Genomic DNA, 56,796 nt, shown 5'->3' on the forward strand with positions numbered 1-56,796 from the left:
TGGTGAGAGGAATGCACCAGCGTTGATCCCCATGTAGAAGATACTAAAACCAGCATCGCGGCGGTTATCCGTCTTGCTGTACAAGTCACCGACGATATTCGATACGTTCGGTTTCAAGAAACCAGTACCGATGACGATGAGTCCCATCGAGATGAAGAGGGCTGTAATGCCTGCTGGTAAAGCAAGGACGATATGCCCTAGCATGATCAAGATACCACCATAGAAGACGGTGCGTGACGTACCGAGTAAACGGTCAGCTACCCATCCCCCAATGATCCCTGACATGTAGACGAGCGAACCATAAACGGCCATGATTGACGCAGCTGTCGTCTTATCGATACCTAGACCACCGTTGGCAACTGAATCGTACATGTAGAAGATAAGGATGGCACGCATGCCATAGTAGGAGAAACGCTCCCAAAACTCAGTGAAGAAGAGGGTGAACAACCCTTTCGGATTCCCGAAGAATCCTTTTTGCGGAACGGTCTTGTAGACCTGATCGCGATCAAACTCTGCCATATGATCGGCTCCTTTCATCAATCCTAAATAAGTGCATAATCCATCATCTTTTCCCGCTTTCCCCAAACGATAAGCGTGACGAAACAGATAGGATACGAATACACTGTTTTGCCTGAATTGTCTCACTTCTTTTTTTATATATGAGACAGCACTTTACCATTCAACCGCAAATCATTTGATGAGTCAAATATTATTTACGTTACAAGAATAACAAAAAGAGCAGTCGACTACTCGACTGCTCAGGATTGCATCTGTTTCGATTCAATGATTGTAATTCCAGGCGGTGCATGTAACGTTTCACGAATCATCGCCGCAGCGACTTGACCAGCTTCGATCGGAGCAATGGCACTCCGCTTCAACAAGGGGCGTAAAACCGTCGAAATTTTCGCAGCCGCTTGTTCGCCTAAGCGGAATTCATCTCGATCCCCTAGCAACAATGACGGTCTAAAAATCAATAACGCGTCATATCCGAGTACACGTAATCCGTTTTCCGTGTCCCCTTTTACGCGATTGTAGAAGGTTTTCGCATTCGGATGGGCACCGAGCGCCGAAATCAAGGCAAATCGTGTCGCCCCGAGGTCTAACAATTCACGACCAAGTTCAATCGGATATGTGTAGTCAACCTGACGAAATGCCTCTTGCGATCCTGCTTGTTTGATCGTCGTGCCCAGTGCACAATAGACATGGTCGACGACAGGTAGTTCAATTTCTGTCACACGATCAAAATCAATCACCCATTCTTCCAATTTCGGATGAAAACGGCGCATCGGGCGGCGAACGAGAACATGTACCTCGCTATACGCATCTTCTGCCAACAAACGATCGACGAGTTCTTGTCCGACTAGACCAGATGCTCCTAAAATTGCTGCTCTCATACGTTTCTCCCTCCTTCATGCTGTCGACCAATTGGTACGAAATAGGAACGGTTTCCGGTAATCCGTTCTCCGGCACGTACACCAATCGCACTTGGTCTTCCTCCTAAAATAAAGACACCATACATATACGCGACTTCTCCCTCTTCCTGAAGTGAGTACGTCGGTAATTCTTGATACGCTTGATAAACAGCCGGTTGATCACGAAACGTATGCTGTTCATTCTTTAGCATGATATGTCCTTGTCCATCATAGACCGTCACGGTATCTCCTTCACGCCCGAAGATTGGTTTTTTAACGAATGATCGCTGGCTTGAAATGAATGGATCAGCGGATAAGTACGTCGGTAAAAAGTAACGCGTAATCGTCATATGGTCCGTTTCGCTCAAGTACGGATGATTGGCTTCATGCAACATCCAGATCAATGCAAGAACCGACTTAGCTTGCATTAAAAAGGCAGACGGTGGATTGATGATTTCGAGTCGACCCGTCTCGACGAGTTGCAGGAGTAATTGCCCTAAATTTCTTCCGTCCTCATCCCGGTCAAGTAAGGCCATCTCGATCGGAAAGGTTTGACGATATAAGATATCGATTCTTTTACCAGCCTCATCGTACAGACCTTCTTCCGGACGAATCTCTAATGCATGAAGTGGACAATAGGTCGCATCACTCCAAAACGACTGCAAATACTCAGCTGTCAATCGATCCTCGATGTGGTCACCATGTGAGGTGAAGACGACATGCGGATGCTGTTTCGTCCGATGTATCGCGGCTTCGATCGCACGACGGACAGTTGCCTTCAGCCATTTGTTTTCCCCATCGTTGACCCGTTCAAAACCTTGTTTTTCCGCTACGACATCATTGACTTCAAATACTTCTTTAATGAAAGTCGGCGTATCCGCGTTCCATTCCATGAGTGAGATACGATCTGCCGTCGCAATGAAATCAAAGCGTCCGATGACGGTCAACGGTCGCATCGTCTCGAGTCGTAAAAAAGCGAGACTTTCAACTGGAAAGCCCAGCTCGAGCAGTGCCTCATCATCCATCGATCGAAGAATCGGAAGTACTTTTTCAAATATCTTGTAAACTTCTTGCGCCGCGATATGCAGTTGGTCGATTCGTTCTTCCGAGATGGGCATGATTTCCGTCACAGCGTACGGTTCCCCGTCTAGCACATCCCAAAAATGATCGATGTCTCCGTAAAAGGTTTGTCGTCTATTCATCCGCCGAAAAAGCCGGAAGATGAGCCTGTTCCGAATCCCTTTGTCTTCGTGTTATAACTCTTTACTTCTTTTGATTTCGGCGTATACCCTTTCGTTCGCATCGCACTATGCATCAAGGCACGTGATGCGAAATAACTACCACCCCAGTAATAGTATCCTGAATGGGTTGATGAACTATCATCACAGTACCAAACGCCTTCATCATTATCATACTCATAGTCATCACAATCCGGATCATCTGGTCGTTCCGCTCGTGCATCATCCGATCCACACCCACTCAGTGTCGTTCCGATCAACAATGTTGCAGCTAGTGTCGCTTGTTTCATCCAATTCACCGTCTCAGTCCCCTTTCCTTTTACTGTCGTTATGGATAGTATACGCTTTTTTGGAGAGAAAAGTTTCTTTGTTCTGTCGGAACTTTTTTTCCTTCAATGTGGTAATAGTATCTATAGAACGAAAAGGAGGATTTACGCATGTCACTTGCTTACTACGTTGAAGAAAATGGTGAATTCCATCCGATCTATCAATATGATCGTTATGCGATTGAACCGGAAGAGATCATCGCCCACCAACTCTGCGAATTTCATATCATCGAAGGACATCAATACGAGCTTCGTTCCAATGAGATGGCAGGTGATTACGATCAATTGATTGTCGATCATATCAAGGCATCACCGCGTGCGACAGAAGAACGCGTTTATCCACCGCATCAAATTCATATCGAGTTCAGACAGTATTTATCTGACAGCGCGCAACCGCTCTTAAAGACATCAACGGTTCCGAATCACGTCCAAGCGATGCGTTTTTTAATTAAGGACAAAATTGAAGTCGAAGGACACGGTGTGTTTGAGCGTGACAGCTGTGAAATCGATATCGACCGAAATTGTTACGTCGTCTATCTTGCTGATACACTTTGAGATGTAAAATCAGGTCTCTTCATTTCCAAGAGACGTTTTTTTTGGCATACTAGAAAGTAAGAACGAATCAATCGAGGTGAACGAACATGAGTGAACAACCAAAAAAACTATCATTGCAAGAGGCAATGATCGAACGCTTGAAAGCAAAAAAACAAGCGCAAACAAAACGTCCGACTGGCTTACAAGGAACACAAACGAAACAATTGACGAGCCAACAGACGAAAAAAGCAAACAACCAGAAAAAACGGACAGGCGTCTAAGTCACAGGAATTCATGAAATAAGGAGTAATTATGAGTATTTTAACGGTATCTAACTTAAGTCACGGATTCGGTGACCGCGCCATTTTCGAAAATGTCTCCTTCCGCCTGTTAAAAGGCGAGCACATCGGTCTCGTCGGTGCGAACGGTGAAGGAAAATCGACGTTCATGAACATCATTACGTCGCAACTTGAGCCGGATGAAGGAAAAGTCGAATGGGCGAAGCATGTACGCGTTGGTTATTTGGATCAGCACGCTGTCCTTGAAAAAGGATTAACCATCCGCGATGCACTTAAAGGTGCATTCCAGTACATGTTCGACATCGAACAGGAAATCAATGATTTGTACGGTAAAATGGGCGAAGTCGAGCCAGAGGAACTGGAAAAGATGCTCGAAGAAGTCGGCGTCTTGCAGGACATTCTGACGAATAACGACTTCTATACGATTGATGCAAAAGTCGAAGAAATCGCACGCGGTCTTGGTCTCGATGAAATCGGACTCGACCGGGATGTACAGGAGCTCAGTGGTGGACAGCGGACGAAAATTCTGCTTGCGAAACTCCTTCTTGAAAAACCAGATATTCTCTTACTTGATGAGCCGACCAACTATCTCGATGTCCAGCATATCGAATGGTTGAAACGCTACTTGAATGAATATGAGAATGCGTTCATCTTGATTTCGCACGACATTCCATTCCTCAATAGCGTCATCAACTTGATTTATCATATGGAAAATCAAGAATTGAATCGTTATGTCGGTGATTACGACAACTTCGTTACGATCCATGAAGCGAAGAAAAAGCAACTCGAGTCTGCGTTCAAGCGTCAACAGCAGGAAATCTCTGAGTTGAAGGACTTCGTTGCCCGGAACAAGGCACGTGTCTCGACACGGAACATGGCGATGTCACGTCAGAAGAAGCTCGATAAGATGGATGTCATCGAACTTGCGCAAGAGCGTCCAAAACCAGAGTTCCACTTCCTCCAAGCACGGACACCAAGTAAATTGATGTTCGAAGCAAAAGGTCTCGTCATCGGATACGATGAGCCACTTTCTCGCCCTCTTGATCTGACGATCGAACGTGGGCAGAAGATTGCGTTGCACGGTGCGAACGGAATCGGGAAATCGACGTTACTCAAGAGTTTGCTCGGTGAAATTCCAGCTGTCTCGGGTGTCGTTGAGCGAGGCGAGAACTTGCATATCGGGTACTTCGAACAAGAAGTTAAAGAGAAGAACTCGAATACGTGTATCGAAGAGATTTGGAATACGTTCCCGTCTCTGACACAACAACAAGTCCGTGCTATGCTCGCGAAGTGTGGTTTGATGACGAAACACATCGAATCGAAAATCGAAGTGCTCAGCGGTGGGGAAAAAGCGAAAGTCCGTCTTTGTAAATTGATGAATACGGAATCGAACATCCTCGTACTCGATGAGCCGACGAACCACTTGGACGTCGAAGCCAAAGAAGAATTAAAACGTGCGTTACAAGATTACAAAGGAACCGTCCTGTTGATCTCACACGAACCAGAATTCTATGAAGCTGTTGCGACAGACTTATGGAACTGTGAATCATGGACGACAAAAGTATTCTAAGCTACACCATACAAAAGATGGGATGCCCAGAAGGGTATCCCATCTTTTTAGTTCATACACTTAATCATTGCATGATCGTGCATCTTCACGCACACTAAGACTTAGAAAATGATTATGAAGGAGCGTGTTTTTTTGGAAACGATCACGAAAAAGGCAACACTATCCTATCTCCATGTTCCAAGCGGTGGTTCAGAACAGTTGATTGCCCGTCTCTATTCACCTGAACATACAGCGAATGCTCCACTGATTGTCCTCTTCCACGGATTTCCCGGGAAACAGTTGAACATGGACTGGGCAGTTCAACTTCAAAGTGCAGGATACCATGTACTCGTCACGTCGTATCGTGGAACGATCGGGAGCCCTGGAACCTTCCGATTCCAACATGTTTTGGAAGACGCGACCGCGACACTACAGCACGTCTGCTCAGAGTCTTTCACTGCCGAACATGGCATCAAGGCGGATCAGATTACCGTCGTTGGTCATAGCATGGGCGGTTTCGCCGGTCTACATGCTTTTGCTGAGACACCAGAGGCTGCACATTATGTCGGAATCTCTCCGTTTAATTTTGGTCTCGTCGGTCAGCTCGTCCTCGAACATCCGGAATACGAAGCTGCGCTACACGGTGTACTCGAACGAGGAGCTGGTTTCCTAAATGGTGCCGTTGCTGACGCGTTACTCGATGAGTTGAAGCACCATCATACGACTTGGAATTTACTGACGCTAAAAGAACGTCTAGCCGATCGCTCGATGTTGCTTATGACGTCAGAACGGGACGAAACATCGATCAAAGCACTCCATCATGACTTATTGCTATCCGACAGTCCGTTCGAGGAAGCGATTGTCGATAGTGATCACAACTATATCGAGAATCGGGACGCTGCCTTTAACGAATGGACAGCTTGGCTCGCTCGACAATGAAAAGAGCGCTCAGCGTACGACTGAGCGCTCTTTTGCTGAAGTTCGAGCCCGTTGCACAGGACGGATTCGCATCCGATAAAGGACGAGCGTAAACATCGTCAGTGTTGAGACAGCGTACCAAATCGTCGTGAACAGGGTTCCGGTATCCGTACCGATGAAAAGACCATGTGCCGTCATTAATAGCCAAGCAGGTAAGACCAGCCAGTGTGTCAATTTCCAAAGCGTCTTGCCTAACGTCTCCTTTAAGAAATCCGAAGTCACGAGAACGAATCCGAATAAGTAGAGACTGATCGTTCCTAGCGCATTCCAGAGTGGTTCATAAGAAGCTTGGCCCGGAATCAGGACTTCAAAGATTGTCAGTGGTGCGTATGAATCGACGATGATGAGCGTCGCATGAAGGACGATTGCGAGCAAACCTGCCCAGCCACTATATAAGTGCACGTGATGCAGTCGTGCTTTTTGTTTTTTGAGTGCCGGGTAGGAACCGAGCAATCCCGCTAAGACAGAAATCGTCATGAAGAAGTGCCCACTTAATCCACTCAACCGGATCATCGTCCATGTTGAGAACAACCATTTCATCCAGTCCATGTCTCACTCACTCCCTTCTGTTCACTTCGCCATTCCCCAGCAGTATCCAAGATCAATAATCGTCCTTTTGGAAACCAACGAAACAGCTTTTCTTGACGTTCTGTCTCTGTCATCTGAAAAGCAAGCTTCGTCATGACTTCCGCTTCATAGAGTTGTGGCGCAGATGCGGTCACTTGAAGAATCGGACTTTTCGTCGGACGTCCTGTTCGTCCATCCAATAAATGATGATGCGTCTGTCCGTCCGTCTTCCACGATCGATAGACACGGTTCGATGTCGCGACCGCGCCTTGTCGTAATTGCACATCAGCGACGCGTTGTTCGGTCTCGGGATGCGTGATCGTAATATTCCATGGTTCCTCATCGGACCAGACGATGACGTCGCCTCCCGCTTCAATCAATCCACGATTCCAGCTTTTTCGTAGTCGTTGCGCTGCAATCATCGCGGCAGCTCCTTTTCCGATGCCACCTAGGTCGATAAAACCGCCTCCGACTCGCGTCACGTCACATCCTTCAATGATGAATGGAGCGATTTCTGGTGGAGCAACCTCTTCATAAGCGACAGCTTGTGTGAAGGGAAATGATTGGCGATAGCCATTGGCTTGTTGTTGCGCCAGCAGGAATGGGGAAAAATAACGTTCGGTCTGCTCGAAATATCGTGTGGCGCGGGCCAGCAAGCGGGCTAACGGTAAGGACACCGATAACGTGTCGCCAATCCGTAAGCGATTCAATCGACTGACTTCGCTTTGCTCATCAAAGCGTGACCACTGCCGATCCACATAATGAAAGAATCGGACAAGTTCCTCCCATTCTGCTTCATCAATCGGCTGATCCGTCACGAACCGCACCTGATTATGCATCGCATACAATTGTCGCTCCATCTTCCTCCTCCTTACCTCGAATGGCTAGACTGACCGTCACTCGATCCACCCGGTTGACTGAAGCCAGATGATTCATCACCTTGCCATTGATCATCATCGTCTTCTTCGTAATATCCATCATCCCCTTCGTATTCGCCTTCATCATCGCTATATTGATTCCCTTGAGATGGTAATGTCGTATCGTTCGAATACGTATCGCCTGTCGAAACAGGTGTCGTCGAGGAATCGTTCGAACTGATACTCAACTGACCAATGGCGAGTCCGATGAAGACGGAACTACTAAGCCCGACGAGCCATTTCGCAAATGGTTTGGGTTTCATCTGTTTCCTCTCCCTTCTTGTTACGTTTACTGTATCGAAAAAAACTGACAACTAACTGACGGCAACTATGGGATAATGAGAAAAAAAGAGGAGCGATGTGCATGCGCGTTTTGGTAGCAGAAGATGATCAGCGTCTTGCAAAGATGTTACGCCTCCATTTGGAGCGGGCAGGATATCAGGTAGATGTTGCGCAGGATGGAGTGGAAGCGCTCCTCCAATGTCAGACGTATCGCTATGACTTACTCGTTCTCGATTGGATGATGCCTCGCAAGAGCGGAGTCGAAGTCGCCGCTACCTTACGGAAAGAACATTTTGAAGGCGGCATCTTGATGCTGACTGCTCGCGATACGGAAATCGATCTCGTTCATGGTCTCGATAGTGGAGCCGATGACTATCTCGTTAAACCGTTTCAATCGAATGAATTACTGGCACGACTGCGCGCGCTCAGTCGTCGTCAACAAAAGGCATTCGTGTCGACGGTTTCTTTTAATGGACTAGTCCTCGATCTGTCCTCACAAACGATTTCTTACGAGCGACATCCAATCGATTTAACACGACGTGAATTTGAATTCCTTTCCTTACTGTTAAGACGACCTGAACAGGTGATGAGTCGTGAATTGATCATCGAAGTCGTATGGGGGATTGGGGCGGATATTACGGATAACGCGCTCGATGCGCTCGTCCGACTCGTTCGAAAAAAATTAGATGCGGTCGGTGCTCCTAATTTGATTCGGACAGTTCGCGGATTCGGTTATCGTTTAGGTGATCCGCATGCTTGAATCGATTCGAAAACGACTGACCTTGTTATTCAGTGGCTCGTTTTTTCTTGTACTAGTCCTTATCCTGATTGGTGTGTATGTCACGAACGCTCAATTGCTGAATCGAATGGAATTGAATCAATTGAAGAGCGTATCTGATAGAGATATCTTCGAACGGATCGAGCATGGGGAGGATCACTTCATTCGAAATCCGATCTACTTCCAGTTACTCGATGGTTCAGGAAACGAACGCTATGCAAGTCTGCCGCCAGACGTCGAGTCCAAAACACTGCGCCGTTTTTTAAGCTCGAATGATACGACGCAACAAGTGGAATGGGATGATCGACACTTCTTGCTGTATCAACGGAGTACCGAAGAAGGACGGCTACTACTGATGAAGGACATCTCTCCGACCGAAGACACCTTACAGCGATTGATTGCCGTTCTTGCGGGGATCGCGGTGCTCGCAACGATTGTCCTGACGCTAGTCGGATATATCCTTGCTGGTCGAGCCGTCATTCCGGTGCAACAAGCATTCGATCGTCAACGTCGTTTTACGTCCGATGCTTCACATGAACTACGGACACCTCTGACAATCGTCTACAGCGGGATTGAATTGCTAGAAGCGGAATCACTTTCGAATGAAGGGCGTACGATTCTAGAGGACGTTAAAGCAGAAACGGCAGGCATGCAGTATTTAGTCTCTGATTTATTATTGCTTGCGCGAGAAGGACAACCTTCACCGAAACAGGAAGTTGACCTTAGTTCACTCGTCCAAAGGACCGTCGAACGTTTTCAGCACGCCTACTCGGATCGCGTCATCCACGCTTCGATAATGCCTGACTTACGCATGAAAGGAGATACCCATCAATTGAACCGCTTATTGACGGTCTTTCTTGAGAATGCTCTTGTCTACAGCGATGACGTCATTGATGTCTCTCTCGAAGAAACTACTACAGAACGCCAGTTGACGATACAGGACCGCGGAATCGGTATCGCTTCCAATCAACAAACTAAAATATTCGAGCGTTTTTACCGGGGGGACCATTCGCGTCACGGAACAGGAACCGGTCTTGGGTTATCAATCGCTCAATCCATTGCGGAGCAACATGGCGGAACGATTTCCATTGATTCCACATTAGGTGAAGGTACACGGTTCATCATTCATTTCCCAACTCTTTAAAACGGTGTCAGTTAACTGTCAGATAAGCAGGGTAAAGTGAAATTATGCTTTACCATACTTATCCAAGGAGGTTTTTGATATGTTGGGGAACGTACCGCTTCATCCACTTCTTGTCCATGCACCGATTGCACTTTTATTATTTGCGACGATCCTATTACTCATTAGTCTGAAGTGGACACAATTCAAACTGTTTGCCCTTTTTACGTTAGTCGTCGGTCTGATTTCCGGAGTCGCTGCCTATTTGTCTGGAGACGGAGCAGAAGAGTATGCGGAAGCGAATTTAAGCAGCGTTACCCATGCTGCCATCGAAAATCATGAGCATTTCGCGTTGTTCAGTCTCGTTGCCTTTGGTGTCTCGCTGTTATTTCTTTTGTTAGGTTACCGCTCGAACAAAAAAATGTTTTTATTACTCAGTTTCGTTGTTGCCATCGTCGGTAGCGGACTACTTGCTTATACTGGTCATCTCGGTGGTCAGATGGTCTACGCCAAATAAAACAAGAGCCGGTCTATTTTCTCTTTTGATGAGAGAAGTAGACCGGCTTTTTTATCTTGTTTCTGTTTATTTACGATGTGCACGTCCCGGGCGACGGTTATTCGAACGACGTGTATTTCCACGTCCTTCTGTCGTCTTCCGTGATCCTTTACTTTGATCGTGCTGTGCGCGAATCGCTTCTTCAGACAATTCGACGACGATCGGCGTGACCGAGATGTTCAATTCCCGTTCCATATCACGGAACGTCCGACCATCTTTTGGTGTTACGATGGAAACGGCAATTCCGTCGTTCCCAGCACGTCCTGTCCGACCAATCCGGTGAACGTAGCTTTCCGCATCATCCGGTAAATCATAGTTAAAGACGTGTGTCACACCTGTCACATCAAGTCCACGCGAAGCGACATCTGTTGCGATCAGGAATTGTGTTTTTCCTTGATAGAACTTCGCCATCGCTTTTTCACGTTTCCCTTGCGTTAGTCCACCGTGCAATTCATCCGTCGGATACCCTTGCATCTGCATTTCTTCGTTCAATTTACTAACGCGACGTTGTGTACGACAGAAAATAATGGCTGCGTACGGACGCATCTCGTCAAGCATCGTCCGCAGTGTCGCTTGCTTGCGGCGATCCGTTGTTTCGACGACGAACTGTTCGATCGCTTCAACAGTAATGCTTTCCGCCTCCACCTGTACTTCGACTGGATTACGCAAATACGTTTTCGCCAGTTCCTCTACTTTCGGTGGCATCGTTGCAGATAACATGACGAATTGACGATCAACCGGTGCTGCTTCGATGATGTCTTCAATTTCTGGCAAGAAACCGATTTGTAGCATTTGGTCCGCCTCATCCAAGACAAGCGTCCGTAATTCACTTAAATCAAGTGTGCCGCGACCGACATGATCGAGAATCCGTCCTGGTGTCCCGATGATGATTTGTGGCATCCGACCGAGACGTTGAATCTGTTTAAAGACGTCTTGTCCGCCGTATACAGCGAGTGCACGGTACTGTTCCGTGTTCCGAATCAGTTTATGCGTCTCATCGGCAATTTGACGCGCAAGTTCGCGTGTCGGTGCGACGATCAATGCTTGTACCGTTTGTGATTCGACATCGATTTGCTCAAGGATGGGTAAGAGAAACGCTAATGTCTTCCCTGTTCCCGTTTGCGCTTGACCAATCAAGTCGCGTCCGTCGAGTAATGACGGAATCGCCTGTTCTTGAATCGGTGTTGGTTCCTTGATGCCTTGTTTTTGTAATTTTTTTATCCACAGGTCACTGATGTGTAATGTTTCAAATGTTGACATGATATATCCTCCTAAAAATTATCCACAGAAAAAAGCTGTGGATAACCTGCTTCGCATAGACAAAAACAGTTATCCACAGCCGTGCTCTATTCAGTATACACAATTTACGCGTTTGTTGCTTCCTGTTTTAGCTTCCAGTCGAGCACGAACGTACCAAACGGGATGAATGATGCGATGAACGCAATCCCAGCCTTGATAATCGACCAATCGTATTTGAATTTCACGACCGCGAGCCAGAGTGCATACATGACGAACAAGACACCGTGAAGTGCACCAACGACCGAAACAGCTTGCGGAATATCCGCCATATACTTCAACGGCATCGCAATCAACAGTAAGACTAAAAACGAGATTCCTTCTAGTATCGCAATCATTCGGAATTGCCCAAGCGTAGTTCTTAACATCCCGTCACTCCTTTTTCTTGATTCCTGTTCTTAGTATACGGGATGGACGATCCTTCTGTGACCTGTGTCACAGGATTGTCAGATTTCAAGTGGACGTAACCGCGCTTCGATGGCAGCTCGCTTTGGTTCAAGAAATGGTGGTAACGCAAGCGTCTCCCCTAACGTTTCAACCGACTCATCCGTCGCGAATCCCGGTGTATCTGTCGAGAGTTCGAATAAGATATGGTTCGGTTCCCGGAAGTAAAGAGCTTGGAAATAGTGACGATCGACTTTACCAGAGTTCGGTAAGTGATAGGCATTCAGGCGTTCGACCCACTTTTCATATTCATCACTGTTCGGTACTCGGAACGCGACGTGATGGACGCCACCACGACCAAGACGTTCTCGGTCGAGATCTGGACGTGCCTCGATATGAACCTCTGCTCCGATACCACCTTCTCCCGTTGCATAGACTTCAATCGGTGCAAAGTCACCTGCTAAAGATGGATAAGAACCTACTTTTCGGAATCCCATGACTTCCGTCAGTACACGGATCGTCAACGTCGGATCGTTGACTGTCAATGTGACGGCTCCTAGTCCAACGATTGCATGCTCCGATGGAATTTCTTCTTGCGGCCATGGTACACCACCTGTGACACCTACCTCACCATCTTCTGCGACGAGAATCAAACGTGTTCCTTCCTGATCACGAAAGGCGAGTGTTCGACGCCCTGCTCGCTCGACGATTTCATCGTGATCCACACCTTTCGCTTCAAAACGTTGTTTCCAAAAATGAAGTGCAGCCGTTGTTTTGACACGAAGCGATGTCGAAGAGATACTCGATGCCCCCGGTACGCCCGTTCCAAGATGCGGAATATCAAAAAACGTCAAGTCCGTTCCTGGATTCCCTTCCGCATCTCCATAAAACAAATGATACGATGTCGTGTCATCTTGATTGACAGTCTTTTTGATCAGACGCATGCCAAGTATTTGTGTGTAGAATTGATAATTGCGTTCCGCCATGCCTGTTAAGATCGATACATGATGAATTCCGAGTAATTCCATCTTCCTCACTCCTTGTAAATGATTTGGTAATTGGAGTATATCTCACATTTATCTTGAATTCAAGATATTAGTCTAATAAAAAACCGCCCCTCCGAAAAGGGACGATTGAATAGTTGAAATTAAAGTTTTACGACGTTAGCAGCTTGTGCTCCACGTGCGCCTTCAGTGATTTCGAACTCAACTTCTTGACCTTCGTCAAGAGTTTTGAAGCCTTCACCAGTGATTGCTGAGAAATGTACGAATACGTCTTCTCCGCCTTCAACTTCGATGAAACCGAAACCTTTTTCTGCGTTAAACCATTTTACTTTACCTGTGTTCATGGGAACAACCTCCAAAAATAAATTACTTAATACATATGCTGCGCATATGAAAAGAATTCATTATTGTCCCGAAATACATGGAGCAACGAAAAGATTGTTCGTGACACGATGTGAATCCGTAATGACAATAACAATATTAAGCTAACGTAAGTATAGAATGGATGCGCTTTAAAAGTCAAGTTGTCAGACCAATGTTTTTTCCAATTGATTCCACTTCTTCTACATAACTAAAACAAAAAACAGGTTCAGCCGAAACTGAACCTGTTCTTCTGTTTTAACGGTGGATCCAGACAGCTCCAGCAGAGTTATCTTTTGCTTCACCGATGACTTCAATCTTCAAACCGTTGTTCGGGAGTAGTTTCCCTGCATCCGGAATCAACTGGTTGATATACGATTTCGAATCATCGAACTTTGTCACACCTGGGAGACCTTTATAATCGTATGTTCCACGTGATGGCGAATCAATCAACCATGCAGGTGCTTTATCAAAGCTAAACGCAGCATCTGCGATTTGGTAACGTGTGCTTCCTGTCGTGACCGGTTTACCATTGAGTGTTCCGACGATTGCTTCAGGATGTGAGTCAACGACTCCAAGGAATCCTTCACCTGGGTGAACACCTACCCAGTTATCGTCAAAGCTCGAATCACCGTACCAGACGACAAGCCCTGTGTTATACTTCACGCCGCGTGCATGCTCGAGTGCTTTATCCGAGCCTGCATAGTTACGCCATTCGAGGTAGTATGCGTTATCTGCGTAAGAGAAACCGTCTGATGCGACGAAACCGTCAAGCGTGAATTTCGGCGTACCTTCTGCATCATCTTCAAAGACGACTTTACCGTCAACCGTTAGCTTCGCGTTATCAAGTGCGAATCCATCTAGCGCAAGACCAGCGTCTCCGACGTAATCAAATTTCAATGTCACTTTTTTACCCGCGAATTCGCTGAGATCGTACGATTTATCTACCCATGCTCCTTTAGTAGAATCAGCGCGCTGATCTCCATCTGTATCTTCATCACCGATTGTATCGATGACTTTTGATTGTCCATCCGCCGTCGCTGTAACAGTCAAGAAGTCGTAGTTATATTCAATATCATACAATGTTTTGAAGTCGAACTTCGCTTCTTTCGCATTCGTCAAATCAAACTCCGGAGATGTCATGGATGTATGCAAGTCGTTCCCTTTTGTGCTGTAGTAATACTTTTTACCAAATGCCGGTGCGATGCCTTTTACCGGTTTTTTCGGTAAGTTGACTTTGATGATTCCTGGATTTTTCGATTTCGTGACGCTCTGATCGAGGTACGAAGCTGTTCCTAGCTTATCTAAGGAATCAAAATCAACTTGTTGGATATTCGCCCAGTTTCCACCCATCACATTTTGGAAGAACTCTTTGTTTTGTGGTGAGAAACTTGTTGGTTCTGTTCCGGCGATATTTCCATTCCAGCTACCACCACTCATGATGGACCATGAAGCGACTGGTTCACCTTGACCCGTGTACTTCGTATCGTACTCATCAGGTAATCCAAGATCATGACCAAATTCGTGCGCGAAGACACCAACCGCACCATCTTCAGGCTGCACCGTGTAATCATAAGCAGCCATTTTTCCACCCCAGTAATCAACACTTGCTGTCGTATTTGCTACCGGATGAACACCATCTAACGTCCAACGGTGTGACCAGATTGCATCGTCACCAAGAGTACCGCCACCTGCTTCTTGTCCCGTACCCGCATGAATGATCATCAAGTGATCGACGAGACCATCTGGTTCGTTCAAGTCACCGTCTCCATCCATATCGTACTGGTCGAACTTATCGTAATCTGCTAAGTTAATGCCGGCTTGGACAGCTGCCGCTAACGAATCCTTGACGAGACCACGTGGTCCTTTTGATCCCGGTAAGTTATCGTTTCCACCAGCAGGATTATCTGAACCGTAATCCTTCGCTGTACCAGGAACCGTCAACCAGTTCGATACCGTACCATCGACTGAATAACTACCACCTGATTGTTCTTCATAGTATTGTTTGAACGTCTTTACTTTGTCACCATTGAAAAGTTCGAATTCTTTATCACCAAACATTAAATCTTGGTAATGTTTTTGATTGAAGTCATCTGAGTACATATATCCAGGTTCTTGAACGACGTTGTTGTGCTTGAAGTCGCTGTACTCGACGAGGAGGACAAGGACTTTATCCGTCCGTGTTGCACCATTATAGGATGCCTGTTTCGCTTTATCTACTTTGACGAAGCCATTTGGATTGCCTTTTTTGTAGTTTCCGTGTTTTTTCTTCAATTGTTTAGCAAGTTTTTCCTTTTGCTTTGTTAAGAAGTCTTTTGTCTTCTTATCAAATGCTGCTTCTTTACTGGATTCATGATCATGATCGTGATCAGCAGCCGGTTTTCCGTTCGCCTTTTTGTCCAGATACTTTTGAACGGCTTGTTGTTTTGCTTCTGTTGAAGCTGCTTTTGAAATGACCCCACGTTTTTCAAGCACTTTTGCTAATCGATCCTGATCGACCGTGTTTAAATCCATCGGTGCACCAGGTGCTACTTTTTCGGCTGCTTGTACGGACGTTACCTGCCCACCAGGTAACACCGGACCAACAGCAAAAGCAGCTGCCGTAATTCCAGATAGAACGGCTAGGCTAAGCTGTTTCTTTTTCCCCACGTGAATTGACCCCCTATGTAGTAGTGAAAAGCATATGATTAATATACTTTTCTGAATATTCAAATCATAGGTTATTTTATTTCGTTAATCAATCGCTTTTAAGATAATTAGTTCTTTTCGACCATACCTATTTTTTGGAATTTAAATTAATCAGTTATTTTAAAAATCACTCTCCTTTTTTGTAAAAATGACCGGATTTCTTCTTTTGTTTCACGGTACGCTGAAAACACTCTGATGATTACATAAGGAGGATACAATGAGCGCTATAAAACGTTTTGAACGTCATTTGCTTAGAAACTATTTAATTGGTTCATTTGTCGCTGTGTTCGGCGTCGGATGTCTATTTATTTTTGAGACACTGACTTTTACCGGTACAGAACAATTCATTCTAATTGGTATCATGTTTTTTTCTGTTAGTTTAATGGTTTTATTAGAATATCTCGTCTACTCAAAGCATGTTCGCTCTTTGCGATACTTCTTTCAAACTGACTTTCCTTCGCTGTCTTCTTTTCAAAATGCTTATCGGACAGCGCATCGGTTTCCGGTTCTGACAGTTCAGCGAATCATGGGACCACACTTCTTAGGTCTCTCGGTTCCTTCGTCACTTTTAACGGCACTCGCGATCTCTCAAGGATGGTTACGAATGCCGTACTATTTGATCGGTCTCGCCTGTTTTGGTGCTGTCCTCGTCGCAATTCTCCACGCTTTGATCGAGTTTTTTCTGACTTATCGTGTCACGGAGCAGATGCTACTTACTTTAGAGAAACATGCTCTTGATCGCAGATTCGATGTTCCGAAAAAAACGACGGTTGTCACGTTAAGACACAAGATGCTCATCAGCACCTTGATCATCGGCGTTTTTCCGGTCATGCTGTTCGTTCTCGCCTCAGCTGTACAACTAACGGAAAATGAGAGCCTTCGTTCCTACTGGAGTTGGGCGACACTCATCTTAGTCGTCATCTTGTCCGTCGCGACGTTTTGTAGTCTTCTTCTTTATGAAAACATCCGAAAGCCGATTGCGATTCTCCAGCAAGGGATTCAAGATGTCGAAAATAATCGACTCATCTCGTTACCAAATCCCTATTCTGATGAATTTTCTCATCTCGTCTCCGGCTTTAACCTGATGATGGAAGGAATCAAAAAACGCGATGAACAAAATGAGCAATTGCTCGATAGTCTGTTTACGTTATTTGCGGCAACACTCGATGCCCGGGATCCTTACACGGCCGGACACTCGCTTCGCGTTGCTGCCTATTCCGTCGAAATCGCTACTGCTGCAAACCTGCCGCACGAACAAATCGAGTTGTTACGTAAATCAGCGCTGTTACATGATATCGGAAAGATTGGGATTCGAGATGATGTGTTGTTGAAAGAAGGACGCTTGACTGACGAAGAATTTCAGATCATCCAACAACATCCTGTCATCGGTGTGCACATTCTATCGCAAGTTCAGCTCCCAAAGACGTTACAACCGATTCTTCCTGGGGTAAAGTACCATCACGAACGCTACGACGGAAAGGGGTATCCGGAAGGTCTCGTAGGAGAAGACATTCCACTGTTCGGTCGAATCATGGCCATTGCCGATGCCTACGATGCGATGACATCCGATCGTCCCTATCGTAAGGGAATGCCTGTTGAGAAAGCTTTATCTATCTTAGAAGAAGGCATGGGTACACAATGGGATGCTACCTTTACGCGTCTTTTTCTAGACTTGAAACGTTCGCTAATCAAAGACGTGTCATAAATACGGAAAGGAGATTCTCATGCATCCGAAAATCGTGGAACGTCATGAATTTTATTTTGTTGGTCTTGGACTGACTTGCGAAGAAAACGAACTGCATACGTTGATGCCGGAACTCTGGCGTGAATTTTCAAGACGTTCACATGAGATTCCTGCAAAGCCAGATAGCTATCCGCTTGATATCTCACTCGAACGAAATGGAACCAAGTACTCCCAATGTGTCGGGTATCCCGTCTCCTCACTCGATGGCATCCCAAAAGGAATGAAAGGTCACCGGATTCCAGCTGCGCGTTATGTCTTCTGGAAGCACGAAGGACCGGATATTGAAATTTGGAAATCATTCGAGAAAATCCAACGCTTTGCTTCAAAGCAAGGAATCGAGCTTGATCCACGTGATTTTAAAATTGATGAGACCCGAGATGACGTCCACCATCTCTACCAACGCATTCGCTGAACCATTCTCTTGAATGGTTCTTTTTTCGTCTTGAAATATCTTTTACAGTTAATAATTCAGTCCAGGTACTACGGACTATATTCAGAAAATTCTATTTAATTCGAATGACTTATTCTCGCTTCTCTAATTCTTTGGCATAGTTAGACTCAACCCAAACAAGGAGGCGATTTATTTTGAAAAAGTTTCTCGCTACATCGCTTGTCGCAAGTGTGCTTGTCGTTCCTACGGTAGTAGGTGCAGAAGGTCTTCAGTCTGGTAAGCTCACGAAAGCTTCGTCAGAACCAGCTGCAACGATCGTTAAAGATTTCGTGAACAAAAAAGGTGACTTTGCTGTTCAGAACGTCGAAAAAGACGGATCTTCACAGATCGTACGTCTCCAACAAGAAGTGGATGGCGTCCCTGTCTTTGGTAGTGTCGTCGTCGGGAACGTCGCGAAAGACGGTACTTTGAAAGCAGTCGTAAACGATGCAATCAACGTCAAAGGAAAACCAGGTCTCGCGAAAAAAGCAACGCTCTCTGAAAAGAAAGCCATCAAACTTTATCAAAAAGCAATCAAGGCTTCTAAATTCGAAGTCGCTCCAAAAGCAGAACTCGTCATCTATCCAGTAAAAGATGATGCTGTCTATGCATACAAAGTCACATCGACGGTCCTCGCAGGCAAAGAGCCATCACGTTGGACATACTTCATCGATGCAAACTCAGGTAAAGTACTTAACAAGTTCGACCAACTCGCTCACGCAACAGGTACGACAGTACTTGGAACAAGCGCAACGTTCAACACGACGTTGAGTGCTGGGAAATACTATCTTCAAGATACGACGCGTGGAAAAGGTGTCTACACATACGACGCGAAAAACCGGACATCACTCCCGGGAACACTCTGGGCAGATGCAGATAACGTCTTCAACGCGACATATGACCGCGCTGCTGTCAGTGCACACGTCAACGCTGCAAAAACATATGACTTCTATAAAAACACATATGGTCGTAACAGTTACGACAACGCTGGTGCACGCTTGAACTCAACGGTCCACTATTCAACGAACTACAACAACGCATTCTGGGATGGCACGAAGATGGTCTATGGTGACGGAGATGGCACGACATTCGTCGCACTCTCAGGCGCACTTGACGTCGTCGCTCACGAATTGACGCACGCTGTCACAGAATACACAGCTGGCCTCGTATACCAAAACGAATCTGGTGCGATCAACGAAGCGGTCTCAGATATCATGGGTACAGTAGCTGAGTATACAGTCGGATCGAACTTCGACTGGCTCGTAGGAGAAGACATCTACACACCAGGAGTCAGCGGTGACGCACTCCGTTCGATGTCGAACCCAGCTGCTTACGGTGATCCAGATCACTACTCTAAACGTTACACAGGTACACAAGATAACGGTGGTGTCCACATCAACTCTGGTATCATCAACAAAGCCGCTTACCTCCTCGGTAACGGTGGAACGTTCTACAACGTATCTGTCACAGGAATCGGCGTACCGAAACTCGGTGCGATCTACTACCGTGCTCTCAACACGTACTTGACGCCGAACTCGAACTTCAGCTCACTCCGTGCAGCAGTCGTTCAATCGGCGAAAGATCTTTACGGTTCAACAAGTGCAGAAGCAACAGCTGCAGCGAAATCATTTGATGCAGTAGGCGTCTACTAAGAAAATCTCCTCCCAAAGGATTTTCATATTTCCTCCCGAGTGTCGGACTCGGGAGGTTTTTTGCGCAAAAAAGACGGATTCACTTAAAGCGAATCCGCCGTTCATTCATTCTTGTCCAGGATCACGCGCAAGACGTAGACGCATCTTTCCGTTGTCCGGGAACACTTTTAATTGTAAGGATTCTCCCTCATACCACGTACCATAGCTCGTATCGACAACGGGTTCACCAAGTGTCGATAATCCACCAGTCGAAGCATTCGTCCAGTCGATCGCTTCAATGATTCCGTCAGAGACGACGAGCAGATATCCAGCATTCGAGAAGTAATACGTATTGACGGCATCTTGTTGTGTATTACCAACAGCACCATACTTCGCTTCGAATTCAGCAATCGGTTTTCCGAGATACTGCTCCGGCTTGTCGATTGGTTGATTAGCGACTGCTTGCGAGAGTGCCGCAAGGACGGCTTCGTCTGACGTTCCTTTTGGTGCTTCCAAACGAACATCACTTTCCGGTAAGTATCCTTCGATGCTGTCATTGAGTTTGAGATGGACCATACCGTCCTTCGCATCTAACACCTCATAGACATCACCTAAATCTGCTTTGTAGATGACACTACTACGACTCGCATCGCTATAGACGTTCGCGAACGGACGCGTCACCCAAGCCGCTTGCGCATACTCTGCTGCTTTTTTCTTTACTTTCTTCTTTTCTTTTTTCGCTTCTTTTTTATCATCCGTTGTTGCTGTTTCCTTCTTCGACTCCTCGTTTTGTGTCGCTTGATCGGTCGTTTTCGGCTTCTCGAGCGTCGATGTTGCTTGAGAGGCGTCGTTGTTCGTCAACATATACAACCAACCACCGACGATGAATAATGTCGCGAGAATACCACCAAAGGCAATCCCTCGACGATTGCGTTTCTGTTTCCGTCTTTCTTGTCGAGACTGTCGTTCTTGTTCTTGTTGGTGTTCACTCATGTATGGTTCCTCCTGAAAAAGTCGACACAGTTTTTCCCCACTATACCACCAATGTTTACTCGAAATATTTAAATTTCGATGACAGTTCGACCACGATGACGTGAAGTCAGCAAGGCTTCTGCGATTTCTGGTAAGTCTTTTAGTGTTTTGACATCGACTTCTGACGCAAGACTGACTTGCCACTCATTTGCTAAACGTTGCCATAACTTTTCTCGGTATGCAATCGGAGTTTGGACCGCATCGATTCCGATCAAACGAACGCCACGTAGAATGAAGGGATAGACTGTCAACGTCATCTCTGCTCCACCGACGTTTCCACATGTCGTCACGACACCACCATATTGTACGAAGCGAATGACGGATGCGAGTAAAGGTCCACCCACCGTATCAATGACGCCGGCATAAAGCCCTTTTTTTAGAGGACGATCGGTTTCTTCTAGGAACGTCGTGCGGTCTAGTACCTCAGCCACCCCTTTTTTTAGCAATCGGTCTTGTTCTAACCGTTTTCCAGTCACGGCATGTACCGTGTATCCTAATCGAATTAGTAAAGCGATCGCAATCGTACCAACACCACCCGTCGCTCCCGTCACGAGGATTGGTCCTGCATCCTTCGAGACGATTCGTGACAATTCATCAACCGATTGTGCCGCCGTCAATCCGGCCGTTCCATATTGCATCGCTTCTAATGGACGAATGGATTCTGGAAGTAACGTCACCCAATCGGCTGGTACACGTATGTATTCTTGAAATCCGCCCGAAGTGTTCATCCCGAAATCAAAGCCATTGACGACGACGGCTTGACCGATGTGAAATCGTTCATCAGTCGTTTGTTCGATGAATCCTGCTGCGTCAACGCCCGGGGTATGCGGATAGGATTTCGTCACCCCACGATTACCCGACATCGATAAAGCATCCTTATAATTGACGCATGAGTGCGTGACACGAATCAGGATGTCTCCTTCTGGTAAATCATCGACGTGCTTTGTCTCGATATTCCCCTCGTATGATCCATCGACTTCTCGAACGACGAATGCTGAAAAAGTATGTTCCATGATCTCTCTCCTTTCGCTTGTGCTTCTCTATACCCTGTTGTTTCCATCGACACACTAAAAATCCCTGCCGTTTCTCAAAGAAACGGCAGGGAGCGGGACGGAAAAAGCATCAGGGTTCCATAGGTGGTCAAAGGTAACAGGTCAATCTGTCAATGGTTCGTGGTCATCGGTTTGCCGTCGCCATTTCTTCTCCACAGAGGAAAATTGAGGTCCGTCCCCTCCCCTTGACGTGGAGTCTCACCACGCCAAGAAGTTACATATAACGTCCACCATCAAAATCGATCGTCGTCTGGTAGTTCGCAGCATTAATCGCATTTGATACTTTGTGCGCTTGTCGCTCCACTTCCTCCGCCTTTAGGCGATAAGTATCGGGATCAAACAAGGCATGGCGAATGACCGTCGTCCCTTCGAATCCGTATTGGAACTCACGTTTCGGTCGACTCGCAAGCATCTGGTAATTTTGTGCCTTCGCCCGCAATTGGGTAGCCCACTCGATTGCTTCGACGAGCGGCATGTCTCCTTCATCCATCGCGATCACGGTGTTTAAATTTGCTGCATAAACGAGACGATCTAAGACCCGCATGTCGTAACGCACAATGTCCATTGCGGCTTCTACGTCAGTTATCGTTCGTCCTTGTTGCGTCGGGAGTGCTTCTCCCTTTTCTAAATCAATGAACGCGACGCGCTCCATTTCTTCGATTAGCTGATCGAGTTGTTTCCTCAAAATACTCTTTAATTTCACGGCATCTGCTAGGTACATCATCATCTCCCCTTTCCTGTTCCATTTACGTCATTCCTTTCAAAAGGTTTCAATCAAACTGATGGACAAAGGCACCAAATTCTCCCTGAATCGTTTGCTTGTCCATCTCCGATATCGTAGCAGTTCGTTCTGTGTAGCGTTCTAAGAGGTAGGCTTTTATTAGGATATGTGACGGTTTGAATCCGATCCGCAGGCACCATTCCTGAAGTGTTTCTGTATCATGTCGCTGTAAACGGACCGGGAGAATCTGATTGAACTGGATAAGCTGTTTGCGAATCCAGACATCTGGTAGCTCGACCGGATTCTCAGTTAAAACAAAGTCGTTGGCTAAGGGCTGTAACGGGATGTCGGCTCTGATCGATTCCTCGTCCTGCTTCTTGGTCTTTCGACGTTTTCGCCAAACGATATAGCTTATGATGACTAGAGGTCAAACAAGCAAGCTCATCAGTAAGATCGATGAGGACGATCCCCCTTTTTCGTTCGTACCGCGCTCAGCATTTTCAACCCCTATAGTGAATATCTTATTCTTTTTCTTTTTCGGTTTGAGGTCTTTCTGCTTCTTCGGCTTTTCGTTCGTGTCCCAAACACGTAAATCTTCATCATTCTTCATTTTCTTTTTAGGTAACCACGAAAGAAATCGAATGTTTAACAATTCGCCTTTTTCTTGCAATTCGGTTTACACGATCTATTTGTTTCGATTCCAGACGTCTGAACCTCTTTTGGCTTCAGTGCTTGAACAGCCGCTTCTGTCAGTGGCTTACCGATTCCTAAGATTAGCAAAATCAGTCCGATACCAATTACGAGTCGTTTTCGAAGTGACATCAGAAGACCCCCTCTTTTAAATACCATTATAATCCATATTAAAAATTTTTGTGTATTTTTATGGATGTCTTGAAACGAGGAATGATTGTGTAAGGAGAGGGGAAAAGGTAAACAGACCTATTCAGAGAGGGGAACCATTTCATGTTAAAACTCGATCACACGCATGATCCGTATCAAAATGCGGCGTTGATTCAGGAATACGTTGAAACGTCAACCAACGAACAAGCAGTTCGACAAGCGGAACAACTGCTACACGATAGTCCATTCGTCGCACCACGACGCAATCCTAACCTCAGTCGAACGCTTCGCTCGATGATCTCGCCATTATTTTTGACGAACCGTGATAAACATATTCTACCGCTGACACCCGCTTTCGTAACACCACGCGATGAGATTCGACCGAGTTGGTTCGGTCGTCTCAATCATGAGTTCGAACGTTTGATCAGCGATGTCGAAACCGTCGATGTCACTGCTTTTGGCGCAGTCGGTGATGGACAGACGGATGATACACAAGCATTCATCGACGCACTCGGTGATGGACATCGACAAGTCCATGTCCCAGCCGGTACGTACATCGTTCGAGGGATTCGTTTGCCTAGTTATACGATTTTAACAGGAGCCGGTAAAGGGAAGACAATCTTAAAGATGCACGATGAGGCACCAAAAGGACGACGTCTCGTGACGAATCAAAATTATCTTCTCGGTAATCATCATCTACTCGTCGAGAAAATGACGCTCGATTGGAACATTAAACGCATCGGTGACGCGAAAAAAAGTAGCACATGGGGCAACCACTCCAGTTGTCTCACATATGCGCATGTCACCTATGCCTGGGTCTTTGATGTCGAGGCCGTCAACCCGGGGCTTCACTGTTTCGATATCTCGACGCCCTATTACAATTACAACGGGGACGGCGCCCGCGCGAACTTAAGTAGTTCATTCATCTGGTTCGACGGATTGATCGGTTCTGGATTCGGCGATGACGGGATTACGACGCATCATAGTGATCATCTCTTCATCTCGAACTGTTTCATGCATGACCCAAGTGGACGTGCCCATGCAGAAGGCTTCTCCAATTCAAATGGAATCGAAATCGATGATGGATCACGCGACGTTTGGTTGTTCAACAACGCAACAAGTCGTTGTTTCGGTGGACTTGAGATCAAGGCACATGCGACCTCTTCTGCTGCCTCGACCGTCAAAATCGTCGGACACCTATCGATTGATGATCATCGCGCCTTTAACTTCCGACACATTGGTCACCATCAAGCGACTGATCCGACATCTCAAACGGCTTATAATATCATCGCAACGCGTTTGATCGCTCAGACTCCTAAATATACGGAACTCTATGCGAATTCAAAACCGCGTGCGCTCGTTGTTTCCGCTTACCGTAATGTCGTCATTCATGATTTTACGGTGCTCGGTGATCCGTATTATGACTATCAAGAACAACCGATGATTGGGATTCAATATAAGGCACGGAACGTCACGATCAGTCAGTTGAAGATGAGCGGATTCCGACAAGCGAAAACGGACATCCAAATCTTTGGTGGAGAAAACGGAGCTGAAGACGTGTGCCTTCGTGATATCCGCATTGAGGATTCCGCCAAACATGGGATTACGATCGGTCCAGACATCACGCGTGTCAAGCTGACGAACGTGGCACTAAAAGGAGACGGAACAGTTGGTTTGAACGCTAAATCCGAGCCGGAAATGGAACGGTTCATCGCGACCGGATTCAAAGTACCGATTCGCGCCCAGTCGACACAAGTATGAACAAAATGACAGGATGGACCGCGGTCCATCCTGTCATTTTTTCATTGTGCTCGAATATACGCGAGAACACGTGTATCAATCGCACGCTCCGCTTGTTCGCGCATCTCGAAGTTTTCCGTATGCAGATACGTCCGGAACGCGTCTTCGAAATCACCGCGGTAGCCAAGCGCTAATAATTTATCCATCAACTCTGACTCTAAGGCATCATCGATTGGCTTGATTTCTTCTGGCTTACTCGGTTGCAAATAAAGTGTATGCAGTTGATAGATGCGTTCGAGCTCTTCAATCGGACTCGGATGATCGTCAACGCGTAAATCAATATATCGGTCGTTGAATCCACCGTATCCGCCACCCTCCTTGACGACGAGGAGTGCCGCTGATTGCATTCCGCGTGAATCCCCGCCTGCTGCTTGACCAGCTGCTAACGCACGCAACAAACGTTCTGCGAGCGGACCTTGTGTTGATTCAAAGACACGTGCCATCTCTTTTACCGTGTTACCGTCTACAAGAATATTCCCTTGCGCTGCAAAGTGTTTCCCGGCAATACCGCCTGCCCAGTCGTTACATCCCTCTCCCGTGAATGTCGCACTCTTGCCATTCGCATCAATGATTCCCACTTGACGATCCGCTCGTCCTTCATCTGCTTCCGTCAATCGACGCAACACTTCGTCCGCTGAAGCACCTTGTTCGATCATCCGTAATCCTTCAGGGCCATACGTCGTGTTTGCAAATGATTGTGTCGCTACAGCACCTACTCCTGCCTTCGCAAACGGAACAGCGCTCCCGACGGCTAAAAACTTCGACTGAACGGCAACGCCCCATGCTTGTTCTTTTTCACAATACCCAACGATTGAATATGTCACTTCAGTTCCCCCTTTAGTCATTACCTATTCCGTTCGTGATAACGCTTCCCGATTCCTGCAACTGAAAAACCTTCCGGACATCCGTCCGGAAGGTCGACTTCATTGAATACCGAGTGTTACGGCAAGTAGTAGGGCGGCACATGCCAAGGCAATCCAAATCGCGAAGAGTTTCCAAACGAAGCGTAACCATTTCTCATACGGAATGCCTGCAATCGCGAGAAACGCCATCAAATGTGCGCTCGTCGGGAAAATCATGTTCGTCAATCCATCCCCATATTGGAATGCCAAGACAGCCACTTGACGCTCGATTCCTAATAAATCGGACAATGGTGCCATGATGGGCATCGTCGTCGCCGCTTGTCCACTCCCAGATGGAATGAAGAAGTTCGTAATCAATTGCACGGCGTACATCCCGATGACAGCGAAGAACGTCGGCAAATGTCCTACGGCATTCGATAAGCCGTAAATGACCGTATCGATAACACGTCCTTCTTCAAGAATGACGACGATTGCTCGAGCAAATCCAACAATCAATGCGCCGAACGTCACGGCTTTCGCACCGTCAATCAAACTCTCGAACGTACCGTTCACACCAAGCGTAACGATTCCCGCAATCATACCGATGATCAAGAAGGATGCGGTTAATTCCGTCAAATACCAGCCCCACTCAAAGATTCCGATCACATTGAGCGTAATGCCACCGATTAAAATGAGTAAGACGAAGGCATGATGTTTCGAAAAGCGTGAAATCGTCGTCGCTGCTTCTTCCGAACGACGTTGCTCAAGATCATAAACAAGACTACGCGCCGGATCGTGTTTAACTTTCCGTGCGTAATTCATGACATAAAGAATCGTCACCGCTAAAAATACAATATAAACAGCCGTTCGATACCCGAGACCACTAAAGAGCGGTACTTCCGCAATTGATTGAGCGACACCTACCGTAAACGGATTCAACATCCCGCCGGCAAAACCAACCGCCGCCCCTAGACTGACGATCGCGGCTCCTGTCATCGCATCATATCCAAGGGCACGCGCTAACATGATCCCAATCGGCACGAAGATGATTGTCTCCTCTGCCATCCCGATCGTCGCCCCGGCAATCGAAAAGACGAACATCGTCATCGGAATCATGATGTGCCCCTTTTGACCGAATCGGCGAATCAATTGATTGATTCCTGCTTCAATGGCGCCGGTTTGGCGAATGATACCGAAGACACCACCGACAAGAAAGATGTAGAAGATGATCGCAGCACCTGCTTCCATACCTTTTGGGATTGCTTCAAATAAACCAAAAAGATTGACAGGTGCAGACTCTACCGCGCGATATGTACCGTCGATGACGACAGTCTGTCCGTCTTGCTTTTCACGATCGAATTGTCCTGCTGGAAGTGTATACGTCAAGATGACTGAGATGATGAGAATTGCCATGATGATGGCATATGTATGAGGCATCTTGAAGAATGATCGCTTCGACTCTGGTGCATTCGTTCGTTCATTCATGATAAAAGCCTCCTTTTTGTGTCTTTATAAGAATAATGCCCTAATCAGGGAAAAACTAACAGTTTCAGTGAAATGTCATACGATTGTAAAAGAAAAGTGGAATACTTCTAATTTAAATAAGGGCTTTAACCGATCATGTCGCATGAAACAAAAAAAGGAAGATATGCTAGGTCACGAACCTAGAATACCTTCCTTATGTGTCTCGTCAATCGCTTATGATTATGCTTGGAACGATTGAACGTCTAATGGTTTAGCGAGAGCCGTTTGTGCAAACGCAACGAACTGTCCGAAATGAGCACTCGTGTTGTGTGCTTCGATTGCAGCTTGGTCTTCCCATTTTTCAATCATCATGAAGACATTTTCGTCTTCTGTGCTTTGGAACAAGTCGTAGCCAATGTTTCCAGCTTCAGCACGTGATGCTTCTACTAACGTTTTTGTTGCTGCTAAAAACTCTTCTCGTTTTGCTGGTTGTACTTCTAATTTTGCTTCGATGGCGATCATCGAAAAGCCTCCTTTGTAATTTCGTTAACTTAAGCATCTTAGCACCTCCGAATTCGTTACGCCATAAAGATGCTCGGACGATTGATGATATTTAATTACGGGTAATTACAGATGTAATTATTACTTTGTGCCACATCAGAGAAAGGAGCAACGAAGATGCGCGTTGAGGTATTTTACTTTGAGGATGACGGGCACATTCCGAACAACCCGACATTCCCCGTGTTGATTTATCGACATGCATTTGCAGAGCCATCACACATCGAACAGACCTTCCATGCACATGACTGGCGTAACAGCTGGGTGGATGGCATTTTTGACTTTCATCATTATCATAGTATTGCCCATGAAGTGATCGGGATTCTTGAAGGGCATGCAACCGTTCAGCTGGGTGGTCCGCTCGGTAAGACCTTCACTTTGACGAGTGGAGATGTTCTCTTACTTCCTGCCGGTACAGGACATAAAGCACTTGATACAAGCCGACACTTTCGAGTAATCGGTGCCTATCCGGATGGTCAAGATTACGACACGCTGACAGGTCAAACAAGTGAACGCCCGGAAAATCTTCAACGTATTCGTCAGGTGATGCGTCCAACTCAAGATCCTGTATTCGGTGATCACGGTCCCTTGTTTGAGCATTGGTGACGTCTCCTTCTTTTGAAGAAGGCGTTTTTGTTCGGAGTTCGTGTGGTAAACCCTACTATTGTCTCTCTACTAAAGGAGGAAGAACGATGAACGCAACAGAAAAGACGTTGATACTTGCTGCATTAAAGCAAAAAACGGTGGCATTTCCCGATCAGACGCATGTTCGGGCACTCGGACAAGGCACATGGCGGATGGGAGAAGAGTCGGAGAAGCACGAAGCAGAAATCGAAGCACTCCGTGTCGGTCTCGATAGTGGAATGGAACTCATCGATACGGCAGAGATGTACGGGGAAGGTGCTTCTGAAGAATTGATTCGCGACGCGATTGCAGATCGACGAGAGGAAGTCTTTCTCGTCTCGAAAGTGTATCCGCATCACGCTGGCGGAGAAGCATTGAAGCAGGCTTGTTCCAACACACTTGAACGTCTTGGTACCGATTATCTCGATCTGTACCTCCTTCACTGGCGTGGTGATATTCCACTCAAAGAAACCGTCGAAGGGCTGGAAGCTTTAAAACAAGAAGGCAAGATTCGCCGTTGGGGTGTATCGAACTTTGACGTATCAGACATGAAGGAACTGTTGGCACTGCCAGGTGGTGATCAATGCGCTGTCAATCAGGTACTTTATCACCTTGGATCACGGGGAATCGAGTATGAACTATTACCGTTACTACGTGAGCATGGTATACCAGTGATGGCGTATTGCCCACTAGCAGAAGGTGGTTCATTACGCGATCAACTTCTGAATCATCCGACTGTCGAAGAACTCGCTGAGACACACGGTGTGGATCCGGCACAGATTCTACTCGCATGGGCGATTCGTGAAGGTGACGTCATCGCGATTCCTAAGGCTGGTCAGGCACATCATGTCGAAGCCAATGGTCGCGCTGCGCTTCTGAATTTAACAGAGGAAGAGCTCGCTGCACTTGATCAAGCGTTCCCAGCACCAACGAAAAAAGAACCACTCGATATCGTTTAAGGAGGTCATTTTCATGACAAAACATGTTCAACTCGGTCAATCTAACTTATTCGTTCACCCCATCGGTCTCGGTACGAATGCTGTCGGTGGACACAACTTATATCCGAATCTCGATGAGCAAGCCGGACGCGATCTAGTTCGTGTCGCTTTGAAGCAAGGAATCAATTTCCTAGACACAGCTTTCATCTACGGACCAGAACGTTCGGAAGAACTCGTCGGTGAGGTCTGGAACGACACGGTCGCTCGAGAAGATGTCGTCCTCGCGACGAAAGGTGCGCATCAGTTCGTTGACGGAAATGTCGTCATGAACAATTCACCAGACTTTCTCCGTCAATCGGTCGAAGAGAGTTTAAAACGTCTTCAAACAGACTATATCGATTTGTATTACATTCATTTTCCGGATGAATCGACACCAAAGGATGAAGCAGTCGCAGCACTCGCTGAACTGAAAAAAGAAGGAAAGATTCGCGCAATCGGTGTCTCGAATTTCTCACTCGAACAACTGAAGGAAGCGAACAAAGACGGACATGTCGACGTCTACCAAGGGGAATACAACCTATTCAAACGGGATGCGGAAAAAGAGTTACTCCCGTATATTGTTGAGAACGGTATGTCCTTCGTCCCGTATTTCCCACTCGCTGCTGGATTATTGGCAGGGAAATATACGAAAGAGACGACGTTTGATGATTTACGAAAAAACGATCCTTTGTTCCAAAAAGATGTCTTCGAAGAAAACCTCGCAAAAGTTGATCAACTGCGTCCGATCGCAGAAGCACATGATGCGGAAGTCGCACACGTCGTACTCGCGTGGTATTTAGCACAGGACGGTATCGATGCCATCATCCCTGGTGCGAAACGACCGGATCAGGTGACGGATACGTTACGTACGTTAGATGTTCAGTTGTCACAAGAGGATATCGAAAAAATCGACCAGATTTTTAGCTAATTGTTCTCTTCGTATGTACATGAGCAGAATAGGCGAAAAATCATGCTGAACTACGTATGATGGAGGCATGGAGGCGATTGATCATGAAGCACCATTTTCATTTAACCGCAGACTGGCCGGGCAATCGCAATGATGTTGGTCAGATCGAGACGGGTGAACTAAAAACAAAAATCTCAATTCCGGACGCCATGGATGGTCCAGGGGTTGGTACGAATCCAGATGAGATGTTACTTGGGGCAGCTGCTACGTGCTATATCATCACGCTTGCCGCGATGCTTGAGCGTAGTCACATTCCAAAAGTCTCGTTAACGATGGAATCTGAAGGCATCGTCGATGTCACGAACGGTGTCTTCACATACGATGCGATCATTCATCGTCCGAAACTCTTATTGCCATCTGATCTGTCGGATCGTGATGTGGAGAAGGCACAACGTCTTGCTGAAAAAGCGGAAGGTTCGTGTATGATTACGCGGGCGCTAGCTGGTAATGTTAAAGTATCGCTTGAGGCTGTTGTGGAGCGAATCTCAAATTAACAAATAAAAATCATCGTTTAACTTTTTAGTTAAATGATGATTTTTTTACTTTATTTATCTATTTATTGGTATATTATTGATGATTTATTCATTGTAAATACCATTTACTATCATTCGGAGGATAACCATGTCTTATTATGAAACACTACGTTCTTCAACTGAAACTAACTCACAATCCGATACAACAAGTGTCTCTGTACCAGCACATGACTACACAACAGAATTACTTACACATCTCAATCAAGTACTATATCAATCTTTAGACCATTTACAAAAACAAGATGAACCTGATCAAATGGTTGAAACAGTCAATGAATGGCTCCTGCATTTAAATCAACCTCCGATCGACTCGCCACTTCATCGTGAACTCTCTACTAGCACAACTCATGCTTTACCTACACAATATAAAAATTCTTTGCGTGCTTGGGAACTCATCGCTCCTGGCCAACTCGAACAAGAACAGTTATTGCATCATATCAATCAAGAATTATGGACAGCATCTGCTGCTGATTGGATGGTGAGTTTTACACGACATTCTGGAATCCAAACGCTTGTACCAGCTTTAAAAGAAGCAGAAGCTCAAAACAAACCAATTCGCATTTTGACTTCATTTTATATGAATATTACAGAAGCGAAGGCTATCCGGCATTTGATGGAATTCAGCAATATCGAAGTAAAAATTTATGAACCGATTAAAAAAAATCATGCGTTCCATCCGAAAGCATATTTATTTTCTCGTCCTGATCAGTTGGATAGTGCTATTGTTGGCTCCTCTAATTTATCAAAGTCGGCTTTAACACACGGTATGGAATGGAACATTCGTATACCTTCTACACCCGTCACAACATTAGTCACTCAAGCGAAAAGCTTGTTTGAACAGCTTTGGAACAGCCACGAAGCGACTGTATGTACAGAAGAATTATTACTTCAATACGAACAGTACCAACAAGAAACACCACCTATAAAATCATTTTCTATCCGCGATACAATTGCCGAACCCGCTGTCGATTACACCGTTATTGAACCAAACCTCATGCAGATTCCGGCTTTAGAAGAACTGGATCGTTTGCGCGAGCGAAAAGAAACAAAAGCAATGGTCATTGCGGCAACAGGAACGGGGAAAACGTACTTAGCAGCATTTGATGTTCGTCAAGCTCAGGCTAAAAAAGTGTTATTTGTTGCACATCGCGGAAAATTGCTATCACAAGCTGAGCATACATTTAGACAAGTTTTTTCAAATGAAAGTTATACATTTGGTAGATATTCAGGATCACAACAAATTCAAGATGCACAATTTACCTTCGCTACCGTTCAAACACTCTCAAAAGAGGTTCATCTTAATCAATTTTTAAAGGATACGTTTGACTACATCATCATTGATGAATTCCATCATGCTTCATCTGCTTCTTACCAAAACATTCTTAACTATTTTAAGCCCCAATTTTTGCTTGGCGTAACGGCAACACCAGAACGAATGGATGGTCAAAATATCTTTCAGCTTGTTGACTATAATGTTGCTTACGAAGTACGTCTGTATGATGCCTTAGCACAAGATTTACTTTCACCATTCCATTATTTTGGGATTCAAGATGATGAATCGATTGATTATTCTCTTATTCCTCAACAAAACGGATTTTATGTAGAACAAGATCTTGTTGTTGCACTCGAACGATCAACACGAACAGATTATATTGTTGAAATGATTCGTAAATTTGGGTTCAGTGGTAATCAGGCTGTTGGACTAGGATTCTGCGTCAATATTAATCATGCAGAGTTTATGGAGCAGGAATTTAAACGACATCAGATTGAAGCAATGGCTGTTACAAGTAAACAGTCCGAAGATGAACGCGAAGAGGCCATTCGCCGACTAGAGGACGATCAAGATCCACTGCAATATATTTTTACAGTTGACTTGTTTAACGAAGGCGTCGATATTCCAAAAGTCAATCTAATGCTATTTTTACGTCCAACGGAGTCTCCTACTATTTTTATTCAACAATTGGGGAGAGGCTTACGTAAACATAGCTCAAAAGAATTTGTTACGATTTTAGATTTTATCGGAAATAGCCAAAAGGCTTTTGTTGCACCGCTTGTGTTGTCTGGTCAACAATCGTTTCATTCTATTGATCGTTATAAAATTGCTACTGCTGTAAAACAGCATTTTCCGATTTTACCGGAAGGATCTTTAGCCATTCTAGATTCAATTACAGAAAGATTTATTATTGAACAAATGAAAAAAATAGAGTTTTCAGCTAGCAAACAGCTCCGTGAAAGTTATCAAAGGCTGACACGCATGATCGGAAATCCTCCGAGTTTAAATGATTTAGTTACGCATAAAGACGCACCAGCTATTGAAAGTATTGTTCAGCAATGGAGAAGTACATTACGTCTTAAACAACTTGAAAAACATGCTACCGACGAAGAACTACGTTTATTGCTCGATGACACTACACGCAAAATTGTGGAACAGCTCGAAGGACTATTCCCAATTCGTGAGCCCTTCAGCTTACTGATTTTAAAACATTTACTGCATCATCCTTCTGCTTCAGTTCAAGATATTGAACAAGAAGTTTTCAAAGAATTCGCCTTATCGACGAATCACTCTTTCTCAAAGCGACCTATTATTCATCATCTTTTTAAACGCTGGTCTACTGCGTTTAAAAATGATCGTATTCAATTGCTAGATGCTGTATCAAAAGAGCGCTATCGCTTTTCAAATACAGTCGGCCAAGCACTTCAACAATCAACTGAATTACGTTCATATATGATACATTTTATCCAAGCAGGTCTACTTGCATTTCATCAACTACCAGATCGAATCAACTGGTTGATCGAAGACCAGGCGTTTCTATTACATCAAACATACAATCGTTCTGTTATCCAACGTCTTCTTTGTTCACCAAGTCAGGAAGGTTCTTGGCGTGAGGGCGTAGCTCAAGCTGGTGACGACTACATTTTATTCGTGAATTTACACAAAGATGAAGCCATTGATGAGCAACTAAAATATAACGATTATTTCTTAGATCAATATCGTTTCCACTGGCAGTCTCAAAGTAATGCAACTGCTACAGGTAAAGCGGGTACTTTATATCAAAACCATGAGAGCGAAGGAATTCGTATTCATTTGTTTATGCGTAAAGCAGATAAAGAACAAGGAAAAACGCTACCGTTCACATACTTTGGCCAGTTAAAGCATCTTCAAAGTACAGGTTCTAAACCGATTAGTGTGACTTGGTCACTTCATTCTCCACTATCAATTGAACTGTTTAAGGAGTGGCAAACTCTTTCTTAATGTACTCAACTGCAGGAATATCAGCAGGAGCCCATTCAAGCTGATCAAGGTCTGAAACAGATACCCAGCGAAGCTCTGCATGTTCTACGGCAATCGGTTCTCCTGTTACGATTTCAGCTTCAAACGTATGCAATGTAACAATAATAGCATCGTACTCGTACGTCGTTTTTTCAATTGGTTGTTTGACCTTAATATTACATTTTAATTCTTCATTGATCTCGCGAACTAAAGACTGTGAAGGCGTTTCATGTAGCTCAATTTTCCCACCAGGAAACTCCCATAAGTTGGGCAATGACATTTGGCTACTACGAAGTGCACACAATATTTCATTATGATCGTTGCGAATGACAGCCCCTACGACTTGAACATGTTTTTTCATTTTTTATGTTTCACTCCAAATCATTATAGATTTTTCAGTTCTCTGCTTATCATAACAAAAACCGTTATTCCTTTGACTTATGCAAAGAATAGCGGTTTTATTATATCCAGTTATCCACATGTGGATAACCCCATTTATGGTATACTTATGGCACTTATCCACAAGTAGAAATGAGGAAACTAACATGTCTCGTGAACTTTATCCGATTGTCGTCAAACCAAAATGGATTGAATCGATTCGAAGCGGGTATCCCGCCTTACGCAAGGAAATGTTCGAAGCTTTGCACCATGTCAAAGAGGCAGGCGGACTGCTTCATCTGATGACAGAACATAAAGAATACCTCGCGACCGGTTATTTTGGCAAGCAGGAAAAAGGTGTCGGTTGGACTCTCTCAATGGACGAGCAAGAAGCGATTGATGTCGCCTTCTTCAAACAACTTTTTGAAAAAGCGTTAGACAAACGAAATGAATTTTTTGAAGAGTATTCAGAAGCCTTCCGTATCTTTAACGGTGCAGGAGATGGTATTGGTGGTTTGACGATTGACTGTTATGATCATCATTACCTCATTACATTCGAAAATGAAGGCATCTATACATTCCGCCCACTGATTCTTGAAGCTCTTGAATCACTACTGAATTATAGAAGCATTTATGAAAAACGAGACTTCCTCGTCGATCTTCAACCGGTCAAAGGCGACGACTTTTTGAAGGGCGAACGAGGCGATTTTCCTGAAGTCGCACAAGAATATGGCGTGTTGTATGAATATGACTTGGATGCTGGTATGCGGACTGGTTTTGACATTGCCCAACGTGAACTTCGCCGAATCCTTCTCGATTCCGTCGAACGAAAGACCGTACTTAACCTCTTTTCCGATACAGGAACGTTAACGGTAGCTGTTCTTTATGGTGAAGCTGCTCGAACGACAAGCGTTGATTTCTCGACACGTAGTCGAAATAAGACAAAAGATAATCTAATGTTGAACAGTTTTACTCCCGAAAAACAGAAGATTTTAGTTCAGGATGCGTTCGACTACATCGAACAAGCGGATAAGAAGACTCGTTTTGACGTCGTCTTGTTCCATCCACCCGTACAAGTCAATACACGGACACGTCAGTTTCGGACGGAACAGGATCTCGCCCTTTGGATCCAAAAAGTCATTCATCTGACGAATCGTGGAGGACTGCTTGCGATTACGACAGATAGTCCTGCTCTTGATGCATCACAATTGAAAAAAGCTGTCGAGCAAGCATTCAACAAGTTGCGTCAAAAATTCGAAGTCGTGTGGGAGCAACCGGAGCAGAAAGATTTCCCGACTCCTCCTTCCATGCCACAACTCGCTCCAAAAAGCATTCTTGTTCGCCGTAAATGATCTGTTATCTAAAAAATCCGCTACCGAATTTTTCAGTAGCGGATTTTTTTATATTTTTAACAGGAAATGTAAAATGAATGGAGAATCATTTTTTAGGGGTTGGATATACACTCACTTTACCAAAGTGTGATGTTTGATCAAATCGTTGATAGAGATCGTTTAATGCATCGCGTTCATAAGGAATCTGCTCTTCAATCCGAATCTCGAGGACACCCTCTTCCACTAAATGAACGAGTTCTGATAAGTGACGTTGCTGTTGTTTCATCTCATCTACTTTTCCTTTCAGCAACGGAAGCGCGACGAACACAGCTTCAAGTGACAAAGCTTTACTATGCATCATCGTTAAATCTTGTGTCGTCCGTGTCGCGATCGAAATGATACGTCCCCGTTCTTTAGCGAGTATGAACGATTCTTGTAAATGGTCACCGCCGACTGTATCAATGACGACGTCGAATCCGTCCAGATCCAGTCGGTTTAGCAACGCTTCAGCCGATTCTTCCTTGTACCGATGAACGCGGATCCCTTTTGCTTCTAGCCAAGCTGCCTTCTCGTCAGAAGAGGCGCTCGCTGTGACGTCACATCCATAATGACGAGCAAGTTGTACGGTAAGATGTCCTACTCCACCCGTTCCACCTGCTACATATACACGGATGCCTGGGGTAATCGCGATTCGCTCTTTTAAAATTTCCATCGCCGTCAACCCAATCACCGGTAAACAACCAGCAACCTCAGCCGAGACCCCTTCCGGTCGTAAGACTGCCATCTGTTCAGGTACAAGCATTTCTTCCGCTAGCGCACCGGCACGTGTTCCAAGTCCGCCACCGAATGCGACGATGCGATCGCCGATAGAAAAAGACGTCACACCCTCGCCGATTTCAATGACTTTCCCCGTTACATCGCCCTGGAGAATTCCAGTCGTCGAAGCCGCCGCCACATGTCCGAAGAACATCTTCGTATCAAGTGGATTGATGCTCGACCCCTCGATTTGAACCCGTAATTCGTGTTTCCCCGCTTTTTCAGGTGTGACGTCTTTTTCTGTCAGTGATGCGTCTTTTCCATACTGATCGACTACGAATGCTCTCATGAAGAATTCCCCCTTTTTCATTATTAGTCTATCATGATTCAGAATTCTCTCACATTAGTCGTTCATGCTATGATGAAGGTATCTTATGACGAGAAGGGACGTTTTTGATTTGAAACAAGAATTGATTGATCGTCTAACTACATACGTGAAAGTCGATACACAGTCGAACTATGAGAGTACAACTGTTCCAACAACTGAAGGGCAATGGACACTGGCTCGTTTGCTCGTAGAAGAATTAAAGACAATTGGCATGGAAGAGGTCACGGTCGATGACAATGGTTATGTCATGGCTACGTTACCCGCTAATACAGATGCAGACATTCCGACAATTGGTTTCCTTGCTCACCTTGATACGGCAACGGACTTTACAGGTACGAATGTCCGTCCGCAACTCGTGGAAGCATATGACGGAAATCCCATCACGTTAAGTGAAGTACCGTCCGTCATCCTGTCTCCAACTGATTTTCCGGCACTACACAACTATGTTGGTCATACCTTAATGACAACGGATGGTACGACATTACTCGGTGCCGATAATAAAGCCGGAATCGCAGAAATCATGACAGCCATGCATCATCTGATTTCACATCCAGAAATCAAGCATGGTCGCATTCGTGTTGCCTTCACACCAGATGAAGAGATTGGTCGTGGACCACATCACTTCAATGTCGAAGCATTCGATGCCACGTATGCTTATACGGTCGACGGCGGTCCGCTTGGTGAACTCGAATACGAAAGCTTTAATGCGGCTGCGGCCAAAATCGTCTTCCATGGAACGAATGTCCATCCAGGAACAGCAAAAGATAAGATGGTCAATTCGCAGAAACATGCGATGGCATTCCACGATCGTCTTCCTGGAGAAGAGTCTCCTGAATTCACGGATGGTTTCGAAGGATTCTTCCACTTAATTTCGTTTGACGGTTCTGTCGAAAAAACGACACTCGACTACATCATTCGTGATTTTGATCGTGAGGCATTCGAAGGACGGAAACACTTCTTATCTGCCCTTGTCGATGAGTGGAACAAAAAGTATGGCGCAGGTAGTGTGGAAATCGATTTACACGATCAGTACTACAATATGCGCGAAAAAATCGAACCCCACATGCACATCATTGATATCGCTCATGCAGCGATGGAGTCGCTTGACATCACACCGATCATTAAGCCGATCCGTGGTGGAACGGATGGATCACAACTTTCATACATGGGTCTTCCGACACCGAACATCTTTACTGGTGGCGAGAACTACCACGGCAAGTTTGAATTCATTTCGGTCGATAATATGGTCAAAGCAACACAAGTGATCATTGCCATCGCTCAAGGATTTGAACAAGCTTCGCGCTAATCAAAAAGCAGATTCTCAGCGCTGAGAATCTGCTTTTTTCACGTCTACCGTTGTGGTCTTTAAGCGGTTTATCTTAGACATATTTCAATTAGTTTTTTTCTTGTGTCGTACCGTCAGGAATCGGTAGTTGAACCATACTCCCTGATCCACTGACGAGTGGTGATTTCCCGTCCCACTTCTTGACAGCTTCGTATTGAATCATTTCTTTCGTCAACGTCTTCTGTAATTCTTTTTGTGCTTTTGCCAACCCTTGAGCTTCGATCAAACGCGCATCGGCTGCTCCTTTTGCTTCTACGCGAAGACGTTCTGCCTCTGCTTTAGCGATTTCAAGATCCGTTTTCTTTTTATCGAGTTCCTGCGACGCTTTGACACGCGCATCGATTGCTTCCTGTGTCTTTTCATCTGGTTTTGGTGCACCGAGTGCGACATCCTCGATGATGAAACCGATATCCTTGACGTCTTCTGCAAACTGCGTCTGAATGCTCGTCGAGACGTTTCCTGATTTTTCACCGAACAGTTCAAGGACGGTAACTTTCGAGATTTGCTCACGCGACGCATCATAGAGTCGTTGTTTCAAGTAACCTTTGGCAATCTCATCGATTTCGATCGGTCCGAACTTGTTGAAGACTTTCGTCACCTTATCCGGTGAGACGGAGAAGCTGTATGTAAAGTCAACGACGATGTTCTTTCCATCCTTGGTTGCAAGTGTCATGTTCTCAAGCGACTTCGTCTGTGTCCGGATCGGATACTCCGTCACCCGCGTGATCGGTGAAACGACATGCCAGCCTTGCGATAACGTCTCATCTTTGACACCGCTTGACGGTGTATAGACGACCCCAACTTGTCCGGGTTCGATTTGTTCAACGATGAACGGCGTTGTTGCAAGCAACGCTAGTACGAGCACACCAGCGATGATCATCGATGGGCGAATTTTTTTCTTCGGTTTGATTTCTCTCATTCTGAATCTCCTTTATCGATCTTTTCTTGGATATAGCGGTAGAGTTCCATGCCAAGCAAAACGATGAGGGCGAAAAACAATAATGTGAAAAAGATGGCCATCTAACCCCTCCTCTAACGAATTCCTTACTTTATTCTACGTATCCATCTGGAAAATGTTTCATTTTTTTAAATGTCCAGTTGCTTATTTTTAATTTCTGTCCTAATATGGAGGGAACTTTGCCTGCTCTACGACAGATCACGATTTGTGGTACACTCGAATGAGCACATCACTTACTAGAAACGAGGGTTCATCTCTATATGATTACAGTACAAAACGTCGGTCTTCGCTTTGCAGATCGAAAATTATTCGAAGACGTCAACATTAAGTTCACACCAGGTAACTGTTACGGTCTGATCGGTGCGAATGGCGCTGGTAAATCGACATTCTTGAAAATTCTCGCTGGTGACATCGAAGCACAACAAGGCGATGTCATCATCACACCAGGCGAACGTTTAGGCGTTCTCCGTCAGAACCATTACGAATACGAAGAATTCCAAGTCATCGAAACGGTCATGATGGGACACAAACGTCTCTATGAAGTCATGAAAGAAAAAGATGCCATCTATATGAAAGAAGATTTCTCAGACGAGGACGGCATGCGTGCTGCTGAACTCGAAGGTGAATTCGCTGAGATGAACGGTTGGGAAGCGGAGTCGGAAGCAGCGATGCTTCTTCAAGGACTCGGCATCAAGGAAGACCTTCACTCGAAAACGATGGCTGAGCTGACAGGATCTGAAAAAGTTAAAGTCTTGCTTGCGCAAGCGTTGTTCGGTAAACCAGACATTCTCTTACTCGATGAGCCGACGAACGGACTCGACCTGAAAGCTGTCAAATGGCTTGAAGAATTCTTGATCGGATTCGAGAACACGGTCATCGTCATTTCCCACGACCGTCACTTCTTGAACAACGTCTGTACGCACATGGCGGATCTTGATTACGGTAAAATCCAACTGTATATCGGAAACTATGATTTCTGGTATGAATCAAGTCAGCTTGCTTCGCGTATGGCAAGTGACCAAAACAAGAAAAAAGAAGAGAAGATTAAAGAACTTCAAGCCTTCATCGCACGTTTCAGCTCAAACGCCTCAAAAGCGAAACAAGCGACGTCACGGAAGAAATTGCTTGATAAAATCACACTCGACGACATTCGTCCATCGTCACGCCGCTATCCGTTCGTCGGCTTCACACCGGAACGTGAAATCGGAAATGATCTCTTGATGGTCGACGGCATCTCGAAGACGATCGATGGCGTCAAAGTCCTTGATAACGTCCGCTTCTCGTTGAACAAGACGGATAAAGTCGCGTTCATCAGCCAAAGCGATATCGCGATCACGACACTATTCAAAATCCTTATGGGTGAGATGGAACCGGATAGCGGTACGTTCAAATGGGGCGTCACGACTTCCCAGTCATACTTGCCGAAAGATAACTCGGAATTCTTCGAAGGCTCGGATAAGACGATCCTCGATTGGCTCCGTCAGTATTCACCGGCAGATGAGAGTGATACGTTCCTCCGTGGATTCCTCGGTCGGATGCTCTTCTCTGGAGAAGAAGTCATGAAAAAAGCATCTGTCTTATCCGGGGGCGAAAAAGTCCGTTGTATGCTTTCAAAAGCGATGCTCAGTGGTGCTAACGTCCTTGTACTCGACGATCCAACGAACCACTTGGATCTCGAATCGATCACGGCACTCAACGATGGTTTGATCGCTTATAAAGGCGCAATGCTCTTCAGCTCGCATGACCACCAGTTCGTCGAAACGATCGCGAACCGCATCATCGAGTTGACGCCAAACGGTATCGTCGATAAAGAAACGACATACGATGAGTATTTGAACAACGATACGATTCAACAGCAATTAACAGCGTTATACGCACAATGATTTAAAAGAGACCGGAACTGTCGTTTCGGTCTTTTTTTGAACATGTTGAAGGAGGAATGCGATATGCGACATCGGGTATGCGCTGCGTTGATTGAAGAGCAACAGATCCTAATGGTCGAATTACATACCCCTTCCCGGACATTTTGGACGTTACCCGGCGGAGGTGTCGCGAATGGTGAAACAAAAGAGCAAGCCATCATGCGAGAAGTGTTAGAAGAAACGCATCTTCACGTCACGGTCGAACGGAAACTTTACGAGATTTCAATGGATCAAGGAACAGAGACATGTTTTCTCGTTCGCCGTGCCTTAGATAGTCCTGGACCTCGACTCGGGATCGATCCTGAACTATCGCTTAATCAACAAGAATTACGAGCTGTTCGGTTTCGACCACTGAATGAGATGCAAAATGATTCACAGATTTCTCGTTTGCGTCTACTATCGTAACGATATAATCTTTGGATTAAATGAAAATTTAATAACCGTATTTATACTTAAAAATAGTAGTCGGTAACTAAGCATTTTGATAATCCAAAATCGCTCGATCCAGCGATAGAAAACGAGAACGTTATCAAGGTGTCGACTGCCTATCCGTTTTACCGAGTGATCATAAATCGTATACGAATCGATAAGATATGAAAAAACGGATTCCCCAGTGCGGGAATCCGTTTTTTCATGCATTGTTCTTCTTTTGTTTCGCTGCCTCTTCTTCGACACGTTGCAACAAGCCTTGAACAATTTTCTCGTTTTCTCGTTCGCCACCGAGTGACAAGAGACTTTTCCCAACGAAGTTCACTCCTTCATTTTTTCCTGTATAAATCAACAGACAACGATCGTGTCCAAGTGGTTTGAGCGTAAACGTCATCTCGATCTTGAATATTTTAGCCAATGTGAATCCAATCGTATTTTGCTTGAAGTCAGGCTCGTTCGTATAGGCTAAATCGGTCACGATATAGGTTTCGAGTCGATTACCCTGCATGTATGTTTGACGATACGTCGAACCGACGACACCCGGTTTTCGTTCAATCACCTCGTGCTGGACGACGTTTGGAATCAAACGCTGCAATCGCGTGTGATCAAACAAGTGCCATGCTTCCTCAATCGGGATATCGAGCTGTCGTTCTTCTCTCCACGTAATCATAGATCCGCCCCCTTTTCTATAGAAATACCCTGTCATCCGGTCTTGTAACGTCCGGTGACAGGGCGGGAGCAGATTCTTATTTTACTGTGCTTGTTTCAAGGGCTGCACCGAGGAACTTCGCTAGTTCGAGCATGCCGTAGCGTCCTGCAGCTGCCTCGGCATCCGAATTATAGTTCGTATTCGTATTGACGTCATACGTATAGATCGTACCTGACGCATCCTTAATGAACTCGATGCCTGCGACCGCGATTTGGTTCGCTTGGAGGAATGCTTCATACTTTTGGATGATCGGGTCATCGAAGCCTTCAACGATTTGGAACTTCATCGGCGTTTGTGGCGCTTCTTCACCAACTGGGCAGAACAAGTCGTCGATTACACATGCATCCGCTGGGCAAAGCTCAAAACCTTCTGATGTATCGACTCGAACCGCGTAGACGAACTTTCCACCTACGAACTCACAACGTGTGATGTACGGTTCTGGTGCTTGAATATACTCTTGAATCAACGTGATGCCATCGACTGGTTCGTCGAATGTCGGACCGTCGAGATAAGCTTCAAGTGCTTCAATCGAGTGGAACAGCTGGACGCCGAGACCTTTTCCGGCACGGTTGTGTTTCGTGATGAATGACGAAACACCGATTTCTTTTGCTGCTTGTACGATTTGATCGCGTCCGACGGCAGCCGTCGTCTTCGGTACACGAATCCCAGCCTTCCGCAACGCCGTGTATTGATTGACTTTGCTGACTTCAAGACGAAGCGCACGCGTTCCGTTAAAGACGGTCCGGTCATGCTCTTCTAACCAAGCGAGGACCCCTTCCGTCAATTCCGGCGCGTAACGATGCCCCCGCGTATGCGAAGAGGCACTCATCCGGCTGTAAAAGACGCCTTCTGGCGGCAGTTCGTCCAGCGGAACGATCCCTTCATTCAAGTGCCACTCTTCATACGGTAACTCGAGTTCTTCGAGACGTTTGATGAGATGGTCCGTCCATTCTTGATTTTCGTGGAGAATATGAATTTTTGTCATGATTGTTGACCTACCTTTCGTTTCGCTTCGACCAGTGGCATTACGTCACGAGCAAAACGTTCCATTTCTTCGAGTTGTGGTGAGAATTGTAATAAGAGTAACGTGACACCAACAGCTTCGAATGCTAGAATCCGTTCAGCGATTTGTTCTGGTGTTCCGATTAAATTCGGACGTAGACCACGGTTCGAGACGGAATAATCGTTTCGTTCGACCTGTTGTTCGAGTTGCGATTTACTGATGAAATCTTGATAACCGGCATAACCGGCGCTGTCTTCCTTAACGTCCGTGATGCGTTGCCACTCAAGAAGCGCTTCTTCTTCCGTATCCCGACAAATGATGTAGGCAGCAAGACCGAAGCTCTCAAGCGGTGCGTGTCCCGTCGCTTCCCGGCGTACTTTCATATCATTGATTTTATGAGCTACTTCTTCAACAGTGCCTCCATGCATGACGTAGGCATCACAATGTTCGACGATCGTCCGTTTTCCGGCTTCACTCTCTCCACCAGCGTAGAGCTTAATCCCCGGACGCTGGATGGGTTTCGGATGGAGTTCTGCCTGTTCGATCGTGTAGTGATGACCGAAGAAGCTGTACGGTGACGCATCTGCCCATAGTCCTTTCATGACCGTGACGAACTCTTCCGTCCGGGCATAGCGCTCATCATGTGCAGTAAAAATACCGTTGTATTGTTTTGCTTCTTCTGCCCACCAGGCTGAGACGACATTGAGCGTAAATCGCCCTCCACTCAACTGATCGATGTTTGCCGCCATCTTCGCCGTCGTCGCTGGATTATGGAACCCGGGACGAACCGCTGTCATGATCTCAAGGCGTTCTGTTGTTGCAGCAATCGCCGCTGCCGTTGTCCATGCCTCAAGACTCGGTTCCTTGATGCCTTTGATATCGTTCAAGTTCAATTCCGCAATCAACGTCGTCGAGAAGCCGATGCGTTCAGCTGTTTGTGCGACTTGTTTCGCATAATCGAATGTTGCTGGCATCTGTTCATCCTCGACGTTACGTAACCATCCCCCAAAAATCGGTAACCAAAAACCATACTCCACTCCATCGTCCCCCTTATCATAAAAAAACGCTCTTTTCGAAGTTCGAAAAGAGCGACGGTATCTTGTCCTGTCCGCTCTTATCTTCAGAAGGTATTCCTTCCTGGAAGTAGCACCTTCCGCCATAGCGGGGTTGCTGAAGTGTCTTCGGGCCAGTCCCTCGACTTCTCTAGATAAGATGTGTTGCATTCATCGTACAGAATTCATTGAACTAAAGCAACCATTAAACCGTCTTTTCCTATCGGATTTATTTCAAAGAAAAATCCCGACGTAGTGTCGGGATTCCGGATTAATATGGTGCGACGAAATCTGATGTTGGCTCTGGTGCTTGTTCACCACGAACACGATCATAGAATTTGGCAAGCGTGACGCTGAAGTATGGTCCAACCCATAAGACAGCAAGACCAAGTGTAACGATTACAAGTAATGCCCAACCAATGAATGATAGGAAGAGTAAGAATGCTTCCATCTTGTGACCATCCATGAGTTGGCGTGAACGCGTGATGGCCTCGAGGATACCGATCGATGGTTCATCTCGAAGGATGTAGAACGTCAACAAGTAAGAGAATGACTTGATGATACCAGGGATGATTAAGAGTAACGTCCAGAGCGCGATAAAGATGAACTGAACAATGGCCAGCCCCACCACTTTCAGGAACATACCATATGGCTCAAACAAATCCGTCACTTTCGTTTCTTCGCCACGAGCAATCGACATGGCAATCCATGTCCAACCGACTCCTACTGGAATCAATAAAATCGACACCAATGATACAACGAGATCTATACTACTAGACGGCTCATCGATATCCGATCCAAATAAATTAGGAACACCCTGAATAATACTAAACAGCAGAAAAGCTAGGACTGCAAATCCCCAACGACCGCTGAGCGACTCCTTCGCTGCTTTCTTTAATTGAGATGACATGAGTAAGGTCCTCCTTGAAAAATAAGTTCTCACCTTACTCTACGGCTTAAAATTTCTAATGTTTCACTCTTTTTTCAATAATTTCCCGTCTCGTTGCTGGTTGAGCCAAGCACGCTCAAGTTGTCGTCCACATGTTAGAACGAACGTTGAACATCGAAGCGCTTCATCGCAAACGAAATGTCATGTTTTTCGTCTATGTACGCTGATATATCTCCACAGCCGGATCCTGACGCTTGTATTTCGCGACGATGACGATCAAAACCGTGATGATCACAAGCAGGAACCAAGAAGACAATTTTCCAAGATCAACGACTGCCCAGCCTCCTTCCTGATGCGGATAGACCCAGCCTTTAAAGAACGTCACGATGTTCTCCGCGATCCAAATGAAAAAGGCAATCAGTAAAAAGGATAGGACGAGCGGCATCCGGTAGATCGTCTGCTCGATCGTAAAATGAACCCATGACTTATAGAAGACAAGGACGACGAGGACCATCAATAGCCAGCGTGCATCGAAGATCCAATGGTGGGTGAAGAAGTTGAGATAGACGAGACTGCCTACGCTGATCGCAAGCCAAGGCGGTGGAAATGCTGTGAAGCGTAAATGAAATCTTCGGAACGCTTGACAGACATAACTTGCGACACTTGCATACATGAATCCTGCATACAAGGGAACACCAGCCACTTTCGTTAGAGCCTGTTCCGGATAACTCCAAGACCCAACGTTCACTTTGAACAGTTCAAGTGCTAGACCGATGACGTGAAACAATAAGATCAGTTTGAATTCCTCCATCGTTTCATAACGTGTGACGAGTAAGACGATTTGGACGAGAATACACCATAGCAACAAGAGATCATATCGAGCAACCGTTTCAGTAGGAAGATAACGTGAAAGAGCAAGCGCTGCGAAAATCATCACGGGAAAGACGCAACAGACGGCTTCTATGTATGTAAAACGAATCAGGTGCCGGATCGCTTTCATCCTGTCATCTCCTTTTTTCTTCAGTATACGTTTCTCTTTCGACCTTCCCCTCCTTCTTAAGATGGAAAAAACGGAAAATTTCGTCTTTCTTCTTCTACTTTCCTCATGATACAGTTAACGAATCAATTATTTTTAAGAAATGAGGTGTTAGACATGACGCGTCATCGTGCTTCCTGGTTATTACGCGCTACGTTAAAGTGGGGACTCTTCCTACTCGGTTTATTTTTACTCGCTCTCGGCTCATCGATGATGATCACGGCTGAACTCGGTGTCTCGACGTGGGATGTATTACATCTTGGTCTCCAAAAGAAGACGCCACTATCCGTCGGAACGATCATCTTACTTGTTGGTCTATTACTCGTTTTCGTTAAGTACGCATTAGACCGCGTCACACCGCAAATCGGAACGCTCGTCAACGCGATTTTCGTTGGTGTCTTCATGAATCTTGTGCTTGGTTCTCATCTCTTACCCTCTTTTGAATCGATCTGGTTGAATACGCTCTGGCTGATTTTCGGTATCTTCATCATTGGGATGGGCGCTGGTCTGTATGTCGCTGTCGGATACGGGGCTGGTCCACGTGATGGGTTGACGCTGACACTTGCAGAGCGCTTCGGAACGTCGATTCGTCTGATGCGGACGATCATGGAAGTCACGGCATGCGGCATCGGTTGGTTGCTTGGGGGACCTGTTTTCTTCGGTACGATCCTCTCGATTTTCTTAATCGGACCATTCCTACAATTTTGGTTGTTCTATTTCCGTCGGATCATTGCAGCGATCGATGCAAAAGGAATTCCAGCGTCTAAACGCCAAATTAGCTAAGTCGCCTGACTCGATATCATTCCGCGTGAATGATATCTCTTTTTATGTTAAAAGCAAATAAGTTGCGTCATCAAATTAAACACGTTATATTCGTTTACATATCAATCTTTGATACGTCAAAGGTTTCTTCGAACGAAGAGAAGGATGTGATGGATTGAGTATCTCCTGCACTGAAAAAGGACGGTTGATCTATGCACTCGTTTCTGTCAATAAGACGATTGCTCAAAAATTCGATCTCTGTACGGATGGTTTCAGTCAGACTCGAATGGATCTACTCGCTCAACTACAAGTCGATCAAACGATTAGCCAAAAAGAGTTACAAAAACGCGTCAATGTCGATCATGCGGCAGTGACCCGTCATCTCAAGCACCTGGAATCGACCGGGATGATTGCTCGCGAGCGTTCAGCCGCTGACAATCGGGTGATTCTTGTTTCCTTAACGGAACAAGGGGCGACGCGCATCGCACGATTACGCGAACAAAAAGATGAGTTTCTCGAGGATCTACTCGAAGGATTCTCTGCTGAAGAACAACGGACGTTAGCTGAGATGATTCAGCGCATCGAAGCAAACGCTGACGCATTACCTAAACCAAAAGAGGAGTCGATTTAATATGGCAACGCAAACTCAAACAGACTTCATGGAAATCGTCAAAGGACGCCGTTCGATCCGTAACTACGATACAGACGTGAAGATCTCAAAAGAAGAAATGACACAAATCCTTGAAGAAGCAACACTCGCACCTTCTTCCGTCAACATGCAACCATGGCGTTTCCTCGTCATCGATAGCGAAGAAGGAAAAGCAACACTTGCACCACTCGCAAAATTCAACCAAGTCCAAGTCGAGACATCTTCTGCTGTCATCGCTGTCTTCGGTGACATGAACGCAGTCGATCAACTCGAGAACATCTACGATACAGCTGTCGCAAAAGGACTCATGCCACAAGAAGTACGCGATCGCCAAGTACCTGCGATCCAAGGTATGTACAGCAGTATCTCAGCAAACGATTTGAAAGATAGCATCTTGATCGACTCAGGTCTCGTTTCGATGCAATTGATGCTCGTCGCTCGTGCGCACGGATATGATACGAACCCAATCGGCGGTTACGAGAAAGATCAAATCGCGGAAGCATTCGGTCTTGAAAAAGAGCGTTATGTACCGGTCATGTTGCTATCGATTGGTAAAGCGGTTGACGCAGGATACCCATCGGTTCGCCTACCAATCAACGACATCGCAGACTGGAAATAAGTTTTTCACACTATAAAAAAGAAAAAACACACAAGGGAGATTGAACAATTATGACTACTCAAACAACAACGGACTTCATGGAAATCGTTAAAGGACGTCGCTCGATTCGTAACTACGACACGAACGTAAAAATTTCAAAAGAAGAAATGACACAAATCCTTGAAGAAGCAACACTTGCACCTTCTTCTGTCAACATGCAACCATGGCGTTTCCTCGTTATCGATAGCGAAGAAGGAAAAGCAACACTCGCACCACTCGCGAAATTCAACCAAGTCCAAGTCGAGACATCTTCTGCTGTCATCGCTGTCTTCGGTGACATGAACGCGGTCGATAGCATCGAGACAATCTACGATATGGCTGTTGAAAAAGGTCTCATGCCACAAGAAGTACGCGATCGCCAAGTACCAGCCATCAAAGGTTTCTACCGTCCAGAAGACGTTGAAACATTACGTGACAGCATCTTGATCGACTCAGGTCTCGTTTCGATGCAATTGATGCTCGTCGCTCGTGCACACGGTTATGACACAAACCCAATCGGTGGTTATGAAAAAGACCAAATCGCAGAAGCATTCGGTCTTGAAAAAGAACGTTATCTTCCAGTCATGCTGCTTTCAATCGGTAAAGCAGTCGACGCAGGATACCCATCAGTTCGTCTACCAATCGCTGACATCGCAGAGTGGAAATAAGCGATCTCACCTAGTCCGGATTCCTTTCACAGGAATCCGGCTTTTTTGTATACTCAAAGAAAAGGAGGCGTCTGTGATGTATGATGTGACGATTATCGGAGCCGGTGTGGCAGGAATTTTCCTCGCCCATCAGCTCGTTGAAGATGGACAACGCGTCCTACTGCTCGATGCCGGAAAACCGATTCGCGAACGAACAGCAGAAGATGCGTATCTTGGATTCGCAGGGCTTGGCAAATCAGAAGGAAAGTTCAATTATGCGACGGGATTCGGCGGGGAACTCGTCTCAAAAATCGGTGAAGAGACGACACGACGACTGTTCGAAGAAGTCGATGATCTCTTATGTACATATGGTGGAGGTACAGTTGAGACCTATTCCACGCATTCCCCTACTGTAGCGTCTCGTGCTCGTCGCGCCGATCTACATTCGGTCGAGACGACCGTCCGTCATTTAGGCACAGTACGGACAGCTGCTGTCTTCACGGCGTTTGAGGACGCCTTATTACCGCGTCTCGATGCCCGATTCGAAACGACAATCGAGCAGATCACGAAGTCGAAGTCGTTTACGATCAAAACAGCGGACGAGACCTTCGTCAGTCAACGGATCGTGTTCGCGACGGGTCGTTCTGGTGCAGACTTTATGTTGCACCAGTTAGCGACGCTTGGTATCACCCCACAGCGGACCCGACTCGATCTCGGGGTGCGAATTGAGACGGATGAGGTACTATTTCGGACTTTGTTACAGGAGACGTTCGAGACGAAGCTCGGTTACGACTCGCCTTACGGTCAAGCCGTCACCTATTGCATGAATCCGCGCGGACGGATCATCCGCAAATATCAAGAAGGACTCGTCATGCCGGACGGTCAAAACGTCCACGAGACAGCAGACGGCTCGACAAATCTGAACTTCACGCTATTTCTCCCGCGGTATTTTTTAACACTAGCGAAAGCGAATGCGTATGCCACGCGCATCATTGGCGGAATCAACCAAGGTGGTGATCGCATTCTCGTTCAGCGACTCAGTGATTTCCGAGCATCGCGAGCGACGGCACACGATCAATTGAGTCGTAACACCATTGTCCCTTCCCTAACCGCGTCCCCCGGTAATTTGCATGCAGAAGTGCCTGCAGAAGACCTGCTCGTCTTAGAAGGGTTTTTAGAGCGCCTTGAACAACTCCTTGAAGTGGAACTTCCGGGAGATACGTTGCTTTACGGATTAGATGGTAAGTTTTACGCACCGATGCTTGAGACGTCAGAGACGTTTGCGACGACATGTCCCGGTGTCTATGCGATCGGGGATTGTTCCGGTGCCACATACTCGCTTGCCCAGGCAGCCGCTAGCGGACTCCATCTTGGGCATGCCTTGACGCAAAACAGCCGGTCCCTCTTCGCTTAAGCGGAGAACGACCGGCTTGTCTTATTTCTTGAATGCTTCGTACACTTTCAATTGTTTCCCTTTGACCTTCGTCGTCTTCATCGCCCGGAGGACAAGCGGACCTTTCCCGTTGAGGATATCGACATACGTCAACGTATCCTGAATCGAGATGATGCCGATGTCGTCTGCTGTGACGCCTTCAATCTTCGCAATCGTTCCAACGAAGTCGACGGCACGGAGTTTTTTCTTCTTCCCACCGTTAAAGAACAATTTCATGATGTCCGCATCAAGCTGTTCCGTTTTCGAAGAACGCGTATCTTCCGTCGCCATCTTCTCCTCGAATGCATCCGCTGTCCGCATCAAGTCCTTTTCTGTCGGTGCTTGGCGACGTGTCAGCTTCCCGTGATACTGCTCGATTTCCTTTAGGCGACGTTCGTCTGCCGGCGTGACGAGACTGATTGCTTGTCCTGCTGCTCCTGCACGCCCCGTCCGACCGGTCCGGTGAACGTAGCTTTCTCGTTCGACAGGGAGATCATACTGGATGACGTGCGTGATGTTCTCGATATCGATCCCACGTGCCGCGACATCTGTTGCGACAAGAATTCGGAACTTCCCGGCACGGAAGGCTTTCATCGCATCGAGTCGATCGTCTTGTTCCATTCCACCGTGAATTGCTTCAACCGGATAGTCATGTGCGCGGAGACCATTCGCGACGAAATCGACGTGTTCTTTCGTCCGACAAAAGATCATGCAGCGATCCGGATTTTCAGCGACGAGGACATCTTTCAAAATCGCAAACTTCGTCTTATCCGTCACCGGAATATAACTATGCGTAATCGTCGAGACGACGGTTTCACCCACTTCGATCCGTTTTGGTGCCTCCATGTAACGGTCACTCAACTGTTCGATGTCTTCTGGGAAGGTCGCAGAGAACAATAGTGTCATCCGCTCTTTTGGTAACTCGGACAGGATGGCATCGACTTGATCGAGGAAGCCCATATTCAGCATTTCGTCCGCTTCATCTAAGACGACATAACGGACTTTCTCAAGCGATAACGTGCCTCGCTCGATATGATCGCGTACGCGTCCCGGTGTGCCGACGACGACGTGTGTCTTTTGTTTGAGCTCCGTGACTTGTCCGCGGAACGGTTGCTTGCCGAAGACAGCTGTCGCTTTGATGCGCTTATAACGTCCGATGTTCATGATATCTTCTTTGACCTGTAAGGCAAGCTCACGTGTTGGTGTTAAGACTAAGACTTGTGGTTTATTTTCTTCCCACTCGACGAGTTCACACAGTGGAATCGCAAACGATGCCGTCTTTCCGCTCCCTGTCCGTGATTTGACGATGACGTCTTTTCCAGATAGTACGACCGGAATGACGGATTGCTGGACTTCGGTTGGTGTCGTGTAGCCGAGTTGCTCGATTGAATCGAGAATTGGTGTACTTAAGTTAAAATCATTGAATCGTGTACGTGTCATAGAATGTCCTCATTTCTTATCGTAAAAAAAGCTTCCCACCGAAACGATGAGAAGCCCAACGAATTATTTGGATGCTACTTTATCTTTTTTGATTTGCTTACTACGTAATTGACCACACGCCGCATCGATGTCTGTTCCGTGCTCAAGACGAACACCACAGTTCAAGCCGTTCTTTTTCAACGTATCGTAGAACGTCGTGATATCTTCAGACGTACTGCGCTGATATTGACCGTGCTCATCGACCGGGTTGTACGGAATCAAGTTGACATACGTCAAGTGACGTTTGTCTTCGAACAGTTTTGCGAGTTCGACTGCGTGTTCCTTTTGGTCGTTGACGCCACGAAGCAAGATGTACTCGATCGTGATTTTACGGTTCGTCGTTTGAACGTAATAATCGATTGCTGGCATCAATTTCTCAAGCGGGATCGCCCGGTTGATTTTCATGATTTGCGTACGCAATTCATTGTTTGGTGCGTGAAGCGAAATCGCCAAGTTGACTTGGAGTTTCAAGTCAGCGAACTTGTAGATCTTATCTGCCAAACCACTTGTTGAAACCGTGATGTGACGCGCACCGATTGCAAGACCATTGTGGTCCTTGATGACGTTTAAGAAGTCGACCATGTTGTCGAAGTTATCGAACGGTTCACCGATACCCATGACGACGACGTGGCTGACACGTTCTTCGTTACCGACTGCATCGAGGTGATGCTGGACGTTCATGATCTGCTCAACGATTTCGCCTGCTGACAAGTCGCGGCTCTTCTTGATCAGACCACTTGCACAGAAGCTACAGCCGATGTTACAGCCGACCTGTGTCGTAACACAGACAGAAAGACCGTACTTATGACGCATTAGAACCGTTTCAATCAAGTTGCCATCATATAATTTGAAAAGGAACTTGATTGTTCCGTCTGCTGATTCTTGCTTGACCGCTTCTGTCATCGAGTCAATCGTAAAACTCTGATCTAACAACTCAAGGCAATCCTTGTTGACATTCGTCATTTCCGCGAAAGTCGTGACACGTTTACGGTAGAGCCAATCCCATACTTGTTTGGCACGGAATGGTTTGTGCCCTTGATTCGATAACCATTCTGTCATCTGCTCAAGCGTTAATCCATAAATGGATGGTTTATTCATTTCGAAAGACCTCATTTCTTTTTCCAGAACTACAACATTCCTTTATCTTAGTAAAAATCAGCGCTTGACGCAACGTTCAAATCCTAAATGTTCACTTTCTGTAAAGTTTTTGCGCCACTTTCGATCAAATCGACAGACTCCGACGTCCGAATTGAACGACTGCTCCGGTCAAGAACACGAGACAGAGGACGAGTAAAAGAATCGAATGAAGAAGAAAATGATTCGTTCCTTCTAATAATTGCGTCGTATTGAATAAGGAGAAGACGGATAAATAACGGAGCCACTCCGTCTTGTCACTTAGTTCCGACAGAATCGTCAAGACGATCGATAGGACAAGCACACTACCAGCAAGCGAAAAAGCACGACGTTCTTCGTCAAATAACGTCGCAACGAATAACGTAAAGGCACCGATCGCCAAGAGTAACAATAGCGCATTGAGTTGAATCCGCCATAAGATGACGTCATTAATCGAAATATCTGTCATCCACCAGTCGGATACCATCAAGACGAGTCCATTCAGTCCTACGAAAACCATACTTGCGATACCCATGACGATCGCGACAGCAAACGTATACGCATTCCGTGTAATCGGGGCTGCAAGATAGACGATCAGCTCTCCGTTGTCGATCGGTCGCGCAACGAGGCGTGCTGCTAATGAGAGCAAGAATAGACTCGCAATGACTTGAAAAATCAGTCCATAATAGTTCCCCCCGAGCAGATCCAGTACATTCTCGAACCCTGTCACCTTATCGTATTGAAATGCTTTTAAGACTTCCGGAGGTAACGCTTCTAGTTTTGCTTCTAGTAAACCTGTCTTCATCATCGATGGATATAGCAACGCAAGTATCAATAAGTAGAGACTCGTTCCAATCGCATAAGCAAGCACGGGCTTTCTGACCTGCTTGAATAAAGAGCGGATCAGCAATATCACGACGATTCCTCCTCTCCATAATAATGCAAGAAGACCTGTTCTAAATCATCTGCTGACGGACGAATCAGCCGCACATCATATTGGATTAAATAAGCGATCGCCTGATTCAAGCTCAGCGTCTCGTCCGTTTGAAAACTGACTTCCAGCCGCTTCGGTTCAACACCGACTTGCATCGCGAACTGTGCTGCCTCCACCTCAGTTCGGAAGACGATCGTGTACGTCTTTCGACTCGATCGAACCAACTCATGAATATCCGATTCGACGATGATGCGCCCTGCTTTGATTAAAGCCGCTCGATCGCACGATTTTTCCATCTCCGGAAAGTGATGTGAACTCATCAGAATCGCTTTTCCAGCATGCTTCTCCTGTTCAATCCACTCTAAAAAACGCTCTTGCATCAAAGGATCGAGTCCACTGGTCGGCTCATCAAGTAGATAGACGGGTGCATCCTTCATGAAGCAACCGACAAGTGCCAATTTTTGTTTCATCCCTTTTGACATCTTGCGGATTTTCGTCTTCGTCTCAAAAGGAAATCGTTTCAACAACAGTTGTCGCCGTGCCGGATCGCTACCGTGTAGTCGTTGCATCAAATCCAGCATGTCTGCTCCCGTCATGTCTCCAGGTAAACTAATCTCCCCCGGCAAATAACCGACCAATTTCTTCACTTCTTTACTTTGCTTCCAGCAATCAAAACCACCGATCGTCGCCTTTCCACCATCCGCAGCCAATAGTCCCATCAAATGTCGGAGTGTCGTTGATTTTCCAGATCCATTTGGTCCGATGAAACCGAATATCGTACCCGGATCAACTGTAAAACTGACATCGAATATTCCACGCCCCGGTGCAAACTCTTTCGTGACATGCTCTAAACGGATCATCATCCGACCTCCTTATCTTTTATTTCTTTCCTCACTGTATTCATACCCGTTTTGAAGCAGTTTGTTCGGATCAAAGCGATAGATGACGAACCGCTCGTCATGATTTTTTTCATAGAGGTCTCGTAATCGAATCTCATCGACTTGCTCGAATACGGTATGACGCTCCAAGTACTCCCGGTATTCATCGGTCGGGTAATACAAGATGAGATCAACCGAACGCGGGGAACGTTCGACCGAACTTAAAATGTGATCGATCACTTTCATGAAAATTTGTGAAGAGAATGGATTGAAGAAATAAAACTTATTCGTCTCATCCGGAATGGCATACTGCTCGGCATACGTCTGTTCAAATCGCAAACTTCCGGAACGCCGCTTCCGTCGACTTTGGTAGTTCGCCATATTCCGGAGTGCGTCCTCGTAAAATTGTCCGTTCATCTCGATTCCGATGACGGAACAATCGAATCGGTCGTGTAAGTAAAAGTTCAAACGCCCTTTCCCACACCCGAAATCAATGACCGTGTCCTGTTTTTGAAACAAATACGTTTCGCATAATTCGTCTAGTGCCGCATAAGGCGTTGGTTCATAGCGATTGTAGTGACTAAACACACCATAGAGGTGTTGCATCTCAATGGTCTCGATTCGTAATCGTTGATCGTATTCCTGTTCATTCATTGTCGTTTGTTCCTTCTTTCCGGCATTCTTGCCTTCATCGTACTATACTGAAGAAGTACGTTACTCGTTTTTTGAAAGGGGATTTTATGATGATCGTCGTTACGAACCGGATTAAAGTCAAAAAAGGGATGGCTGCAGCTCTCGCTCCTCGTTTTACGCGTCCAAGTGGACTTGATACGATGGACGGATTCATCCGCGTCGAGGTCTTATTGACGCAAAACATCGAAGAACATGATGAAATGAACGTCAACATGTACTGGGAAGACATGAAGAGTTTTCAAGCATGGCGTGAGAGTGACGATTTCAAAGCGTCACATAGTCGACCTGCGAGTAGTGAGGCAGGAGAATCGCCAATGCTCGGCAGCGAGATTCTGACATATGAAGTTGCTTCGGTCAAAGAACGCGCATGATGCACGAAAAGGACTCGTCTCGAGTCCTTTTTTATATACCTATACACAAATAGTGAAAGGGTTTAATTGTCTCAAATGGTATTATTTGTTATTATAGTGCCAATACAGAGAGAGAGGGTTCTTCATGAATTCATTAACTATATTTGAACAAGCCATTCGTAGCTTACCTGATGATCGTACGTTACGACGTGATGAATTATGGACGGACGATTTTTTATTGCAACAGGAGAA

Annotated in this window: 60 protein-coding genes and 1 riboswitch (2 of these 61 only partly in view); of the genes, 27 read left to right on the forward strand and 33 right to left on the reverse strand. The window is 45.9% G+C overall.

Annotation, left to right across the window (positions count from 1 at the left end):
- From KNQ12_RS13140 to KNQ12_RS13155, 4 genes are all read right to left on the reverse strand, one after another.
- Window positions 1-519: the beginning of a peptide MFS transporter gene (locus KNQ12_RS13140; protein ID WP_047390672.1), read on the reverse strand. It extends 975 nt beyond the left edge of the window; the window shows 519 of its 1,494 coding nt (coding positions 1-519); the start codon lies at window positions 517-519; its stop codon lies beyond the left edge, outside the window.
- 239 nt (window positions 520-758) lie between these two features.
- Window positions 759-1,394, reverse strand: coding sequence for a Rossmann-fold NAD(P)-binding domain-containing protein (locus tag KNQ12_RS13145; RefSeq protein WP_023469736.1), 636 nt, complete (start codon window positions 1,392-1,394; stop codon window positions 759-761).
- Window positions 1,391-2,614 (reverse strand): glutathionylspermidine synthase family protein, encoded by a 1,224-nt coding sequence (locus KNQ12_RS13150; protein WP_214748760.1) that lies wholly within the window; start codon window positions 2,612-2,614, stop codon window positions 1,391-1,393. Before KNQ12_RS13150 ends, KNQ12_RS13145 begins: the two co-directional genes overlap by 4 nt.
- Window positions 2,611-2,940: a hypothetical protein gene (locus tag KNQ12_RS13155; protein ID WP_035395686.1), complete on the reverse strand. Its 330-nt coding sequence runs from the start codon at window positions 2,938-2,940 to the stop codon at window positions 2,611-2,613. The genes KNQ12_RS13150 and KNQ12_RS13155 overlap by 4 nt, the downstream gene beginning before the upstream one ends.
- Before the next feature lie 147 nt (window positions 2,941-3,087).
- On the opposite strand from KNQ12_RS13155, the gene KNQ12_RS13160 reads away from it, so the two are divergent.
- The 4 genes from KNQ12_RS13160 (at window position 3,088) to KNQ12_RS13175 (ending at window position 6,297) form a co-directional block, all read left to right on the forward strand.
- Complete coding sequence (locus KNQ12_RS13160) at window positions 3,088-3,531, forward strand: hypothetical protein (RefSeq protein ID WP_087681661.1); 444 nt, start codon at window positions 3,088-3,090, stop codon at window positions 3,529-3,531.
- A gap of 86 nt (window positions 3,532-3,617) precedes the next feature.
- Window positions 3,618-3,791, forward strand: coding sequence for a hypothetical protein (locus KNQ12_RS13165; protein WP_023469740.1), 174 nt, complete (start codon window positions 3,618-3,620; stop codon window positions 3,789-3,791).
- 31 nt (window positions 3,792-3,822) lie between these two features.
- The gene (locus tag KNQ12_RS13170; RefSeq protein ID WP_214748764.1) at window positions 3,823-5,379 is read left to right on the forward strand and encodes an ABC-F family ATP-binding cassette domain-containing protein; all 1,557 of its coding nucleotides are present in this window, start codon (window positions 3,823-3,825) and stop codon (window positions 5,377-5,379) included.
- Between the two features lie 132 nt (window positions 5,380-5,511).
- Entirely contained in the window at window positions 5,512-6,297 is a 786-nt protein-coding gene (locus tag KNQ12_RS13175; protein ID WP_035395579.1) for an alpha/beta hydrolase family protein, read from the forward strand.
- A 9-nt stretch (window positions 6,298-6,306) separates the two neighbouring features.
- On the opposite strand, the gene KNQ12_RS13180 is transcribed toward KNQ12_RS13175, so the two are convergent.
- From KNQ12_RS13180 to KNQ12_RS13190, 3 genes are read right to left on the reverse strand one after another with little or no spacing between them, the layout of a single operon-like run.
- On the reverse strand, window positions 6,307-6,885 hold the full coding sequence (locus KNQ12_RS13180) for a ferric reductase-like transmembrane domain-containing protein (RefSeq protein ID WP_214748767.1): 579 nt from the start codon (window positions 6,883-6,885) through the stop codon (window positions 6,307-6,309).
- A complete protein-coding gene (locus KNQ12_RS13185) occupies window positions 6,873-7,763 on the reverse strand; it encodes an FAD:protein FMN transferase (RefSeq protein ID WP_064300705.1) in 891 nt (296 codons plus the stop codon). Before KNQ12_RS13185 ends, KNQ12_RS13180 begins: the two co-directional genes overlap by 13 nt.
- An 11-nt stretch (window positions 7,764-7,774) precedes the next feature.
- The gene (locus KNQ12_RS13190) at window positions 7,775-8,083 is read right to left on the reverse strand and encodes a hypothetical protein (protein WP_214748771.1); all 309 of its coding nucleotides are present in this window, start codon (window positions 8,081-8,083) and stop codon (window positions 7,775-7,777) included.
- Between the two features lie 101 nt (window positions 8,084-8,184).
- Between KNQ12_RS13190 and KNQ12_RS13195 the strand changes: the two genes are divergently transcribed.
- The 3 genes from KNQ12_RS13195 to KNQ12_RS13205 all read left to right on the forward strand — a co-directional run bounded on the left by KNQ12_RS13195 (window position 8,185) and on the right by KNQ12_RS13205 (window position 10,517).
- Window positions 8,185-8,862, forward strand: a complete 678-nt coding sequence (locus KNQ12_RS13195) for a response regulator transcription factor (RefSeq protein ID WP_214748774.1) — start codon at window positions 8,185-8,187, stop codon at window positions 8,860-8,862.
- Window positions 8,855-10,024 (forward strand): sensor histidine kinase, encoded by a 1,170-nt coding sequence (locus tag KNQ12_RS13200; protein WP_214748777.1) that lies wholly within the window; start codon window positions 8,855-8,857, stop codon window positions 10,022-10,024. Before KNQ12_RS13195 ends, KNQ12_RS13200 begins: the two co-directional genes overlap by 8 nt.
- 79 nt (window positions 10,025-10,103) lie before the next feature.
- Window positions 10,104-10,517 (forward strand): DUF2231 domain-containing protein, encoded by a 414-nt coding sequence (locus KNQ12_RS13205; protein ID WP_023469748.1) that lies wholly within the window; start codon window positions 10,104-10,106, stop codon window positions 10,515-10,517.
- 66 nt (window positions 10,518-10,583) lie between these two features.
- On the opposite strand, the gene KNQ12_RS13210 is transcribed toward KNQ12_RS13205, so the two are convergent.
- The 5 genes from KNQ12_RS13210 to KNQ12_RS13230 all read right to left on the reverse strand — a co-directional run bounded on the left by KNQ12_RS13210 (window position 10,584) and on the right by KNQ12_RS13230 (window position 16,249).
- Complete coding sequence (locus KNQ12_RS13210; RefSeq protein ID WP_023469749.1) at window positions 10,584-11,816, reverse strand: DEAD/DEAH box helicase; 1,233 nt, start codon at window positions 11,814-11,816, stop codon at window positions 10,584-10,586.
- A gap of 104 nt (window positions 11,817-11,920) precedes the next feature.
- Entirely contained in the window at window positions 11,921-12,220 is a 300-nt protein-coding gene (locus tag KNQ12_RS13215; RefSeq protein ID WP_050677188.1) for a DUF3817 domain-containing protein, read from the reverse strand.
- A gap of 78 nt (window positions 12,221-12,298) precedes the next feature.
- Window positions 12,299-13,264, reverse strand: a complete 966-nt coding sequence (locus KNQ12_RS13220) for a ring-cleaving dioxygenase (protein ID WP_023469751.1) — start codon at window positions 13,262-13,264, stop codon at window positions 12,299-12,301.
- 119 nt (window positions 13,265-13,383) lie between these two features.
- Window positions 13,384-13,584, reverse strand: coding sequence for a cold-shock protein (locus KNQ12_RS13225; protein ID WP_023469752.1), 201 nt, complete (start codon window positions 13,582-13,584; stop codon window positions 13,384-13,386).
- Window positions 13,585-13,858: 274 nt separating this feature from the next.
- A complete protein-coding gene (locus tag KNQ12_RS13230) occupies window positions 13,859-16,249 on the reverse strand; it encodes an immune inhibitor A domain-containing protein (protein WP_214748780.1) in 2,391 nt (796 codons plus the stop codon).
- A 256-nt stretch (window positions 16,250-16,505) separates the two neighbouring features.
- On the opposite strand from KNQ12_RS13230, the gene KNQ12_RS13235 reads away from it, so the two are divergent.
- The 3 genes from KNQ12_RS13235 (at window position 16,506) to KNQ12_RS13245 (ending at window position 20,114) form a co-directional block, all read left to right on the forward strand.
- Window positions 16,506-17,993, forward strand: coding sequence for an HD-GYP domain-containing protein (locus tag KNQ12_RS13235; protein WP_214748782.1), 1,488 nt, complete (start codon window positions 16,506-16,508; stop codon window positions 17,991-17,993).
- Between the two features lie 19 nt (window positions 17,994-18,012).
- On the forward strand, window positions 18,013-18,444 hold the full coding sequence (locus tag KNQ12_RS13240; RefSeq protein ID WP_214748785.1) for a GyrI-like domain-containing protein: 432 nt from the start codon (window positions 18,013-18,015) through the stop codon (window positions 18,442-18,444).
- A gap of 173 nt (window positions 18,445-18,617) precedes the next feature.
- Window positions 18,618-20,114 (forward strand): M4 family metallopeptidase, encoded by a 1,497-nt coding sequence (locus tag KNQ12_RS13245; RefSeq protein ID WP_214748788.1) that lies wholly within the window; start codon window positions 18,618-18,620, stop codon window positions 20,112-20,114.
- A gap of 105 nt (window positions 20,115-20,219) precedes the next feature.
- Here the strand turns inward: KNQ12_RS13245 and KNQ12_RS13250 are convergent, their stop codons facing one another.
- The 5 genes from KNQ12_RS13250 to KNQ12_RS13270 all read right to left on the reverse strand — a co-directional run bounded on the left by KNQ12_RS13250 (window position 20,220) and on the right by KNQ12_RS13270 (window position 23,720).
- Entirely contained in the window at window positions 20,220-21,086 is an 867-nt protein-coding gene (locus KNQ12_RS13250) for an SH3 domain-containing protein (RefSeq protein WP_214748791.1), read from the reverse strand.
- A gap of 68 nt (window positions 21,087-21,154) precedes the next feature.
- The gene (locus KNQ12_RS13255; RefSeq protein WP_214748794.1) at window positions 21,155-22,138 is read right to left on the reverse strand and encodes a YhdH/YhfP family quinone oxidoreductase; all 984 of its coding nucleotides are present in this window, start codon (window positions 22,136-22,138) and stop codon (window positions 21,155-21,157) included.
- Window positions 22,139-22,391: 253 nt separating this feature from the next.
- Window positions 22,392-22,898, reverse strand: coding sequence for a hypothetical protein (locus KNQ12_RS13260; RefSeq protein WP_214748797.1), 507 nt, complete (start codon window positions 22,896-22,898; stop codon window positions 22,392-22,394).
- A gap of 427 nt (window positions 22,899-23,325) precedes the next feature.
- The gene (locus tag KNQ12_RS13265; protein WP_214748799.1) at window positions 23,326-23,568 is read right to left on the reverse strand and encodes a hypothetical protein; all 243 of its coding nucleotides are present in this window, start codon (window positions 23,566-23,568) and stop codon (window positions 23,326-23,328) included.
- A complete protein-coding gene (locus KNQ12_RS13270) occupies window positions 23,544-23,720 on the reverse strand; it encodes a hypothetical protein (RefSeq protein WP_214748802.1) in 177 nt (58 codons plus the stop codon). Before KNQ12_RS13270 ends, KNQ12_RS13265 begins: the two co-directional genes overlap by 25 nt.
- 141 nt (window positions 23,721-23,861) lie before the next feature.
- Here KNQ12_RS13270 and KNQ12_RS13275 point away from each other — a divergent pair, with 141 nt between their 5' ends.
- Complete coding sequence (locus KNQ12_RS13275; RefSeq protein WP_214748806.1) at window positions 23,862-25,499, forward strand: glycosyl hydrolase family 28-related protein; 1,638 nt, start codon at window positions 23,862-23,864, stop codon at window positions 25,497-25,499.
- A gap of 41 nt (window positions 25,500-25,540) precedes the next feature.
- On the opposite strand, the gene KNQ12_RS13280 is transcribed toward KNQ12_RS13275, so the two are convergent.
- The 3 genes from KNQ12_RS13280 to KNQ12_RS13290 form a co-directional block, all read right to left on the reverse strand.
- Window positions 25,541-26,362, reverse strand: a complete 822-nt coding sequence (locus KNQ12_RS13280; protein WP_050677198.1) for a DUF1028 domain-containing protein — start codon at window positions 26,360-26,362, stop codon at window positions 25,541-25,543.
- Window positions 26,363-26,461: 99 nt separating this feature from the next.
- Window positions 26,462-27,865 (reverse strand): YfcC family protein, encoded by a 1,404-nt coding sequence (locus tag KNQ12_RS13285; protein WP_214748810.1) that lies wholly within the window; start codon window positions 27,863-27,865, stop codon window positions 26,462-26,464.
- Window positions 27,866-28,084: 219 nt separating this feature from the next.
- A complete protein-coding gene (locus KNQ12_RS13290; RefSeq protein WP_087681678.1) occupies window positions 28,085-28,366 on the reverse strand; it encodes a putative quinol monooxygenase in 282 nt (93 codons plus the stop codon).
- A 156-nt stretch (window positions 28,367-28,522) separates the two neighbouring features.
- Between KNQ12_RS13290 and KNQ12_RS13295 the strand changes: the two genes are divergently transcribed.
- From KNQ12_RS13295 to KNQ12_RS13315, 5 genes are all read left to right on the forward strand, one after another.
- On the forward strand, window positions 28,523-29,008 hold the full coding sequence (locus KNQ12_RS13295; RefSeq protein WP_214748814.1) for a cupin domain-containing protein: 486 nt from the start codon (window positions 28,523-28,525) through the stop codon (window positions 29,006-29,008).
- A gap of 86 nt (window positions 29,009-29,094) precedes the next feature.
- Window positions 29,095-29,985 (forward strand): aldo/keto reductase, encoded by an 891-nt coding sequence (locus KNQ12_RS13300; protein ID WP_214748818.1) that lies wholly within the window; start codon window positions 29,095-29,097, stop codon window positions 29,983-29,985.
- A gap of 13 nt (window positions 29,986-29,998) precedes the next feature.
- Window positions 29,999-30,931, forward strand: coding sequence for an aldo/keto reductase (locus tag KNQ12_RS13305; protein WP_214748822.1), 933 nt, complete (start codon window positions 29,999-30,001; stop codon window positions 30,929-30,931).
- Between the two features lie 80 nt (window positions 30,932-31,011).
- On the forward strand, window positions 31,012-31,464 hold the full coding sequence (locus tag KNQ12_RS13310) for an OsmC family protein (RefSeq protein ID WP_133208492.1): 453 nt from the start codon (window positions 31,012-31,014) through the stop codon (window positions 31,462-31,464).
- 127 nt (window positions 31,465-31,591) lie between these two features.
- Window positions 31,592-34,756, forward strand: a complete 3,165-nt coding sequence (locus tag KNQ12_RS13315) for a DEAD/DEAH box helicase (RefSeq protein ID WP_133208436.1) — start codon at window positions 31,592-31,594, stop codon at window positions 34,754-34,756.
- On the opposite strand, the gene mutT is transcribed toward KNQ12_RS13315, so the two are convergent.
- On the reverse strand, window positions 34,731-35,135 hold the full coding sequence (gene mutT / locus KNQ12_RS13320) for an 8-oxo-dGTP diphosphatase MutT (protein ID WP_058704348.1): 405 nt from the start codon (window positions 35,133-35,135) through the stop codon (window positions 34,731-34,733). The genes KNQ12_RS13315 and mutT overlap by 26 nt on opposite strands.
- A 184-nt stretch (window positions 35,136-35,319) precedes the next feature.
- Here mutT and KNQ12_RS13325 point away from each other — a divergent pair, with 184 nt between their 5' ends.
- Window positions 35,320-36,504 carry a class I SAM-dependent rRNA methyltransferase gene (locus KNQ12_RS13325; RefSeq protein WP_214748825.1) on the forward strand — a complete coding sequence of 395 codons (1,185 nt, stop codon included), beginning with the start codon at window positions 35,320-35,322 and terminating at the stop codon, window positions 36,502-36,504.
- A gap of 85 nt (window positions 36,505-36,589) precedes the next feature.
- Here the strand turns inward: KNQ12_RS13325 and KNQ12_RS13330 are convergent, their stop codons facing one another.
- Window positions 36,590-37,588 (reverse strand): zinc-binding dehydrogenase, encoded by a 999-nt coding sequence (locus KNQ12_RS13330; RefSeq protein WP_214748828.1) that lies wholly within the window; start codon window positions 37,586-37,588, stop codon window positions 36,590-36,592.
- Window positions 37,589-37,697: 109 nt separating this feature from the next.
- Between KNQ12_RS13330 and pepT the strand changes: the two genes are divergently transcribed.
- Entirely contained in the window at window positions 37,698-38,933 is a 1,236-nt protein-coding gene (gene pepT, locus KNQ12_RS13335) for a peptidase T (RefSeq protein WP_133208493.1), read from the forward strand.
- 88 nt (window positions 38,934-39,021) lie between these two features.
- On the opposite strand, the gene KNQ12_RS13340 is transcribed toward pepT, so the two are convergent.
- Complete coding sequence (locus KNQ12_RS13340; RefSeq protein WP_214748831.1) at window positions 39,022-39,891, reverse strand: prohibitin family protein; 870 nt, start codon at window positions 39,889-39,891, stop codon at window positions 39,022-39,024.
- Between the two features lie 299 nt (window positions 39,892-40,190).
- Here KNQ12_RS13340 and KNQ12_RS13345 point away from each other — a divergent pair, with 299 nt between their 5' ends.
- Together KNQ12_RS13345 and KNQ12_RS13350 are read left to right on the forward strand one after the other, a co-directional pair.
- Window positions 40,191-41,813 (forward strand): ABC-F family ATP-binding cassette domain-containing protein, encoded by a 1,623-nt coding sequence (locus KNQ12_RS13345; protein WP_023469778.1) that lies wholly within the window; start codon window positions 40,191-40,193, stop codon window positions 41,811-41,813.
- 63 nt (window positions 41,814-41,876) lie between these two features.
- Window positions 41,877-42,257 carry an NUDIX domain-containing protein gene (locus KNQ12_RS13350; RefSeq protein ID WP_214748834.1) on the forward strand — a complete coding sequence of 127 codons (381 nt, stop codon included), beginning with the start codon at window positions 41,877-41,879 and terminating at the stop codon, window positions 42,255-42,257.
- A 226-nt stretch (window positions 42,258-42,483) separates the two neighbouring features.
- On the opposite strand, the gene KNQ12_RS13355 is transcribed toward KNQ12_RS13350, so the two are convergent.
- The 5 genes from KNQ12_RS13355 to KNQ12_RS13375 form a co-directional block, all read right to left on the reverse strand.
- On the reverse strand, window positions 42,484-42,951 hold the full coding sequence (locus KNQ12_RS13355; RefSeq protein WP_214748837.1) for an SRPBCC family protein: 468 nt from the start codon (window positions 42,949-42,951) through the stop codon (window positions 42,484-42,486).
- Window positions 42,952-43,027: 76 nt separating this feature from the next.
- Window positions 43,028-43,975, reverse strand: coding sequence for an ATP-grasp domain-containing protein (locus KNQ12_RS13360; protein WP_214748840.1), 948 nt, complete (start codon window positions 43,973-43,975; stop codon window positions 43,028-43,030).
- Window positions 43,972-45,030 (reverse strand): LLM class flavin-dependent oxidoreductase, encoded by a 1,059-nt coding sequence (locus KNQ12_RS13365; RefSeq protein ID WP_214748844.1) that lies wholly within the window; start codon window positions 45,028-45,030, stop codon window positions 43,972-43,974. The genes KNQ12_RS13360 and KNQ12_RS13365 overlap by 4 nt, the downstream gene beginning before the upstream one ends.
- 74 nt (window positions 45,031-45,104) lie before the next feature.
- Window positions 45,105-45,207, reverse strand: a riboswitch (SAM riboswitch).
- Between the two features lie 109 nt (window positions 45,208-45,316).
- Window positions 45,317-45,955, reverse strand: a complete 639-nt coding sequence (locus KNQ12_RS13370) for a DUF975 family protein (RefSeq protein WP_214748846.1) — start codon at window positions 45,953-45,955, stop codon at window positions 45,317-45,319.
- A gap of 193 nt (window positions 45,956-46,148) precedes the next feature.
- Complete coding sequence (locus KNQ12_RS13375; RefSeq protein ID WP_214748849.1) at window positions 46,149-46,934, reverse strand: DUF817 domain-containing protein; 786 nt, start codon at window positions 46,932-46,934, stop codon at window positions 46,149-46,151.
- 153 nt (window positions 46,935-47,087) lie between these two features.
- Between KNQ12_RS13375 and KNQ12_RS13380 the strand changes: the two genes are divergently transcribed.
- The 5 genes from KNQ12_RS13380 to KNQ12_RS13400 all read left to right on the forward strand — a co-directional run bounded on the left by KNQ12_RS13380 (window position 47,088) and on the right by KNQ12_RS13400 (window position 51,079).
- Window positions 47,088-47,753 (forward strand): YczE/YyaS/YitT family protein, encoded by a 666-nt coding sequence (locus KNQ12_RS13380; RefSeq protein ID WP_214748852.1) that lies wholly within the window; start codon window positions 47,088-47,090, stop codon window positions 47,751-47,753.
- Window positions 47,754-47,907: 154 nt separating this feature from the next.
- On the forward strand, window positions 47,908-48,363 hold the full coding sequence (locus tag KNQ12_RS13385) for a MarR family winged helix-turn-helix transcriptional regulator (protein WP_214748855.1): 456 nt from the start codon (window positions 47,908-47,910) through the stop codon (window positions 48,361-48,363).
- Between the two features lies 1 nt (window position 48,364).
- Complete coding sequence (locus KNQ12_RS13390) at window positions 48,365-49,000, forward strand: nitroreductase family protein (protein WP_214748860.1); 636 nt, start codon at window positions 48,365-48,367, stop codon at window positions 48,998-49,000.
- A 50-nt stretch (window positions 49,001-49,050) separates the two neighbouring features.
- A complete protein-coding gene (locus KNQ12_RS13395) occupies window positions 49,051-49,686 on the forward strand; it encodes a nitroreductase family protein (RefSeq protein ID WP_023469790.1) in 636 nt (211 codons plus the stop codon).
- A 76-nt stretch (window positions 49,687-49,762) separates the two neighbouring features.
- On the forward strand, window positions 49,763-51,079 hold the full coding sequence (locus KNQ12_RS13400) for an FAD-dependent oxidoreductase (RefSeq protein ID WP_214748864.1): 1,317 nt from the start codon (window positions 49,763-49,765) through the stop codon (window positions 51,077-51,079).
- A 21-nt stretch (window positions 51,080-51,100) separates the two neighbouring features.
- Here the strand turns inward: KNQ12_RS13400 and KNQ12_RS13405 are convergent, their stop codons facing one another.
- The 5 genes from KNQ12_RS13405 to KNQ12_RS13425 form a co-directional block, all read right to left on the reverse strand.
- A complete protein-coding gene (locus tag KNQ12_RS13405) occupies window positions 51,101-52,537 on the reverse strand; it encodes a DEAD/DEAH box helicase (RefSeq protein ID WP_214748867.1) in 1,437 nt (478 codons plus the stop codon).
- 63 nt (window positions 52,538-52,600) lie between these two features.
- Window positions 52,601-53,674 carry a dual-specificity RNA methyltransferase RlmN gene (rlmN, locus tag KNQ12_RS13410; RefSeq protein WP_023469793.1) on the reverse strand — a complete coding sequence of 358 codons (1,074 nt, stop codon included), beginning with the start codon at window positions 53,672-53,674 and terminating at the stop codon, window positions 52,601-52,603.
- 124 nt (window positions 53,675-53,798) lie between these two features.
- Complete coding sequence (locus KNQ12_RS13415; protein ID WP_353047627.1) at window positions 53,799-54,605, reverse strand: ABC transporter permease subunit; 807 nt, start codon at window positions 54,603-54,605, stop codon at window positions 53,799-53,801.
- Window positions 54,602-55,483 (reverse strand): ABC transporter ATP-binding protein, encoded by an 882-nt coding sequence (locus KNQ12_RS13420; protein WP_214748870.1) that lies wholly within the window; start codon window positions 55,481-55,483, stop codon window positions 54,602-54,604. The genes KNQ12_RS13415 and KNQ12_RS13420 overlap by 4 nt, the downstream gene beginning before the upstream one ends.
- Window positions 55,484-55,495: 12 nt before the next feature.
- Window positions 55,496-56,155, reverse strand: coding sequence for an SAM-dependent methyltransferase (locus tag KNQ12_RS13425; protein ID WP_081637345.1), 660 nt, complete (start codon window positions 56,153-56,155; stop codon window positions 55,496-55,498).
- Window positions 56,156-56,244: 89 nt separating this feature from the next.
- Here KNQ12_RS13425 and KNQ12_RS13430 point away from each other — a divergent pair, with 89 nt between their 5' ends.
- A complete protein-coding gene (locus tag KNQ12_RS13430) occupies window positions 56,245-56,565 on the forward strand; it encodes a heme oxygenase (protein WP_023469797.1) in 321 nt (106 codons plus the stop codon).
- A gap of 124 nt (window positions 56,566-56,689) precedes the next feature.
- Window positions 56,690-56,796, forward strand: the 5' end (the start) of a protein-coding gene (locus KNQ12_RS13435; RefSeq protein WP_214748873.1) for a uracil-DNA glycosylase family protein. It continues 631 nt past the right edge of the window; only the first 107 of its 738 coding nucleotides appear in the window; its start codon is at window positions 56,690-56,692; the stop codon falls past the right edge of the window.

It is taken from the genome of Exiguobacterium sp. s11 (genome assembly GCF_018619015.1).
Taxonomy (GTDB): Bacteria; Bacillota; Bacilli; order Exiguobacteriales; family Exiguobacteriaceae; genus Exiguobacterium_A; species Exiguobacterium_A indicum.

What these genes read in the sequence shown, in the direction of transcription:
- KNQ12_RS13145 (WP_023469736.1), bottom strand. Translation starts at nt 1,394, where the DNA reads ATGAGAGCAGCAATTTTAGGAGCATCTGGTCTAGTCGGACAAGAACTC.
- KNQ12_RS13150 (WP_214748760.1), bottom strand. Translation starts at nt 2,614, where the DNA reads ATGAATAGACGACAAACCTTTTACGGAGACATCGATCATTTTTGGGAT.
- KNQ12_RS13155 (WP_035395686.1), bottom strand. Translation starts at nt 2,940, where the DNA reads ATGAAACAAGCGACACTAGCTGCAACATTGTTGATCGGAACGACACTG.
- KNQ12_RS13160 (WP_087681661.1), top strand. Translation starts at nt 3,088, where the DNA reads ATGTCACTTGCTTACTACGTTGAAGAAAATGGTGAATTCCATCCGATC.
- KNQ12_RS13165 (WP_023469740.1), top strand. Translation starts at nt 3,618, where the DNA reads ATGAGTGAACAACCAAAAAAACTATCATTGCAAGAGGCAATGATCGAA.
- KNQ12_RS13170 (WP_214748764.1), top strand. Translation starts at nt 3,823, where the DNA reads ATGAGTATTTTAACGGTATCTAACTTAAGTCACGGATTCGGTGACCGC.
- KNQ12_RS13180 (WP_214748767.1), bottom strand. Translation starts at nt 6,885, where the DNA reads ATGGACTGGATGAAATGGTTGTTCTCAACATGGACGATGATCCGGTTG.
- KNQ12_RS13185 (WP_064300705.1), bottom strand. Translation starts at nt 7,763, where the DNA reads ATGGAGCGACAATTGTATGCGATGCATAATCAGGTGCGGTTCGTGACG.
- KNQ12_RS13190 (WP_214748771.1), bottom strand. Translation starts at nt 8,083, where the DNA reads ATGAAACCCAAACCATTTGCGAAATGGCTCGTCGGGCTTAGTAGTTCC.
- KNQ12_RS13195 (WP_214748774.1), top strand. Translation starts at nt 8,185, where the DNA reads ATGCGCGTTTTGGTAGCAGAAGATGATCAGCGTCTTGCAAAGATGTTA.
- KNQ12_RS13200 (WP_214748777.1), top strand. Translation starts at nt 8,855, where the DNA reads ATGCTTGAATCGATTCGAAAACGACTGACCTTGTTATTCAGTGGCTCG.
- KNQ12_RS13205 (WP_023469748.1), top strand. Translation starts at nt 10,104, where the DNA reads ATGTTGGGGAACGTACCGCTTCATCCACTTCTTGTCCATGCACCGATT.
- KNQ12_RS13210 (WP_023469749.1), bottom strand. Translation starts at nt 11,816, where the DNA reads ATGTCAACATTTGAAACATTACACATCAGTGACCTGTGGATAAAAAAA.
- KNQ12_RS13215 (WP_050677188.1), bottom strand. Translation starts at nt 12,220, where the DNA reads ATGTTAAGAACTACGCTTGGGCAATTCCGAATGATTGCGATACTAGAA.
- KNQ12_RS13220 (WP_023469751.1), bottom strand. Translation starts at nt 13,264, where the DNA reads ATGGAATTACTCGGAATTCATCATGTATCGATCTTAACAGGCATGGCG.
- KNQ12_RS13225 (WP_023469752.1), bottom strand. Translation starts at nt 13,584, where the DNA reads ATGAACACAGGTAAAGTAAAATGGTTTAACGCAGAAAAAGGTTTCGGT.
- KNQ12_RS13235 (WP_214748782.1), top strand. Translation starts at nt 16,506, where the DNA reads ATGAGCGCTATAAAACGTTTTGAACGTCATTTGCTTAGAAACTATTTA.
- KNQ12_RS13240 (WP_214748785.1), top strand. Translation starts at nt 18,013, where the DNA reads ATGCATCCGAAAATCGTGGAACGTCATGAATTTTATTTTGTTGGTCTT.
- KNQ12_RS13250 (WP_214748791.1), bottom strand. Translation starts at nt 21,086, where the DNA reads ATGAGTGAACACCAACAAGAACAAGAACGACAGTCTCGACAAGAAAGA.
- KNQ12_RS13255 (WP_214748794.1), bottom strand. Translation starts at nt 22,138, where the DNA reads ATGGAACATACTTTTTCAGCATTCGTCGTTCGAGAAGTCGATGGATCA.
- KNQ12_RS13260 (WP_214748797.1), bottom strand. Translation starts at nt 22,898, where the DNA reads ATGTACCTAGCAGATGCCGTGAAATTAAAGAGTATTTTGAGGAAACAA.
- KNQ12_RS13270 (WP_214748802.1), bottom strand. Translation starts at nt 23,720, where the DNA reads ATGTCACTTCGAAAACGACTCGTAATTGGTATCGGACTGATTTTGCTA.
- KNQ12_RS13275 (WP_214748806.1), top strand. Translation starts at nt 23,862, where the DNA reads ATGTTAAAACTCGATCACACGCATGATCCGTATCAAAATGCGGCGTTG.
- KNQ12_RS13285 (WP_214748810.1), bottom strand. Translation starts at nt 27,865, where the DNA reads ATGAATGAACGAACGAATGCACCAGAGTCGAAGCGATCATTCTTCAAG.
- KNQ12_RS13290 (WP_087681678.1), bottom strand. Translation starts at nt 28,366, where the DNA reads ATGATCGCCATCGAAGCAAAATTAGAAGTACAACCAGCAAAACGAGAA.
- KNQ12_RS13295 (WP_214748814.1), top strand. Translation starts at nt 28,523, where the DNA reads ATGCGCGTTGAGGTATTTTACTTTGAGGATGACGGGCACATTCCGAAC.
- KNQ12_RS13300 (WP_214748818.1), top strand. Translation starts at nt 29,095, where the DNA reads ATGAACGCAACAGAAAAGACGTTGATACTTGCTGCATTAAAGCAAAAA.
- KNQ12_RS13305 (WP_214748822.1), top strand. Translation starts at nt 29,999, where the DNA reads ATGACAAAACATGTTCAACTCGGTCAATCTAACTTATTCGTTCACCCC.
- KNQ12_RS13315 (WP_133208436.1), top strand. Translation starts at nt 31,592, where the DNA reads ATGTCTTATTATGAAACACTACGTTCTTCAACTGAAACTAACTCACAA.
- mutT (WP_058704348.1), bottom strand. Translation starts at nt 35,135, where the DNA reads ATGAAAAAACATGTTCAAGTCGTAGGGGCTGTCATTCGCAACGATCAT.
- KNQ12_RS13325 (WP_214748825.1), top strand. Translation starts at nt 35,320, where the DNA reads ATGTCTCGTGAACTTTATCCGATTGTCGTCAAACCAAAATGGATTGAA.
- KNQ12_RS13330 (WP_214748828.1), bottom strand. Translation starts at nt 37,588, where the DNA reads ATGAGAGCATTCGTAGTCGATCAGTATGGAAAAGACGCATCACTGACA.
- KNQ12_RS13340 (WP_214748831.1), bottom strand. Translation starts at nt 39,891, where the DNA reads ATGAGAGAAATCAAACCGAAGAAAAAAATTCGCCCATCGATGATCATC.
- KNQ12_RS13345 (WP_023469778.1), top strand. Translation starts at nt 40,191, where the DNA reads ATGATTACAGTACAAAACGTCGGTCTTCGCTTTGCAGATCGAAAATTA.
- KNQ12_RS13350 (WP_214748834.1), top strand. Translation starts at nt 41,877, where the DNA reads ATGCGACATCGGGTATGCGCTGCGTTGATTGAAGAGCAACAGATCCTA.
- KNQ12_RS13355 (WP_214748837.1), bottom strand. Translation starts at nt 42,951, where the DNA reads ATGATTACGTGGAGAGAAGAACGACAGCTCGATATCCCGATTGAGGAA.
- KNQ12_RS13360 (WP_214748840.1), bottom strand. Translation starts at nt 43,975, where the DNA reads ATGACAAAAATTCATATTCTCCACGAAAATCAAGAATGGACGGACCAT.
- KNQ12_RS13370 (WP_214748846.1), bottom strand. Translation starts at nt 45,955, where the DNA reads ATGTCATCTCAATTAAAGAAAGCAGCGAAGGAGTCGCTCAGCGGTCGT.
- KNQ12_RS13375 (WP_214748849.1), bottom strand. Translation starts at nt 46,934, where the DNA reads ATGAAAGCGATCCGGCACCTGATTCGTTTTACATACATAGAAGCCGTC.
- KNQ12_RS13380 (WP_214748852.1), top strand. Translation starts at nt 47,088, where the DNA reads ATGACGCGTCATCGTGCTTCCTGGTTATTACGCGCTACGTTAAAGTGG.
- KNQ12_RS13390 (WP_214748860.1), top strand. Translation starts at nt 48,365, where the DNA reads ATGGCAACGCAAACTCAAACAGACTTCATGGAAATCGTCAAAGGACGC.
- KNQ12_RS13395 (WP_023469790.1), top strand. Translation starts at nt 49,051, where the DNA reads ATGACTACTCAAACAACAACGGACTTCATGGAAATCGTTAAAGGACGT.
- KNQ12_RS13400 (WP_214748864.1), top strand. Translation starts at nt 49,763, where the DNA reads ATGTATGATGTGACGATTATCGGAGCCGGTGTGGCAGGAATTTTCCTC.
- KNQ12_RS13405 (WP_214748867.1), bottom strand. Translation starts at nt 52,537, where the DNA reads ATGACACGTACACGATTCAATGATTTTAACTTAAGTACACCAATTCTC.
- rlmN (WP_023469793.1), bottom strand. Translation starts at nt 53,674, where the DNA reads ATGAATAAACCATCCATTTATGGATTAACGCTTGAGCAGATGACAGAA.
- KNQ12_RS13420 (WP_214748870.1), bottom strand. Translation starts at nt 55,483, where the DNA reads ATGATCCGTTTAGAGCATGTCACGAAAGAGTTTGCACCGGGGCGTGGA.
- KNQ12_RS13425 (WP_081637345.1), bottom strand. Translation starts at nt 56,155, where the DNA reads ATGAATGAACAGGAATACGATCAACGATTACGAATCGAGACCATTGAG.
- KNQ12_RS13430 (WP_023469797.1), top strand. Translation starts at nt 56,245, where the DNA reads ATGATCGTCGTTACGAACCGGATTAAAGTCAAAAAAGGGATGGCTGCA.